Genomic DNA, 57,671 nt, shown 5'->3' with positions numbered 1-57,671 from the left:
AATCCGAAATTTAATCCGACATGGGAAAAGGAAGGGGTGAGTTGCGGGACCTGTCATTTAAAATCCGATCCGAACGGAAACACGTTCCTCATCGGACCTACGGGCGCTTCTACCGCTCCGCACCCGGTGGTAAAAAATCGCGAAGCCTTGCACGCCCGTTGCAACGATTGTCACAATCAGGATTATAGACTCGATTCTTCTCTTGTTTGTTACTTCAAAACGGGGGACGAATTTAAGGAAAGCGTTCACGCTGGTAAAGAGGACTGCGTTAGTTGTCACATGCCTTCGATCAAACGTAAGATCGTTCCGGATTCGTTTCCTCACGCAGAACGGGATTCTCATCGTCATACCTTTATAGGCGGCGGAGTTCCGAAGACGTTCGAACTTTTCGAACCTCAATGGAAAGGCGGATACAAATCCGGTTTGGAAATCGACGGTTTAGAATGGTCGAAAAAAGATTTTACTTCCGGTAAAATAGCCGTTCGACTCGATTTGGAGAACCGTTTTGCGGGCCATTCCGTTCCGACGGGAGATCCGGAAAGACATCTTCTGATCGAAGCGATTTTGTTAAACGAAGTCGGTTTGGAGATAGCGACGGAAACCGTTCGAATCGGCCAAACTTGGGAATGGTATCCGGAAGCGAAACTCGTGGCAGACAACCGGATTCGTTCGGGAGAAAAAAGGAAGATCGAACTTCTCCTCAAGTTTGATCCGAACAGAAATGCTCGTTTCGGAATCGTTCGAATCAAACATGTTCGTTTAACAAAAGAGAATTCGGAACACATGAGAAAGAACGCAAAAAAAGCTTCTCCGGAGATCGCCGCCAAGCTGAACAAAATCGAATCGTTTTATCCGTTCGCGAATCTGTTCTACGAATCGAAAACCGATCTGAATTCGGGAAAGACAGAACTTTCCACCCGGGAAACTCTATTCCGACTTTCTAAACAAGGCAAACTGTGAGTTCCCCGTCGGTCAGCGTCGTCATCCCCGCTCTCAACGAAGAAAAATCGATTCCGTTCGTTTTAAAGGATCTGCGTTCGATTCCGGGTTTGAACCTCCGAGAAATCATCGTGGTGGACAACGGTTCGATCGACGATACGAAAAATGCCGCCGCTTCAAACGGCGCTGTGGTTTTGCAGGAATCACAAAGAGGGTACGGAGCGGCGTGTTGGAAAGGTTTGGAAAGAATTTTCAACTCGCCTTCTCTTCCCGACTTGATCGCGTTCGTCGACGCGGATTACTCGGACTCGCCGAGCGAACTGATTCTTTTAACGCAGGCCCTGCTCGATCACAACGCGGATCTTGTGATCGGTTCGAGGGTTTTAGGAAATTCCCAAAAAGGATCTTTGATGCCGGTTCAACGTTTCGGAAATCGTTTGGCTACGACTCTCATTCGAATTCTATACGGTATGAAATTTACGGACCTCGGTCCTTTTCGAGTCATACGCTCGGATATTTTAAAAAAATTGAATATGCAGGATCGGAATTTCGGTTGGACTGTCGAAATGCAGATAAAGGCGGCTAAGTTGGGTTTGCGCTGCGTCGAAGTCCCCGTCAGTTATAAAAAAAGAATCGGAGTTTCCAAAGTAAGCGGAACGATCTCCGGTTCCATCCGAGCGGGTTGGAAAATTCTCTATACGATCGGAAAGCTGCACTCGAAATGAACTTCGAATTCGTTCGAGTGGGAAGCGTTCGTTTGATTCTGATCCTTTCGTTCGTTCCCATTCTTTGGTTTCAATATTTCGAACAACGCTCTCATTTTTTTCTTCTTTTGGCTGCTGTTCTTCCCGCGTTCATCTCGTATGTTTGGATTTTAGTTCGGGATCGCGATCGGAGATCTCTGGGCTTTTGGATCGGAATCGGTTTGATTTTACGAATCGCATTTTTGTTTTCCGATCCGATTCTTTCCGAAGACGTGTATCGTTTTTTATGGGACGGGCTTTTGATCCAAGAAGGTGTCTCTCCCTTTGCGTTTTTACCCAAAGAATTTCCGATCGACGTTTTCTCTCCGCAAGCCCGGAAACTCTCCGTCGAACTTCTGCAGTCGATGAACTCTCCCCAATTCTATTCGGTTTATCCGCCGATCCTGCAGTTTTTCTTTTTTCTTTCCGCAAAGACCATGCTCGTTTTCGGAAACGTGAAAGCGGGAATTCTTTTTTGGAAAACTACGCTTTTGTTAAGCGAATTCGGAGTGGTTTGGATTCTTTATAAGATTCTAATATACTACAAAATCGCTTCGGAAAAAATCCTGATCTATTGGCTGAATCCTCTCGTCCTTGCGGAAATTACCGGCAACGCGCATCCAGAATCCATCCTTGTTTTCTTTTTTGCGGGAACGCTGTATTCGTTTGCGCGCTGGCAAAACGAAAGTCGACTTCGGGATCTATTTTTTGCGAGCGCCTTTTTTCTTTGCGGAATTCTCGCCAAAATCACACCGTTGATTCTGGTTCCGTTTTTGATTTTTTCCATCGCGAACGGAAAACGATCGGATCCGCGTCGACAGGGGTTTTGGATTTCGGGGACGGCTCTCGCGGTTTGTGTCGCGCTTGCTTGGATCGGATTTTCCGTTTTTCCGGAACTGATCCAAAAACAAAAAACGTCGGGGTTGGGAGTTTTTTTTCAGCTCTTCGAATTCAACGGAAGCGTATATTACGTTTTACGGGAATTTCTGCGTCGGATCGGAGAGAATTTTTATGCGGCCGGAAAAATCTGCGGAGCGACCACGTTAGTCGCAATCTCTCTATTCTCCTTTTGGAAACGAAAGGAAGAAGGTCTTCAAAACGTATTTCGAACCGCGGAATCGATCTATTTGATCTTTCTGATTTTCTCGACCACGGTGCATCCTTGGTACATTCTCCCGTTAGTCGTTTGTTCGATTTTTTCCGGGAACATCTATCCGATCGTCTGGTCCTGTTTGATCTTCGTCTCGTATTCCGCCTATTCGGTGTTTCCTTACGAAGATTCGTTTTCCTGGTTGTGTTTTGAATACGGAATTCTATTCCTTTTTTTGCATATTGATTATAAACGAGGCGTATCGAAGAAGGACGAGTCATTTGCAAGGGATTAAGCGACCTCCGTAAGAATCGAAAGGGTCCGTTTTTTCATTTCTTTTCTCGAAACGCCCTCCCTTCTTCCTTGTTTAAAAAAACCTTTCATCTTTGACCCAAACGAACTTTCCTGTCCATATCGCCTTTTTTAGAGATCCGCAACAAACATGATTGATAAACTGATCCGCGCCTCCATTAAAAATAGAGCCCTGGTTTTGGTGCTGACCTTCATGGTTACCCTCGTGGGGATTTACAACGCATTCTATCTTTCCATCGACGCGATCCCCGACGTGACCAACGTTCAAGTTTCCGCGGTTACGGCTTCTCCCGGTCTTTCTCCTTTGGAAGTCGAGCAGTTCATCACGTATCCGATCGAAATGGAGTTTACCGGTCTTCCGAACGTCACCGAAATTCGTTCCATTTCGAGAACGGGCGTAAGTTCGGTGACTGTCATTTTCAAAGACGGGACAGATATTTATTTCGCGAGACAGCTCGTCAATGAACGGATCAAACAAGCGGAAGCCATCATTCCTCCCGGTTACGGAAGACCCGAACTTTCACCGATCGCAACGGGTCTCGGCGATATCTACGAGTTCGTATTAACGTCGGACAGACATTCTCCGGAAGAATTGCGGACGTACATGGATTGGGAACTCGCTCGTGAAGTGAAATCCGTGGAAGGAATCATCGACGTGAACATCATCGGCGGTCAGGTTCGTCAATATCAGGTCAAGATCGATCCGAGAAGACTCGCGGTTCACAACTTAACTCTATCACAAATTTATGATAAACTCGAATCCGCAAACCAGAACACGGGAGGCGGTTACATTTCCAAGAACGCGGAGCAGATCGTTATCCGCGGAGAAAGCCAATATAAATCCATCGCGGACTTGAAGAACACCGCGGTAACGACGGCCGGAGACGGGATCCCTCTTTTACTCGGTCAGATCGCGGAAGTGGAAATCGGTCCCGCGCTTCGTTTCGGTCTTATTACGAAAGATTCGAAGGGAGAAGTGGTCGGAGCTACTGCCATGATGCTCATGGGCCAAAACTCTCTCGAAGTCGTAAAACGTGTGAAGTTAAAAATTGAAACGATCAAAGAACGTCTTCCCCCCGGAATGAGAATCGAAACGTTCTACGATCGTTCGGAATTTATCGGAAGAACTCTCAGCACCATCTTTACCAATCTCGCGGAAGCCGCGGTCCTCGTCGTAATCGTTCTGATCGTCGCGCTCGGAACGGTGAAAGGCGCTCTTCTCGTCGCATTGGCGATTCCGATTCCGATGCTCGTCGCTACGATCTTTATGAACGCGTTCGGGATCGTGGGAAATTTGATGTCTCTCGGAGCGCTCGACTTCGGGTTGTTAGTCGACGGGACAATCGTGATGCTCGAATCGATCCTGCACGGGTTCATACTGAAAAAATCGTTCTACGATATGCAGACCAAACTCGAGGACAGAGAACTCGCAGCGGAAGAGATCATCACCGATGCCTGCGTTCGAGTGGGCCGCGCGGCGACATTCTCGGTCGCGATCATCATGCTCGTATATCTTCCTTTGATGAGTTTGGAAGGCGTGGAAGGAAGAATGTTCAAGCCGATGGCGATCACGGTCGCGCTCGCACTCGGAGCCGCACTTCTCTTCTCCTTAACGACGTTTCCGGCCGCGGCAAGCATTCTCTTCAAAAATCCGGTTTTTCATCACAGTAAATACTGGGACGTCATCACCGAAAAATACAAACTTCTTCTCGATTTCGGAATGGCTCGCAAGAAGGAATTCTGTTACGCAGGAGTCGGAATCGTCGTCTTCGCGCTGTTACTCGGTTCCACCTTGGGTTCCGAATTCTTACCGAGGATCGACGAAGGGGAAATCGCGATCGATATCAAACGTCTTCCTTCCACTGCGATCAACTATTCCAGAGACACGAATTCCGATATGGAAGCGGTCTTAAAAAAATTTCCGGAAGTCATCAGCGTCGTTTCCAAAATGGGACGAGGCGAATCCGCCGCGGAACCGATCGGAACGGACGAAGGCGAGTCGATGGTAAAACTCAAACCCCGCAAAGAATGGGTCACGGCCGATAATCGCGAAGAACTCATGAGCAAGATGAAGGATGAAATTCTCAAGTTCATTCCTTCGAGCACGATCAGTTTGTCGCAGCCGATCGAAAACAGAGTGAACGCGCTTCTCTCCGGATCGAAAGCCGACGTAGTAATTAAAATCTACGGAGACGATCTCGTCAAACTCAAGGACATCGCGGGTCAATTCGCCTCCAAACTCAAAGGAGTTCCGGGAGTCGCCGACTTGCGCGTTCAAAGAGTATTGGGACTTCCTCTTGTCGAAATCAAGGTCGATCGCGAAAACATGGCGCGTTACGGAGTACAGGCGGAAGAAATTCTTGCAACCGTCGAAGCGCTTCGTCTCGGAAGACAAACCGGAAAGGTGTTCGAAGGATTCAAACGATTCGATCTCGTCGTTCGTCTGAAGATCGACGCTACGGATTTGGAACAGGTGGAAAACATCCCCGTCTTTACTTCCTCCGGTTCCACCGTTCCTCTCGGTCAGGTTGCGGACATCAAACTCGTGGAAGGCCCGGCTGCGATTTACAGAGAATCGCTCAAACGAAGAATCATGGTCGAAACCAACATTCGAGGAAGAGATCTCGTCGGTTTCGTAAACGAAGCGCAGAAAGTCACCGAAGAAATCGAAAAGAATCTTCCACCCGGTTATAGAACGGATTGGGGCGGTCAGTTCGAAAACTTCACGCGAGCCAAAGAAAGATTGGCCCTGGTCGTTCCGATCGCGCTCGCGATCATCTTCTTTATGCTCATGGCCGCGTTCGGAAGCATCTACTACGCGTTAGGCGTCTTTATCGTGGTTCCCCTCGCGGTTTCGGGAGGAATCATCGGTCTCGTGTTCCGCGGACTTCCGTTTAGTATTCCGGCCGGGGTCGGGTTCATCGCGGTGAGCGGGATCGCGGTTTTAAACGGAGTCGTTTACGCTTCTACCCTTCGGGAAGAATTGGAAAAGGGAGCTTCGATCGCGGACGCTGTGTATCTCGCGGGAATTCATTCCTTACGTCCGGTAATGACGACCGAAGTTATCGCTGCGGTCGGATTTATTCCGATGGCGATTTCCACCATGGCAGGTGCGGAAGTGCAACGACCTCTTGCTACGGTCGTCATTTTCGGGGTCATCGTCGCGACGGTATTCTCCCGCGTTCTTCTTCCGATCGTAATGGAATATCTCTTGAACGTTTATGAAAGTCAGGAAAGAAGAAGATCCGCGAAACGAGAACTTCTCGAAAAACGCGCGTTCGGAAATCGGGAACAAACCTTCTCGCACGACAACAGCGAATGGATTTCGACTCACGCGGAAGCGCAGGAAATCCTAACCGAAGAAGAAGTGGAAGCAGAAGAGGATTCGAAAAAGAAAAAATCTTCCAAGCTCAAGAAAGGCAAGAAGAAGTAAACCGATCCCAAAGAAAAGGAGGATAAGATCCAGCCGTTGAATCGGCTTCATCCGTGATCGGATTTTTGCTGGAGTTCCTACATTTTAGAATCAAGAGAAACGTTTTCGTAGATGGACGAAAATAGGTCCGACAAACTTCTTTTTCTTCGATGCTAAAAAAAAGATCTTGATCTCGATTTGTTGCTGAGTCATATTCTGGAAGTATGATTTTTCATCCTCAATACATCATCGACGAAAAGGGAAAAAAAAATTCCGTTGTTCTTTCGATACAGGAATACAAAAAAATTTTAGAAAGTCTGCAAGAACTTGAGGACGTTCGTCTTTACGACGAGGTAAAAGCGAAACGGGAAAAATCGGTTCCGCTTCAAGAATTCTTAAAAGCAAGATCCGGTAAAAAGAACAAAAGACGGCACGTCTGAGTATTCCGTTCTTCTTACCAAATTCGCCGCGAAACAACTCGACAAACTTCCCGAAACAATCACCGATTCCTTGATTGAAATGATCCAGAGTCTCGCCAAAAATCCAAGACCGGTTGGGGCCAAAAAATTAAAAGGAAGAGAAGGATTTCGTGTGAGAAAGGGAGATTATAGAATTCTTTACGATATCGTGGATCGACAACTGATCGTTTATGTAATCGCAATCGGCCACAGAAAAGAGATCTACGAGAGGTAAGAGCGAGGTCCGAGTTAAAAAAGAGTCTTCGAGTACGCTGCGTTATCTTCGACTATCTCGCTTCCTAAGGGGACTACTGTCTTTGCTGCGCAAAGAGTCTTCGAGTACGCTACGCGTTCTTCGACTATCTCGCTTCCTAAGGGGCTTACTGTCTTTGCTACGCAAAGAGTCTTCGATTACGCTGCGCTATCTTCGACTATCTCGCTTCCTAAGGGGCGCTCGATAACCATAAAATCGGGTCAAAAAAGAGTTTTCGGTGAACTTTCCCCCTTCAGGATAGTTCCACAGGGGACATAGTCCCGTTCGGAGACTTCGATGTTAGCCCAAAAACCGATCGTATCACTTCTGGATCATAGCAAGGATCCGTTCAATCTCGCCATCGCAACCGCGAGAACTTGCTATTCATCGAAGGGAATTCTTCTGCCCTCCGATATGATCGCTTCGGAAAAATCGATCGAAATCCGAGACAGGGTCGCAAAGTCGACGAAGAAGGCCGGACATCTCACAACCCGTCAGCATCCTCAGTTTATCTTTACGCTCGACAAAGTCTCCCGACAATTCGTTTGGTCGTTTTTACACTCTCATCCCTTTTATAATTCCGAACAAGTTTCGCAAAGATATGTGGAAGTCAAAAAGGAGAATTACTACGTTCCGTCGGAACTCAGCGGGAAATTGTTGGAACTCTATATCGACGCGGTGGACTACGCAAGCCAAGCCTACTTCTCGTATACGGAAGCACTTCATCCGTTCATTCAAGAGGAATACTTTCAGATTTACAAGGCCCGCGCCAACTATCCCGACAAATGGCAGGCTCCGATCAAAAAGAAATGTCTCGAAGTGGCGCGTTATCTGCTACCGCTCGGAACGTACACCTATCTCTATCATTCCATCAACGGACTTACGCTGCATCGTTACTATCGACTGATGAATTCCTACGACGTACCTGACGAACAAAGGGCGGTCGTCACCGAAATGGTCAACCAAGTTCGGGCCGTCGATCCGTTGTATGCGGACGAGATGGACGATCCCCTTCCGTTGGAAGAAACGACCGAATACCGTTATTTCGAATCCGTTTTCGGCAACGGAAAACGGGAATTTCATCCGGAAACGGCAGCGGCTTTCGTAAAGGAATTCGACGACGAGCTCGGCGGAAAATATTCTAAACTCGTTTCCCATTCTTCGAACGGTCCCGAGATTCTCGCGCAGTCCGTACGATCTATATTAGGAATTCCTAAATCATCTTTGAGCGACGAAAACGCGATCGATCTCGTCCTCAATCCCGCAAAAAATCGCCACCTGACTTCCACCTTGAACGAAAGTTCCATGAGTCCGATCACGAGAGCCCTCTTCAACGTTCAGTATTCTTTCCAAAAAAGAATCTCTCACACCGCGGACAGTCAGGATCAAAGACATAGAATGGTTCCGGGCGGAAGACCGGTTCTCATGTCGCAATACGCGGGCGTTCCCGATTACATCACTCCTCTCGTGGTTCAAAAATATCCCGAACTTCAGGAAAAATACGATTCTTACCATAAGAATATTTTCGAAAAACTGAATCGTTTTCTGGAAGCCGGAGGTTCTCCCGAACACGGAACGTATCTTTTGCCGAACAGCTTTCCGATCCGTTTTTACGAAAGCGGCGACCTTCTCAATCTCCATCACAAATGGAGATCCAGAACCTGTTACAACGCGCAGGAAGAAATCTTCCAAGCCTCGGTCAACGAACTCACGGACGTGATGAAGGTCCATCCGCAAATCGCGAAGTGGATCAAGGCTCCTTGCTGGATCCGCCTTCAGGGAGAAGTGAAGCCGTATTGCCCGGAGGGCGATCACTACTGCGGAACCCAGGTCTGGAAACGGGAGTTATCCGAGTATTCCAGAGTGATCTAAAATTCTTTTCGAAAACCCTTCCTGCGGTTAGAATGGTCTGAAGTAGTATGAAACTCACAGTGACCGCAAACCGCACCGAAGAACTCGTTCGTTACAGAAGACAAATCCACAAACATCCGGAACTCCGCTATGAGGAGAATCAAACCGCGAGTTTCGTGATCGATCACTTAAAACGACTCGGCCTTACGTTTCAGGATAAAATCGCAAAAACCGGAGTCGTCTCGTTGATCGATTCCGGCAAACCGGGAAAGACTCTTCTCGTGCGCGCCGATATGGACGCCCTCCCGATCTTCGAAGAATCCCAAAAAGAATACAAATCCGTTCACGACGGCGTGATGCACGCCTGCGGTCACGACGCGCACACTTCGATCCTCATGGGCCTCGCAACCGAAATCAAAGAGGATATCCGTTCGATTCTCCCGAAAGGAAAAGTTTTACTCGTGTTTCAACCCGCGGAAGAAGGCGGCCAAGGCGCGGACAAAATGATCGAGGAAGGTATATTAGAAAAATATAACGTAGATGCGGCCCTCGCCCTGCACGTATGGAATCACATTCCGGTCGGAAAGGTGGGAGTCGTGGACGGTCCGATGATGGCAGCCGTCGACGAGTTTACGATCCGCATCTCGGGGATCAGCGGCCACGGAGCGATGCCGCAACACACGGTGGACCCAATCGTAGTCGGCGCACAAATCGTAAACGCGCTTCAAACAATCGTTTCCAGAAACACGGACCCGTTGGATTCCTGCGTCGTTACGGTGGGAAGTTTTCACGCGGGAAACGCATTTAACGTGATTCCCGAAACCGCCGAACTCAAAGGAACCGTAAGAACGTATTCCAAAAAGATGTTCGAAGAGGTTCCGGGCAAACTCGAACGAATCGTAAACGGAATCGTATCCGCGCTCGGCGCCAAAGCGGAGATTCATTACGAACGAACCAATCAACCCACGATCAACGAACCTTATATGGCAAACATCGTACGCAAGGCTTCGCAGAATATTCTCGGACCGGGAAGCGTAACGGAAGAAAACACGAAGTCCATGGGTGGAGAGGATTTCTCCGCGTTTTTGATGAAAGTGCCCGGTTGTTATTTTTTTGTGGGTTCGATGAACGAAGCCAAGGGTCTCGTGCATCCGCATCACAGCTCCAAGTTCGATATCGACGAGGACTCCCTTTCGATCGGACTCAGCGTCTTAAAGGAAGCGATCCGAATCTATTTGGAAGAAAACTGAGATTCTAAGTCGGAGCGGCTCCGGTCGCGCTCGACTTCGCGTTTTCAATCGCCTTTTTTACGGCGAGCGCGTTCGCGTGATCGGGAACGATCGTAATCGCCCGGTTTACGAGTTCTTCGGCGAGTTTAAAATTGCGCAGCGTTTTATACAGATCGGCCAGGTTGATGAGATTCCGGATATGATCCGGTTCCAGCGAGAACAATCGTTCTCCGACCGCGATCGCTTCCGCAAAGTGTTTGTTGATCTTGGAACAATACGAAAGATAATACAGATATTCGGAATGTTCCGGTTGAATGAACATCAATCGCTTGAAACAATTCTCCGCGCGCACGAACTGTTTTTCCTTGATATAACTTTTTCCGAGAAGCCAAAGCAGCTCCTCGTCCGCGATTCTTAATTTTTGCGCGCTTTCCAAAACCGCGATCGCCTTACCGGCTTCGTTCGCCTTTAAGAATTCCTTCGCGGTCTTGAGTTCATTTCGAAAATACGGGTCTTGGTCCTGGGAACCGTTTTCCAAAACGGGAATATACGAAATCTTTAATAGAGTAAAATCGTCAGTAAGTTCCCCTTGGTTTTCGATCAGCCTGCCGATCTCTCCCAGATCGGCTTCCGCCTCTTCGACTCTTTTGAGAAACGCCGTTTCATCCTCGTTCAGAATCCTCGAATCTCCGTCCATTCCCAAAAGAATATCATCTCTTCCGTCCGAACCGAGAATCAACACGTCGTTCTTTTCGAGTCGAAATTCCTGGATGGAAAACCAGGTTTCGTTTCCGGGAATACCGAGCTTTCTCAGATCGAGTTCGTCCGAGATGAAGCTCGCTTTCTTATCCCTGTATAAAACCGCGTTCGGATGTTCCGCGTTGATGAACAAAAGTCTTCCGGTCGATTCTTCCACAAGTCCTAAGATCGCGGAAATATACATCGAACCGTCGAAGGATTCGAAGATACTTTGTAATTCCTGAAAGGATCGTTTCAACCAAAGTTCGGGCGTCAAGGATCCGAGTTCGGTGTTTGCCGTTCTCGCAAGAATCGAATTGAACACGGTTCCCATCACGAGCGCCCCGCCCGCTCCTTGAATCGATTTTCCCATCGCGTCTCCGTTGACGAACGCGGTAAAACGGTTTTCACCGAGTTTGATATTCCCGGAGATATTGATGTCCCCGCCGATCTCATAGGTTCGGTTTTTGAATTCGAAAGACTTCTTTTGTTTCGTGAAAAATTCGGTCTTAACGGAAGCACTTCTGTTGTGGTTGGTCGAAAGCGGATTGATCAGCAAAGAAGTCAGAAAGTAATCCGCATCCTGTTGAACCTTCAGATGTTTGACCTCGGTCAAAGTGTCGTTCAGCTCCTGCGTTCTTTGGATCACCTTCTTTTCCAAATCCTCGTTCAACTCTTCGATGACTTGATTGAGTTTCACGTAGCGGTTCGCGAGAATCGTCGCAACGCTTACGATAAAAACGAAGAACGCGTAGCCTAAAAGCCTCGGGAACACGATGAGATTTCTAGTGGTCATCGCGTCGATCGTGGAAGCAACGACCACTACGGATACGGCGACGAGAATGAGAAGCGCGTCTTTTTTCCGTTCGATCAATCTTTTTACGAGATAATACAACATCAATCCGACGTACGGAAGATACAGGATCTGAACGACATTCTTATTCACGTTGCTATGGAGAATCATATCGTTCGTAAAAATATAGAAGAATGCGATTCCGATAAAAACCGCGTCGAGAACGTTGGTCAGCATCAATTTCGGAAACTTGAAATAAAAACGATTGAATCGATACGCGACCGGCATCATAAACGCGACCGCAATATATTCTATTTTCTTTAAGTAGATGAGATCGATTCCCGTATCGTATTTGGTCTGATTTCTGAGAAACTGGTAGATCACCAAAAGAATCGTAAAAAGTCCGTAATAAAAATTCTCTTTGCTGGACCGCTTCCGCAGATACAAAAACAGAAAGAAAAATCCTACCGTGGAATATACGATCAAAAATCCGAGTTTGATATATTCCGTATCGTAAAAGTCCTTATAGATGCTATGCGCGTTTCCGATCGCGGTCTTATCCTGTTCGATTCCGAGCTTTCCCGGAAAAAAACCGCGCACTTGGATGATAAGGATGTTCTCCGCACCTTTTCGGATCAATTTCGTAGGAATGGAATAGACTCGAATCTTATCATACGCTTGCGGAAGCGGTTCGTAAAATTTTCCGGTTTGTCCGATCAGCGTTCCGTTCAGATAGGTTTTATCTCGATCCGAAATCGTTCCCAATCGAACTGCGATCCCCGCGGTCGTCCAGCTCTTCGGTGCGATGAATTTTTTAATGAGAAATGCGGTATCGGTTCCCGGCTCCCGGAAGGTATACATTCCAGGAACCTTATAAGAAAAGGTTTCGAATGAAAAACTATGGTCCCCGGACAGATACGCCTTTGAAACGGAAATCGGATCGATCTCGCTCGCTGTGATCTCCCATTCGGATTCAAGGGAGGAATTCAAACTCGTAACGGTGTCAAAGGATTCAATTTTTTGAATAGACTTGGGCAGGATTTCTTTTTTCGCAAATAAACAGAACAGAACGACAAAGAGGAATAAAGCTCTGCGCGAAACGGAAAGAAAACGAAGGATTTTACGGAACGTTCTCGATTGGGACGAACGGTTCCCGATTGAAAAGTTATAAGTCGACATTCAAAGAACACTCTCCCGCATAAACGACTCCGAAAAACCGAACCAACGAACGATTGTCCGCGGCGATCGTAAATTTCATAAAAAACCTTCGCCCAAAAGCGACTAAGCAAAAGGTAGTATTTGCGAGAAAATATTTATATATTAGCAAGTTGTAAAGAATCCATGCGAAATCCCGCTTGCTCTTGCCATAAATTTCGAGAAGCCGCTAAGAGCAAGTAGAATTTAAAGCGACACAGTCGTGATGTCGTTTCAAAAATCAGATTTCAGTTTCGAGTGAATTTTTGACCTGAATGGCCTTGGCGTTGTGGGGATCCAATACGAGAGCTTTTTTCACGTACGTAATTGCACGATCCTGAATATTCATTATTTTATATATATCGGCAAGATTGATTAGATTCCTGATATACAGTGGATCGGCGGAATAAGCCTTTTCCCCGGTCTCTGCGGCCTTTTGATAGAATTTCAGCATTTTGTAACACAGGGAGATATGATAGAGACATTCGGCGGATTCCGGATTTTCGGATAAAAGGGTTTCCCAATAACCGACCGACTTTGCGTAATCTTTTTCTTTGAGATAATATCTTCCGAGGATTTTTAAAACCGTTTCTCCTTTCGGATTGAGCTCGAGCGCTTGCTCCAAAAGATCCAATCCTTCCCGAACCCTGTTGTTCTGTAAAAAGGAAGTTCCTCGTTTCAATACGTCCTCGTAAGAACGGGATCGAAACGAATCCGCGGGCGCGGAAGTCCCGTTTTTCCCCGGATGATACGTGATCTTTAAAAGCGTCAGGTCGTCGACAAGACCTCCGAACTTTAAGATTCGATCATATACTTCCCGAAGATCTCCGTATCCTTCCTCAACTCTTTTTAAGAATTGATTCTGATCCTCGTTGATGATCCGATCCTCTTCGTTTCCGATCAAAAGATCGTCCCTTCCGTCCGAGCCGATCACGATCGTATCCCCCGGAAGCATTTGAAAATTCTTAATAACGAGATGCTGTTCGTTTTCGGGAATACCGATTTTCCGAAGGGTCAACTCCTCTTCGATATAGGATGCGACTCCGTCGCGATACAAAACCGTCCAAGGATGTTCCGCGTTGATATAATACAAAAGCCCGGTATCTTCTTCCACCAAACCTAGAACGATCGAAATATACATGGAACCGTCGAAGGACTCGAAAATTTTCTGAAGTTCCAGAAAGGCTTCTTCCAACCACTTCTCCGGTTTTTTATCCTTTTGCGTCGGAATCCCGGAACGGGTTAGAATCGTATTGAATACGGTTCCCATTACGAGCGCTCCTCCCGCTCCTTGAATGGATTTTCCCATCGCGTCTCCGTTGACAAAGACGACGTATTTTTTTCCGCGAAGTTCCACGTTACCCGAAATCAAGATGTCCCCGCCGATCTCGTATGTCTTATTCTTAAACTCGAAGGATTTCTTTTGTTTCGTATAAAATTCGGTTTTTATAATATCGCTCGTATTCCGGTTCGAAGAAAGCGGATTGATGAGTAAAGAAGTCAGAAAGTAATCCGCGTCCTGTTGAACCTTCAAACGGTTGACCTGTTCCAAGGAGAGTTTTAATTCTTCCGTTCTTTGTTCGACCTTCTTTTCCAGGCTTTCGTTGAGTTCCTCGACCTCTTCGTTCAAACGAACGAATTTGTTCGCGAGAATCGTCGCGATGCTCAAGATAAAGAATAGAAACGCGTAACCGAGAATTCTCGGAAATACGATGATGTTTCTCGCACCGAGCGTGTCTAAAACGACGGCGAATACGGTGATCAACACTCCTCCCAGAATAAATAGAGCGTCCCGATCCTTTTGAATCATACGTTGAATCAGATAATATAAAACCATCCCCACATACAGGATCCATCCGTATTGAACCACGTGTTTGTTCAGAAGATTGTAATGAATCACGTTGTTCGAAACGAAATAAAAGAGCGTAAAAAAGACATACGACACGTCGAGGACGTTCAGCAGAATATTCCGGGAAAACTTAAAATAAGCCCGTATAAAGTTCGCAAAGATCGGAACCAAGATCGTCAGAATGATATATTCCGCCTTTTTCATATAGATGAACTCGATTCCGAGGTCGTATTTGACCTGATTTCTGCAGAATTGATAAACGACAAGGAGAAGCGTAAACAAACCGTAGTATAGATTCTCCTTGTCGGTTCGGCGTCTCACGTAGAGGAAAAGGAAATAACCGCCCACGGTGAGATAAATCATCAATAAGAAAATCTTAATATATTCCGCGCGCAGAAGTTCCTTTTGAACGAGGGAAGCGTCGCCGATCGCGGTCCGATCCTGTTCGATTCCCACCTCGTATCGAAAGAATTTTTTGACTCGGATCACGAGAATGTTCGGTTTTCCTTTGCGGATCAGTTCGTTCGGAATCGAATAGATTCGAATCTTATCGTATGCCTGGGGCAAAACCGAATTCATATCTCCCGTTTCGCCGATCAACACTCCGTTGAGATACGCTTTGTCCTTATCGGTGATCATCCCCAAACGAACCGCAATCGCGGCCGCTTTCCATTCTTTCGGAGCGATGAATTTCTTAACGATGGTTACGTTTTGGAGGGACTCGTTCGGAAGTTTATACACGCCGGGAGGCGAATACGGCAAAAAAGGAATCTTGTCAAAATCCTTCTTTCCTTCCAAATACGAATGCGAAAAAGATACGGGGTCGATCGACTCAAGCGTGATCTCCCATTTGTGTTCCTTGGAAGAATCTAAACTGACGATTCCGTCTAACGAGGGGATGGTTTGGATCGATTCCGAAGAGAGGGAAATTGTAACAAAAAAAGAAAGTAGAATGGAAAGAAGATAAAAATACAAGTTTCCTGGAACCTCAAGAAACGATACAACTAACGTTTCTCGCGGTTTCGACAAGGAAAAAAAGAGTTTTTTAAGAAAGATCGTTGTCGTTTAATAAAAAAGGAATTCCTCTTTCGTCGTATTTAGAACGATCGAAACGTAAAACTTGCGTTCAACGGGATTATCCTCTCTTTCTTGACTCGATCTCTTCGATTTCTTTCGGAATCATGGACGTTAAGTTCACAGGAGTCGCGCCTTGCACGAGAACGTCGTCTTCGATTCGGATTCCGATCCCGCGAAACCTTTCCGGAATCGTTTCGTCCGAAGGATCGAAATACAACCCGGGTTCGATCGTAATCACCTGACCGTTCTCCAGTTTTTTCGAAGTTCCGTCCTGATAATACGTTCCCACGTCGTGAACATCCATCCCGAGATAGTGACTCGTTCTATGCATATAATATTTTTTGAATGTTCCTTGTTCCAATACGGATTCGACGTTTCCTTCGAGCAACTTCAAATCCAATAAACCTTCCACGAGCGTTTTGACGGCCTGATTGTGGATCGCGACGAACTCGGTTCCTTCCTTCGTGTTTGCGACCGCTTCTTTTTGTGCCTTCAATACGACTTCGTAAACGGCTTTCTGCTCCGCGGAGAATTTTTTACCCACCGGAAAATTTCTGGTTACGTCCGCAGTGTAATACCCTTTTTCCGCGCCGCTGTCCACGAGCACGAGTTCTCCTTCGTTCAACTGACAGTTGTTAGACGTATAGTGAAGGATCGTGGCATTCTTCCCTCCGGCTACGATATGTCCGTAACCTCCGCCCCAGGCTCCGTGTTTTAAGTATTCCGATTCGAGGATCGCTTCGAGTTCGTATTCGAACATTCCCGGTTTGGATTCGCGCATCAATCGATCGTGACCGAGAGCCGTGATTCTCGCCGATTCCTGGAGCGCCTCGACTTCGAGAGGAGATTTGAACATTCGCATCCAGTGGAGAAAATCGGGAGATTCGATTCTTCTCGGACCGAATTTTCCCTCTCTCGATCTTTGATTGAGGGAATAGATCCATTCGATGAGTTTGGAATCCCGAACGAGATTCTTTCCGAAAAAATGATACAGAGTGTGCTGATTGAGGAGGATCTCGTCGAGTTTGGATTCCCATTCGGTCGTATCGAAGGATTCGTCCAAACCTAAAAGATTCTTTGCCTGTTCCTTTCCGATCCGAATCCCGGTCCAGATCTCCTTTTCCTTGTCCTTAGGAAGAACGAAGATGGATTTATAAGAATTTTTTAATATTAGAATTCCGTCGGATTCGTCCAGACCCGTGAGATAATAATAATCCGAATCCTGACGAAACTTATAGTCCACGTCCCGATTTCGGATTAAATGAGAGGCCGCAAAAACGATCAGAACCTCCCCTTCTTTGAGTCTTTTCTGTACGTCTGCGATTCTTTGTTTGTACGGATTCTGATTCATTTGGAAAACCCTTTTACTAATTGGACGGACGTTTCGAACAGTTTGTCCGTATCCTGTTCCTTCATACAGCGAAAATGTCCTTCGGGACAAACCCTTCCTCCGTGAATTCCGCAGGGACGACAATACAAACCTTGGATCTCGGAGATATAGAAAGAATCCGAAAGCGGAGTATAACCGAAATCGGGTACGGTCGCACCGAAGACGGCTAACGTGGGAATGTTGAACGCGGAGGCGAAATGGATCGGGGATGAATCGTTGCTGACCATCAAGGCCGCTTTGGACACGAGAAAGGACAACTCGGGAAGATTGGTTTTCCCCGCAAGATTGATCGCGTAACCGGCTCCCACTTGTTCGCAGAGTTCCACGTCGGCTTTGGAACCGATGAGTACTACCTTCTTGCCGGATTCTTTTGCAAGACGTTCCCCTAAGACGCGGAACTTGGAAGCGGGCATACGTTTGGTTTCCCAGACGGAACTAGGAGCGAGCAACACGAAGTTTCCCGGTTCGAGTCCGTTCTCTTTCATCAAAACCCGCACGCGGAACACGGATTCTTCTCTCCAAAAAAGTTCGGGGCGTTTCGGAATTTTGGAAACTTCTTCCTTGTCGTATAACAACGAGAAAAGTTTTTCCACCTCGTGCATTCCGTGGATCGGTCTCGGAATTTTTCGAGTGAGTAAAAAGGAGAATCCGGCGGATTCGTAACCGATTCGCACCTTGGCTCCGCTCGCAAATCCGATCAGAGTCGATCGAAAGGAAAAATGCGGGAGAAGACAAAGCGTATAACGTTCCTTTCGGAGTCCGAACAGAAAGGAGAAAAATTTCCAAAGGGATTTCTTAAATTCCTTTTTATCGAGAGGAATCAATCGATCGATATGAGGATTCGCCTCGAGTACCGCCTCGGTTCCCTTGTTGACGAGAACCGTCAGATGGGAATTCGGATATTTCTTTTTCACTTCCCGAAAGAAGGAAGTCGTTAAGATCAGATCGCCTAAGAACGCGGTCTGAATCAGCAATATTTTTTCATTCACCGTTAAGTTCCATTCTAAACTTTGGAAAGAATCGTCGCAAAATTATTCACGCCCAAACCGCCGATGGAAAGCGCCAAGCCGTTTTGAAAACGATCCTCGCGATACATCCAAGTCTGCAGTTCCGCGATTTGAGCCAAGCCGGAAACTCCCACCGGATGTCCTCTCGTTTTCAAACCTCCCGATGCGTTGATCGGAAGTTGTCCGTCCGGATGAGTTTTTCCCTCTTTCACATAACGTAACGCCTTTCCTTTCGGAAACAATCCCGCGTCTTCGGCTCCGATCAACTCGAACGGAGTAAACGCGTCGTGCAACTCGGCGATCTGAATCTGTTCCGGTTTCAGACCCGATTCTTTGTAAGCTCCCGCAAACGCGGAAACGCTGGAAGGAAAACTTAAACTCCCCGGCGCGGAGGAAAGATTTCCGATCCCGTGTCCGATACCGGAAATTTTCAGAGGCCGGGAAGAATTCTTTTTTTCGGAACTGAGCAAGATCGCGCAGCTTCCGTCGGAAAGAGGAGAAATATCGTAAAGACACAGAGGGCTCGTGAACATGGGAGATTTAAAATATTCTTCTTCCGTAATATTCTTTCGGATATGGGCCTTCTCGTTTTTGAGTCCGTTGTCGTGCAGCTTTTTGGAAAGAGCGTATAGATCCTTTCGATCGTATCCGTATTCGTGCAGATAACGGGTCGCGATCATTCCTCCGCCCTGTGCCATCGACATCGCGAATCCTTTTTGACGTTCCGATAAAACGCTCCCGAGCAGAAGATTGTTTTCTTCCCGTTCGAGACGACTCATCACCTCGGTTGCGATCACGATCCCTCTTTGAAACGCTCCCGATCGTAAAAGATACGTCGCCGTATGCAGAGCGCTCGCGCCGGAAGAGGATGCGGTCTCGGTTCTGATCGTAAAACAATTTTTTAAACCGAGGCTTTCCTTGATTCTTGCGGGAAGAAAGATTTCTCCCGTATAACGTTCGGGAGCCATCGCCGCAAAAATAAGAAATTGAGGTTCAAACTCAAAATTTCTTTCCAAAAGTTTCGCCGCCGTTTGCACCGAAAGAGAATGATAATCAAGTTCAGTTTTTCCGAAGCGACTCAATTCGGAATCGATAATGAATACGGATGAAGACATGGAAGTCTATGTTTTCAAAAATTGTGAGATTGAAAATCAAAAAAAATTAAATAACGCATGCAAGACGACTTTTCATCCTTGTTTACAAACTATCCTTGCAAAATTAAGAATGATTTTTATACTGAATGGATACAAGGGGAATACGATGAAAGGTAACAAAGAAGTACTTGAGATCCTCGGCGAAGTCCTTGCGGCTGAACTTACGGCAATCAATCAATATTTTATTCATGCGAAGATGAACAAGAACTGGGGTTTCAAAAAACTCGCCGATTTTATGAAACACGAATCCATCGACGAGATGAAACACGCGGACGAAATCATCGATCGCATTCTGTATCTCGACGGAGTTCCCGATCTTCAGAGATACATGAAGATCGCGGTGGGAAAGAACATCGAAGAAATCTTAAAAGTGGATCTCGAACTCGAGTATGCGGCGGTGGAACGATTCAACCGAGGTATCGCGATCGCTGTAAAAAACAACGATAACGGAACCAGAGAATTGTTCGAAAAAATTCTCGTCTCCGAAGAAGAGCATATCGATTGGATCGAATCCCAACAGGAAATCATCCGTCAGATCGGCGTTGAAAACTATCTAGCGCAACAAATCGAGTGACGAATTTTAAAAAACCCGCACCGAAAAAATCCCTTCGGCTCAAAGTAAGAAAGCCGGAGGGAAATCCCAAGGATCGCCCTCGACAAAATGCCTCTCCTTCCAAATCAGAATGGGATTTTTCAAAACCGGATTCTTTCGAATACCACGCTTCTTGTCCGGACGGATTGTCCGGACTTTTGCGAGAAGAAGTATTGGAAGCCGGTTTAAAGATCGTCGCCGAAAACCGAGGAGGAGTTTTCTTTCAAGGTTCGTCCAAAGCGTTGAAGGATTTTATTCTTTCCACCGGAATCGCATCCGGGATCAGCGTTTCCCTTAAATTCTGGAGAGTGGAAGATCCGGACGATCTCTACAATCAAGCGCTCGAGTTTCCTTTCGAAAGAATTTTCGGCTCGGAACATTCGATTCGAATCGATTCGACCACCAAGGACGCGTTAAAAGATTCACGTTATGCGACATACCGATTGAAGGACGCGATCTTCGACCGATTCCGTTCCAAAGGGAAAGAACCTCCGAAAATTTCACGCGAAGAACCGGACTTTCTGCTCTATCTTCGTTCTCATTCCGAACACGCAAAACTTTCCCTCGGTTTAAACACGAGACCGCTTCAACAAAGAGGACACGGAAGAATCGGAGGAGAAGCTCCCGTTCGGGAAATTCTCGCATCCGCGCTGGTTCGTTACTCCGGATGGGACGCCAAATCACCGTTATACGATCCGTTCTGCGGCTCGGGAACCGTGGTCATCGAGGCGGCTCTGAAACTTTTATACGGCGGATATACGAATTACAGAAGTTTGGATTCTTCGCTTCCGTTTCAAAAGTTGTTCGGCGAACCGAACCGCAAAGAGAATGAGAAGAATTCCTCCGTAGCGAAAATCTTCGCATCCGACTTGGATGAAAAGGCCTTGAATTTAGCGAAGCTGAACGCGAAGAACGCGGGAGTCGATCATCTCATTACTTTTTTTGAATCCGATGCGACTACCTCCGAAAACGAACATAAGATATCCGGCGGATATATCGTGACCAATCCTCCGTATGGAGTTCGTCTCGGAACCAAGGAAGAAGCCAAGGAAATTTATACGGCTTGGGGAAAACGGCTCAAGGACCATTTTGCGGGGAACGTTCTCGCGATCGTCTGCGGCGATACTTCTCTCTTGGGTTTTTTAAAACTCAAAAAAGACAAGGAACAATCCCTGACAATCGGCAAGCTCAAAGGAAAATTGGTTGCCTACACTCTAGGCAAATAATCGAATCAAAAAAGAATGAAACATCAGGAAATTCTCCTTAAACTTTTAGAAGTCACAGAGAACACCAAGGATTCGTTTCAATTTTTAAAACTCTTCCGTTCGATCGAACCCGAAAAGTTCGCCGTCATCTACGCGGATTCCGGAACCTTGATGGAATCCGCGGAAGCGCTTCTTTACAACCTCAAGTTGCTTCACAAACTGGATCTGTATCCGGTCGTCGTCTTGGACAAGGACGGAATCTCCTATACCAATCTCTTTTACAGAAATCATAACAAGGAAGAAACGTCTTCGATTCTTCCCGGAAAATTATTCCGACATTCTCAGGACTTGGCCGGATCGGTCGCGTCCGCTCTCGCGGAAAAAAAACTTCCGGTCTTTGTGGCGGAGGAAAAAGGCGCCGCTCTGTTTTCCTTCTTAACCAAACTTTGCTCCACTCTGAAAACGAAAAAGCTAGTCCATCTGTATACGAGAGGCGGAATCTACTCCGAAGGAAATAAGATCTCCATCTACGATGTCGATTCTTCCGTAGTCGCCGACCGGGAGGATTCCGCCCTTTTGAACTCCTGTTTGGAACTTTATAAAAACGTAAAGGACAAGGAATTCGGAATCGCCGTCACGTCCGCCTCATCGTTGTTAAAGGAATTATTCACGATCAAAGGAAGCGGGACGCTTCTCCGTAGAAAAAACAGAATCGATTTTATCGCGGACGTAAACTCGGTCTCGAAAGAGAAGATGAATCTTCTGATCGAAAAAGCGTTTCAGCGTTCCCTCAAAGAGGATTTCTGGAAACAGGAATTCGCGGGAATCGTTCTCGAATCCGAATACAAGGGCTGCGCGTTAGTCAAGAACACTCCGTTCGGAACCTTTCTTTCCAAGTTCGCCGTGGACGAAATCGCCAGAGGAGAAGGAGTCGGAAGGGATATCTGGGACGACATGATCGCTCGGTTTCCGATCTTATTCTGGAGAGCGAGAAAGGAAAACACGATCTCCAAATGGTATATGAAGGTTTGCGACGGAATGCAGAAGGAAGGAATCTGGATCTACTTTTGGATCGGAGTCAAAGAGGAACACATTCCAGGAGTCTGCTCCTTTTTAAAAAACCTTCCTCAGGACCTCGAATCGCCGAAGAGCGAGCCTTTGTAGGAGCTCCCACAAGGCCGATTTGTTCTTGCCGAAAGTTTTTTTCTATGATAAGGATTTTATCGTGAAATTTGCCCGCCACCTCTCCCCTCCACCCAAGTCCGGGTGGGGCCGATTTTTACGGTACAACGTCGTAATTCCGACAAACGGCGCCGAAGGCCGATCCTCTGAATTTCTCCCAAAAATACATTCAAAAAGGTGAATCTACTTGCAGTCTCTCGTTTTTTTATACGACGGCGATTGTTCTTTCTGTGCGGACCTCGCAACAAAACTGCAATCGATCAACCTCGACCCTAAGATTCGTTTCCGTTCGTTTCGCGATTTTTCGGAAAAGGAGTTACGGGAAATCCATCCTTCATTGAACATTTCGGTGGCGGAAGGGAACGTGCAGATGATCGCGGACGGAAGAAGATACCCCGGATTTTTTGCGGTCCGCAAACTCAGCCATTCCCTCAAAGGATATCGGTGGATCGCACCGCTTTTGTATCTTCCGTTGATTCCGATTTTCGGAATGATCGGTATGAATCTATTAAAGTCCCTGAAAAGCCGTTAATCCTTCGTAAAACACGAGCCTTGCGTCGAGCGCAAGTCTGTTTCCTTCCAGCACGCGGTTCCGTTTTTCCTCGGTGTCGGCGACGTCTTCGATCAAACGAAAGAGTTTTTCCGCGTGGGATTCGTCCGCATCCAGGTTCACCTGAAAGAATTTTCCCTCGGGCAAGGACATTCTGGATTTCAGATCCCGATACGACTCAAACATTCTTGAATATTCCAATTTCAGCAAGTATTCGTTCGCGGGTCCGAGCGCCCCGAGTGCGGAATAGAAGTCGGAAGTCGTGATCTTCTGCATCAAATCCAAATACGCTTTCGTTTCGGGAAGTCTGTGCCGGTCTTCCACCGCCTCTCCCATATCGGAAAGAAATTTTTTCAGGATACGAACATGGGAATCTTCCGCCTTCCCTTCTCCCAATTCTTCCCAGATATTCTGAACGAGGACGATCTTCGCTTCCACGGATTCCGAGATCGCCGCCGTGTTTAAAAACCAGTTTACGAAATCGACGCTTACGAAGTATTCCTGACGAAGCCAAAGAAGAAGATCTTCTTTTTCCATTCTTCTTTCTTTTTGTTCCAGCCAACGGTTGGAAGTCAATACGGGATGATTGCGAACCGAATCTTCCAATGCGCTGCGAAAGGAGATCGTTGTTTGTTTCAGGCTTGCGGTCTGCATAAATTCAAGTCTATGTCCGTGAGAGAATCCGACGGATCTTTTTTTGAGAATATAAAAATCGATCGGTCTCGAATTCGTTGCGAGCGATGTTTAAAATCTCTTGAAACAAGGTTTTTTCGTCCCCCAGGCTCTGACGATAACAAATCGGAAAGGTGGAATAAAACGGGGACAAACCCGGGGTTAAATTGATTTCCAGAAAGAAAGGATTCCCTAAGGAATCCAATTTCCAGTCGAGCCTTGCCGCGCCGGAAGTTCCCAAAGATTTGCAAAGATGAAGACTTTGTTCCTGAAGGAACGTTTCCAAACGGGACGGGCAATCGAACGCAAGCGTCTCCGGCATCACGTCTTTGGATTTCGTTTTTTCCCCGTAGACGTTCTCGACTTTGAGCGCGTCCTGCAAGATCAATCTCCCGGCTTTGGTTACGCGGTAACCGAGAGTTCCCGAACCCATTACGGAAATCGTATATTCAGTTCCTGTTAAATAGGTTTCCACCAGATAGGGGAAGAATTCTTCCGGGCACTCGGATAAAAACGCGCGCAGTTCGCGCAGGTCGGGAACGATGTTTTGTTCACCGATTCCGAGACTGGAACCTTCTCCTGCGGGTTTCACGAAAGCGGGAAAGGAAAAATTCTTTGGAAGTTCGAAACGTTCCTCCGAAAGCGAGCGCTCGTTTTTCAAGAAAGAATTCCGATTTGCAACGGAAGCGCTTTTCGAATCCTCTCCGATCGGATTCCTAGAACGAACCAAAAATCCGGGAGCCACGGGCAATCCGATCGAATCCGCAAAGATCCGAGTCAGATTCTTATCCAAAGAAACGTTCTGTGCGTAGCCGTCCGAGCCGGTATGAGGAAATCCGAACAACTCCGCTGCGGCCGGAATCAAGGATTCGCGATTGCGGGACCGAAATCCTTCCATCAAATGAAACAAAACGGGACGTTCCTTGCGATCCAAACGCACATAAACCTGCAGAGTTTCCAAAAGCTCCTCGGGGGTCGTTAGGAGTTCCACTCTCTCACCCATGTCGCTTAACAATTTCGAGATCGAATCGACGGAAGCTTCGGATTCCCACTCTTGTTTATAGCGGTTCGGAATCTCTCCTTCGAACTCATGAAGATCCGCGTACAACAACACGGTGGGCGCCTGAAAATTTCGGCTTTGATCCGATAGATCCGCCCCGGACGTTTCGTGGAGTCCCGACCGACTTTCATTCGAAAGGTTCACTCCTTTTCCGTTGCCTTCTTTCATAAAAACTTTTTCTCTTGGGCGCTCAACGCGTTCGGAGCGATCCGCTCCCAGGTTTCCGCGGAAAGAGAAGGATAGAATTCCTCCCGATCGCTATCCGGAGGTTCCGGGCTGAGATGATAGGTTCCGCGTAACGCGGAGCGGAATACGTGCATTCGTTCCGGCTTATAATAGCCGAGATACCAATCGGGGGTCAAAGTGATCTTTCCCCCGCCTCCGGGAAGATCGTTGACGAACTGTGGAATTCCCATTCCTCCGATCTTTCCCCGCAGATAAGAAATGATTTCGATTCCTTTGGCGAGTGGCGTTCGAAATCCTCTCGAACCCGGAATCAATTCCGGGTCGTACATATAATACGCCCGAATCCGCAACTCCAACAGTTTTTTATGAAGTTCTAACATAGCTTCTCCGGAATCGTTGATTCCTTTTAGGAGAACACACTGATTGCCCACGCTGACTCCGGCTTTCAGAAGTTTCAACACGGCTTCCTTCGCTTCTTTTGTGCATTCGTTCGCGTGGTTGAACTGAGTGTTGCAGAAGATCGAAAGTCGATCGGTATTGTGCGATTCGATGATGGAACAAAGTTCGGACGTGATCCGAAACGGAAGTGTGACCGGGTTTCTGGTTCCGAGCCTGCAGATCCTTACGTGATCGATCCTTTCCAGACGTTCCAAAATCCAATCGATCTTGGAATCGGAAAGATTGAGAGGGTCCCCTCCCGATAATACGACATCGCGTATTTCCTTACGCGATTCTATGTATTCGAACGCGGCTTCCAGATCGCCGGTCAGCATTCTTTCCTTGGAATCGGAAACCTTGCGTCCGCGCATACAATGTCTGCAATACACGGAACATTCGTGATTGGTAAACAAAAGAACGCGGTCCGGATACATGTGCGTCAGCCCTTTTACGGGAGAAAGTCGTTCTTCGTGCAGCGGATCGGGAGATTCTTCCGGTGAAAAAACGGATTCGGCCTCGCGCGGAACGATCATCTTTCGGATCGGATCTTCCGGATCGTCGGGGTTCGTAAGAGAAACGTAATAGGGTGTCGCGGAAACGTTGAGACGGATCGTATCGGCGATTCCGATTTTTTCGCTTTCCGTTAATGCGAAATAACGTTCCAGCTCGAATCCCCGCACCCGATTCTGCAGCTGCGCCTTGTAATCGTTCCATACGAAAGAAGAAAACAACGCGGCGCGGTTCGCGGAACATTCTTCTCCCGAAAGCGAAACAAAGGAATGCGGCTGCGAAGTCTTCATAAGAGGGTTCTTCCTATTTTCTCCGCGTAGGAGGAAAATCAAGCAAAGGGAAAAAGAAAATGCCAAAAGGACCCGTTTTCAGAAACTGTCCGTGATGACTGCATTTTCCGGCGATTCTCTCCAGGCCCTTGCCTTCGACGTGGACGGAACCCTGTTCTCCTCCGAAGAAATCATTCTCGAAGTCTATCGCGACTCGATCCGCAATTTTTCCGAAACCACGGGAATTCCGATCGAGCTTCCGTCCCGGGACAGAATCATGATGGAAATCGGAAAACCGGTCAAGACGATCTTTCAAAATCTTCTCCCCCAACTCAACGAAGAACAAAGAGACGGTATTTCCGACAGCGTCCTGAAATTCTTATGCCAACGCATCCGAAACGGAGAGGGAGAATTCTACCCCGGCGTCAAAGAAACGATCGAATCCCTGTCCAAAAAAGGATTCCGCATTCTGGCCGCCTCGAACGGTAGAAGACCGTATGTCGAAACCATTTTGGAAGTTGCGGGTGTTCTTTCCTTTTTCGATCCGATTCTCGTCCTGGACAACGATCGGATCAAAACCAAGGGAGGAATTCTCAAAGAATACGTGAAACTCTACGGCCTCGAACCGGACAAAATTCTCATGATCGGAGACAGGCTTTCGGACCACGAAGCGGCCCGTCAAAACGGATGTCCCTTCGCGTTCTGCGCCTACGGTCACGCTCCCGCCGGGGAAATCCCCGACTTTGAAGTGGAACTCAAAAACCTTACGGATCTGACCGCAATCCTGTAGTTTTTGCCTGCATAGAATTCCCGTTTTTTCCGAAAATGAAAACGTGCCGGATTCCGAAAAAAGAAAAAATCTCATCTTCATATTGACCGGAATTATTTTTACGTTAGTGCTTTTGGATAAAAGCACTGGGTCCGGCTTTTCCATTTCCGGCGCGGGATTTCAGGGATTTCGAAACATCGGTAAGTTCGGACCGGAATCCTCCTCTTCTCCGAAAGGAAATCTCAATCACAAAGAAATCATGGATCAAGCCGAGGACGAAATCTTAGGCGAACTTCTCCAAAACGGGGACGTGCAGACTTCTTCCGAAAACGCGAACTCCATCGAAGAGGATTTGAACGAGGACAATCTCGTTCCGGTTTTGGAACCTCCGATCACGAACGTTTCTTCCGAAAAAGAAGCCGAACGAGGTTCCGCGCACGCAACTCCGATCCCTGCCGAAAAGGGAGAATTGTCTTTGTATTTTCTGAAGTTCTACGGCAAGGGAAATAAAAGTCATTCTCGCCTGGTGAAGGTTCTGCGTCTTTCCAAAGGAGGAGATCGGGTCAAACTCATCCTGAATTCCCTAATCGCGGGACCGGTTTCTGCGGAAAAAGAAAAAGGAATATTGAATTCGATCCCGCAGGCGCTGCGTTATGACACCGATTACGAAATCGAAAACGGGGTTTTGAAACTTTCTCTGAGCGGGGATTTGGAACGAGGCGCCGGACCTGAAATTCTAAAGGATCGAATCGATCAGCTAACCTACAGTTTGATGGAGAATCTTCCGATCCGAGGCGTGCAACTCCGAATCAACGGTAAATTCGTGCGTTCGCTCGGCGGAGAAGGAATGCCGTTGCCTTCCCTTCTGACCAAAAACCCGAGAAAGATCGTCGTTTTTTAATCGTCAAACAACGAGTACAGGCAAAGTCGCTTGAACCGGACGATAAATCCTGATTGTTTAAAGAATACCGTTTTTAAAATGAGGAAGCCGGGTTCCGTTTCGGAGTTTGCAATACCGCATGAGATTCATTTTGGGAAACAATCAAAAAATAAAACTCTTAGCTCGGAGAGTTTTTTTCAATCCGTTCCCGGACGATTATCTGAGAATCTATCAACCCGACATCCGAAGAGCGACCGTCATCTACTTTTTCTTCTGCATCGGAATCAGTTTTCTTTCCGCCTTGGTCCCGGACGGCGCCTCCCCGTTCGGAGAAGAGAATCGAGTTCTCGTATACTCCCGTTTGACGGTCGTATTGTTGTCCGCTTTTTTTGCTTTTCTACTTATAAAATGGAAATCCTCATTTCGCAGAACCATCGAACGATTCAGTATTTTTTCCTCCGGCACAATCGTGTTCTCGATTCTTCCGTACGTGTTTTTGGATTCGGAAAGAATGGGACTTTACTTTCATTTTTATACGACCCTCGTCGTGAGCGGAAACATTCTGCTTTGGTTTACGGGAACGACCGTGATCTTTTTCAACGCGCTCTTTTACTTCTCCCTGGTTTTATGCACGACGTTAACCGGAAACGCGACCGCTTTGCAGCACGACTTTGCAAACGTTCTGATTTATCTTTTTACGGGAGTGTTCGGAAACCTTCTCATCAATTTCTGGAGGGTGATGGATCACCGTGCCAAGAAAAAACTGCAGAAGGCGGTGAACAAACTTCGGGAAAAGAACATTCAAATCGAAAAGATTTCCAAAGTGGACGAGCTGACTCGGCTTTACAACCGGAGATATCTGATCGAACAGTTCGAACTGTTTCTCAAGCGCGCACAACGTTATCGATTCTCCCTTGCGATGATCATCCTGGATATGGATTATCTGAAGGAGATCAACGATTCATACGGACATCTCGCGGGGGATTCCGCCTTGAAGACGATTTCCGAGGTGATGAAACAAAGGGTGCGGGCGACGGACATCTGTTCGCGGATCGGCGGGGACGAGTTTTGTATTCTTCTCGACGCGATCAAAAAAGACGATCTTTCCCAGCTTTGCGAAAAGTTACGAAAGGAAGTTTCCGAAAAGGAATTGTCGTATCGAACCAAAAGCGGAGCGCCCGTAAAGATTTCCGTTTCGATCGGGGCTTGCATCTTCGGCCCCGAGGAAGAATTCAGTTTCGACGATATCTATCACTCCATCGATTCGGCCTTATACGAATCGAAAAAGAAAGGACGCAACCGGGTTTCGTTTATCGAACCGATCCGCTACTTTCCGAAAGAAACTCCCGGAACGACTACGGCTGCTTCTTAGGAGCGGGAAGCTCGTAGTGAAAGGTGATTTCGCAATACGCACCGTCGTCGATGTAACGCGTGCTCGTCGCTTCCATAAAAAACTGTCTGTTCTTTTGTTCGGGTTCCAACTCTTCGAGTTTTCGGGCCGCGATGGACTTGGCCGCGGTGCAGGAAGTATTCTTCATTTTGAACGTGTCGTTTTCTTCGACCGAACTGGAAGAAGCTCCCCCGATCGCGACGAGTTTGTATTTATGAGGTCCTAAGGTTTCCACGGTCACGCCTGTATCGACGTGAATCCTTTCGTGGATTTGTTTCGTGCAGGCCGCGAGTGCGATCAGAAACACAAGCGTAAAGTTTACGATTTTTATCATCCTATCCTCTAAAACTTTCTTTTTGGATCAAAGCGTCTGCGCGAGTTCGTTCTTATAACGGTCGTAGTTGTAAAGAAGGTCTCTGCGTTTCGGAGCAAAGCCGCCCTCTTTCAAAAATTTCACCGCTTCTTTTTCGGTTTTGAGTCCGTAAGAACGAAGCACGTTTTCTTCGATGACCACGGAAGATATATCGTCCGCGCCGCTCGTGAGCGCCAGCTGACCGACGCCTTTTCCGAGAACCATCACCGAAGTTTCGATATGAGGAATGTTATCGAGAAAGATTCTGCAAATCCCGAGGACCTTCAGATATTCCTGTGTGGAAACCGCGCGCACCTTGAATCGTTTCGTCTGAGGTTGAAAGGTCCAAGGGATAAAGGATAAGAATCCTCCGGTCCGGTCTTGGAGGTTTCGCACAACGCTTAGGTGTTCGATCACTTCTTCCTGAGTTTCTTCCGAACCGAACACGATGTTCGCACTTCCGGGAAGTCCCACTTCGTGACAGGTTTCCATCGCGCGAACCCATTCTTCCGTGGTCGCCTTTTTCGGAGAGATGATGTTTCTCATTCGGTCCGTGAGAATTTCGGCGCCCGCTCCGGGAACGGAATCGAGTCCCGCTTGTTTTAGGATTTGTAGAACTTCTTTGAGAGGAAGACCGGTGATCGTTTCGAGATTGATGATCTCCACAGGAGAAAACGCGCGGATATGCATGTCCGGATATTTCTTCTTCACGGAAGAAATCACATTGAGATAATAATCGAACGGAAGATCCGGATACACGCCGCCTTGCAAAAACATTTGGTCCGCGCCTTCGCCGACCGCGTAGTCCATCTTCTCTAAAATTTCTTCGGCGGAAAGAACGTAACCCTTTCCGTTTCCGATCTCATCCATAAAAGAACAAAAGCTGCATTCCACGTTGCAGTAGTTCGTGTAGTTAACGACGCGGAACATCGTATAACTCGCGTAGTCGTGCGGAAGAATTCTTTCCCGAAGGCTACGGGCGGCCGCCATGATCTTGAGATGATCCCCTTCCCGATACAGAGTCAGAGCTTCCTCCGGAGAAATTCGAACTCCGTCCAAGGCTTTTTCGAGAATCCGATCGCTGGGTTGAGATGAGAAGATAGAGGCCACTGTTACTCCTTATGAGTTGCGAACTTCGCAAAGAACACCTTCAAGCTTGGAGGGTGTTCTTAATTTTGCACCCTCTTTTTTTAATAAAAAAAGCAAGTTTGTCAAATTTCTTATCTCAAGGAGACGCTATCTTAATAATCTACTATTTTAATTTGAAAGAAAATTCGGTATCGTTTTCTTTTACGCATTCAAAAACTTATGCCCAGGAAGCCCCTCGAATAAATATAAATCTTTCAAATAAAAGATACAGATTTGCGAAATAGCAATAAGGGACCTCCTTTTATAGATGAAATAGCCACATTGAATTTCAGGTTCTATTTCACCGAAAATCACGGTCCCTAATTAATTCCCAATGGAATCTTATTAGAGGTCATTTAATTCAGTTAAATCTTAAAAATTAAAATCGAGATCATCACTGTTCCAATTAATAGCCTAAGGGTAATTCTGAAATTGGAATATTATTATATCCTATTAACTAAAGACAAATACATAACTAGACATACGAATAAATGCTCGCATTTATTTCGATGCAAACTTCAGAAACAAAGCTCCACAATTTTCAATCACTAAAGTTCATGTTAATATTCGAATATTTCGTTTTTCTGTATCGATCGATACAATAAGGAACTAAATCTTCCACCGCAATTAGCAAAAAAAATATTTAAAAGTTTGAAATGAGAAACAGATGTCCGAAAAAAGCTTTGCAAAGTATATAAAAGCTAGAAAGAAAATCACTGAAATTGAAATAGCAGGCAACAGGTTAATAATGAAAAAGACAGATTCAACGCAAAAGTTTTTAGAATTTCTATATTCAAAATTAGAAACAGCTCAAAAGAAAATATTTAAACCAACAGACGCAAATTCCACGTTCGAAAGAAAAAAACTTCCTCAAAGGGTCCTCGAGAACACAGATGGATCATTTTCAAACCAGAATATACCATTATTCTTTTCTAAAGTAGCCTCATCCTTTCACATCCTTTGTCATAAATGGACTGATGATGATCAAATCGCAATTCTTTCACCCCCACTTATAAAATCCAGCGGCTTGGCGCTACCAACAATTAGTGAATTTCAAAAAGGAGATACAATTCTTTCGCTAACATCCTCATTATTAGAGCAAACCGATCAAGTCATATCAAATAAAGACGAATTAACAATCGAATATACCGACAAACTTAAAAGCCAATGGCAAATTGAAGATTTCGAATTTGATCTACAAATTGGTATAGAAGGCCTGCATCAAAAAGAAAATTTTAGAAACTCAACTCCAATTCAAATTCAGTTTGCAATGGATGAAAATTCAATTTCATATGATATTACGTTTTTATCGAATTACATTCAAGAGGAAACTCTTGTTTTATTTTTAGAACGATTTGAAAAAATCTGGGGACTTGTTTGCAAAGAGCCAGACTTAAACATATCCGAAATCGATTTATTAATTCGGAATGAAAGAAATCTTATAGAAAAGCACTGGAATCAAACCGAAAAATTGATTCACTTAGAAAGTTCGATTACTGAAAGGGTTAGAAAATTTTCCGATAGCATTCCAAAAAACACGGCAATCCGAGATTCGCAAAAATCAATAAGTTACATAGAACTGGAAAAAATATCAAATCAAATCGCAAACTATTTAATTAAGACAGGAATTGAAAAGGAACAAATAGTTTCAGTTTGCATGCATAAATGTGCGGATATCTTACCAATTATCTTAGGTATTTGGAAAGCAGGTGGTGCCTTCCTTCCAATTGATCCGGCCTTACCAACCCAAAGAATCGCTCGAATTCTTGAAGATTCAAACGCCTCTATTATAATTTATGATTCAAAGCATTCGGACAATCTGCCTTCCAATCAGATATATTCGATTCCATACGACTTAAAAAAAATTGAAATATCCCAAGAATCTGAAGAACCTCCAAAAATCAAAAATCTTTCAAGTGATTTATGCTACGCAATTTTCACTTCTGGTACTACCGGCAATCCCAAGTGCGTTTTATTGGAACACAAAGGACTTATAAACCTATCTGAATTTTTCGAAGCTGAATTTCAAGTTTCGAATTATGACACGATAATTCAATTTTCTTCATTTAGTTTCGATGCCTACTTATGGGAAATTATAATGGCCATCACAAGAGGCGCAACCCTTGCTGTTCCAGATTCCAATTCAATTTTGGTCGGAGAAAGCCTTTCGCACTTTCTTCTTGAAAACAAAATTACGATTGCAACGCTACCACCATCCGTCCTTACGACTTTACAAGAAGAAAAACTTCCAGATTTGAGGCTTCTTTTTAGCGCAGGAGAAAGCTGCCTCGCCTCCATTGCACAAAAATGGTCGCAGCAGCTCCGCTTTATCAATGCATATGGACCGACAGAAACAACAATCTGCGCAACGTATTCTGAATATAACTTTAAAACAGATAAAAAGCCGCTAATTGGAAAGCCATTGCCAAATACTCAAATTTTAATTTTGGATAAATATCTTAAATTGAAACCGCCCGGATGCCCGGGAGAGATATGTGTTATCGGTATCGGGCTTGCGAGAGGATATCTGAATGAAAATAAACTTTCAAATGAAAAGTTTTGCGCAATTCAACTTAACGACATAGATCATACCGCATATCGAACAGGTGACTTTGGAGAGTGGAAAAAAGACGGAAGTATTGACTTCTTCGATCGAATTGACAATCAAATAAAGATTCGAGGATATCGAGTTGATCTTGAAGAAATCAAAAATCAAATAATATCAAATAAGGATGTATCCGACGCATATATAACAACAATCGGAAGCGAAGGAAACAAAGAAATCGCTGCATTCGTCGTACCGAATTCTTATTCAAGCCCCATTATCAATGACAAAGAGCGTTACCCGCTCGAAAATGGAATGTGGATATTACATCAAAATAGAAATGAAACAGATTTTATGTATTCCGAAATTTTTAGCGATCAATCATATCTAAAATATGGAATTGAAATTCAGGACGGTGATACAATTTTAGATATCGGCTCCAACATCGGACTTTTCTCTTTATTTGCTGCAAGCCATGGGCACAATATTAAAATTCATGCATTCGAACCTGTAATCGATATTTTTAATATATTAAAGATTAATTTAAGTTTATATGCTCCAAATAGCGTTGCTCACAACATGGCAATTTCAGAAAAAACAGGTGAAACACTAATAACCTTCTATCCCGAAATGTCTGGAATGTCCAGTCTATTAGCCGATAAAAATGAAGATACGACCCTGACGAGGACAGTCTTTCTCAATCAGACGAAAGAAAGAAAGGATTTATCAGACATAAACCCAGAGGAAACGAATCAATATATAAGTAATAAATTTAATTCTAAAACTCAGAAATGTTCTGCCATGAATCTTTCAGACTTTATAGAAATGAATAGTATAAAAACAATCGATCTCATAAAACTCGATGCCGAAAAGAGCGAATTGAATATTGTAAAAGGTATCGAAAAACACCACTGGTCAATTATACGACAAATCGTGATGGAGGTCCATGATCACAATGGATCTTTAGAAATAATTAAGAAAATTCTTATGGAAAACAATTTTGATTTTTTCATTGAGCAGCCACGATTATTCGTCGGCACCGAACTATATATTGTATTCGGGACCAATCGAAATTTAAAAAGAAAATCCATCGATACAAAAATTCAAACCTACAACCACAAATCGGTTCTTCGAAAGGAATTTTTACAACAACAACTTTCCTCACTCCTACCGTCCTATATGCTTCCTTCTTCGATTCATTTTATACAGACTTTCCCAATTAACCGCAATGGAAAAATCGACAAGAAAAAATTAATTACAGAAATCAACTCCAAACAATTGGATTTCGTTGAACCAAAAACAGAAATTGAATATGAAATCCGCGATATTTGCTCTGAAATATTGAATAAGAAAAATATTAATCTCAAGAGCAGCTTCTTCGAATTAGGTGGAAATTCGTTATTGGCCACGATACTTATCTCTCGAATAAAAAAAAATCTCAACGTGAACCTTCAGCTAAGGGAAATTTTTATTTGTAAAAATCTATTGGAATTAGCTGACTTTGTATCGAAAGAGCAATTAAAATCCGCTCCGATTGACACAATAGAAATGATACTAAGAAACATTGAGACTTCATAGGTGCTTTTTAATAATTCCCTTACCTTAAAGATGAAACAACGAAACTTAAACTAATTACGAAGAGATAGATATATTATGAATCAAGAAATCGAAAAAAGAATTCAAGACCTCAACCCGGCCCAACGAAAACTTTTCTTCGAACGATTAAATCAAACATCCAAAGGTAAAGGCATTACTATAACGAAAATGGAAATAAATTTGGAAAAAGAAAATCGAATTCCGCTTTCTTTTCCGCAGCAGAGACTATGGTTTTTAACTCAGTTAGATAAGAATTCAGCCGCTTATCATTGTCCCGTTGACATCGAATTTAATTCTCCAGTTCAAAAGGTAATTTTAGAAAAATCGATTCAAATAATTATGGATCGACATTCCATCCTAAAAACCTACTTCTCCGAAGAGAATGGAGTTCCATTTCAAAAAATCTTGTCTAATCTTTCTTTCCAATTAGAAGAAATTGATTTAAAAGCTTATCAGGAAGGAGAAAAAAAAGAGTTAGCAAAAAAAATTGCGCAAGAATACTCACAAAGACCATTCGATCTAACTAAAGCCCCGCTATTTAGAACGTTACTCATTTCCTTTGATCAAAATCTGAATATTCTTCATGTCAACTTTCACCACATTATCACCGATGGTTGGTCGATGGGAATATTCAGAAACGAACTGTTAGAGGTTTATCATTCGCTTTTAAAACAAAAAGAAGTTAACCTCCCAAAACTTGAAATACAATATTTCGATTTCTGTGATTGGCAAAAAAGGCAATGTACGAATGAAGCGATCGAAAATGCCTTAGATTATTGGAAAAAAAAGTTAACAGGTGCTCAGGAATTACTAGAATTCCCCAGTGCAAAGAAGAGACCACGTAATCTTAGCAACTCTGGGGATTATATTTATAAAGCAATTCCAAGCACGATAAGCGAAAGAATAAGAATCTTTTGTTTAGAGATGCAGATCACTCCTTATGTTTTCTTTTTAACCTTGTTTAAAACTATCCTCTATAAATACTCCGGAATCAATGATATAGTAGTCGGAGTACCGACAGCCGGACGAAAACATTCGGAGCTTGAAAATTTAATAGGCTTCTTTATCAATTTTTCAATCTCTCGTACTTATATAAGTAACGAACGCAGATTTTTAGAATTAGCAAAGGAAATTCAGGAGGAACAATTCGAGTCGTTCAAATTCGATGAAATTCCATTCGAACTAATCTTAAATAGGCTTGAAATATCAAGGAACACAAATAGTTCCCCCTTATTTCAAGTATGTTTCCTGTACCACAATATGAACTTAGCAGGGCTTAAATTGAACGGAATGTATTTGAGTAAATTAGCCGAAAATAATGGGACAGCCAAATACGAAATTTCCCTCTCTGTAAATGAGCATCTAGGTCAGTTCGAAATTTGTTTAGAATTTATGAACGATATTTATGATAAAAAAATTATGAACTCATTTTTATCCACTCTAATCTATGCGTCAGAGAGCATAGTTAAGAGTAAAACCTTGACTATCGGGAATATCGACTTGTTCAAGGAAAAACGAATCGATATTCAACCTTCCTATATCGAAGGACAAATGACAACGTTTTCGAATACATTACTTCATGAATTATTTGAAGGAAACGTTTCAGCTTACCCCGATAAAACAGCTATCTATTTTAACAAAGAAGTTTCCTATAAGCAATTGAACAATATCGCAGAAGAAATTGCAATGACCCTGACCAGCATGGGAATCACTCAAAAATCGATCGTCGGAATTTACTTAAATCGTTCGATCGAGCTTATTGCATCGATGATAGCAGTGCTAAAAATAGGATGTACCTATTTACCTTTAGATCCAGATTATCCACAAGAAAGAATCTCGTATATTATCGAAGATTCAAACGCCATTATTATAATAACGTCAAAATTACTATCTCAAAAGATTCACAATCGGCAAATATCTAAATTGTTAGTCGACTCAGATTCGATTCCAAAAGCAAACCATTATAGTATTTCAAAGGTTAAGAATTCTCCCATTGACCCGGCTTATATGCTATACACTTCCGGATCCACTGGAAAACCAAAAGGAGTAAAGGTTAAACATAGTTCTATCGTAAACTTCATACATTCGATGCATACTAAACCTGGAAGTTCCAGGGAGGACGTTTTCCTTGCTTTAACATCCGTTTCTTTCGATATTTCCGTTTTAGAGATTTTCCTACCATTGAGCACTGGAGCTTCCATTATTTTAGGAACAGAAAAATTATCGAAAGATGGATTGGCATTATTAAAACTTCTAAATGAACACAAGCCCTCGCCAAATATCGTACAGGCCACCCCAAGTACATGGCAAATTCTGATAGAGTCTGGATGGGTAAATAAATTAAACATCAAAGCACTGGTGGGGGGAGAGATTTTAACCGCAGAATTAGGGAATTCATTATTTTATCTTTGCAACGAAGTTTGGAATATGTACGGTCCAACTGAAACAACTATTTGGTCATGTATTTATCGTCTTTCAGAGGATGATATAAAAAAGGAAAAATCTATATCGATAGGCACTCCGATCAATAACACAACCGTTGTCATTTTAGATGAAAATCTAAATCTTGTTCCAAAGAACTGTCCCGGAGAACTATTAATCGCAGGAAAAGGAGTATGCGACGGATATCATAATCGCGACGAGTTAAACAAAGAGAAATTTATTACAAAGATAATTCATGGTGTGGCCCAACGCTTTTACAAAACAGGGGATATCGCTTTTATAGACGAAAACAATGAAATTCATTTCTTAGGCAGAAAAGATTCCCAAGTAAAATTTCTCGGGTATAGAATTGAAATTGAAGAAATAGAATCAATTTTAAAATCATTGGATTACATTCATAACTGTGCAGTTACAATCAAAACTGATAAACTAAATTCACCTCGATTGATAGCATATCTTATTTTCAAGAACAACGCGCCGCCTATTGATTTAAATAAAATTAGGTCATTTCTGCAAGAACAACTCCCTCATTTTATGATACCGAGTTTATTTATTCCAATCGAAAATTTACCGTATACCCCGAATATGAAGTTAGATAGGACACAACTTCCAGAGCCAGATTTTAATAGTTTATCCATCACATCAGATAGATCCCCGAAGAGCAAGCTTGAACGGGAAGTTCAAAAGATCATGCAAGAACTTCTAAATCTTAAAAAAATTGGCGTAACAGAAAATTTTTTCAGAATAGGAGGAACCTCGCTTACTTCAATTATACTTTTGAAGAGAATAAAAAAAGAGCTAAATATCGAAATCGAAATTCCTACTTTATTTCAATTTCCGACCATTGAGGGAATTGCAAAATCTATTGAAAAAAGGAGAAAAAAGACTAAGTTACATGTTTTCGATTCTCTAATATCACTTCAACCATTGGGCGAGGGAGATCCGATCTTTTGTGTTCATCCTTTGGATGGTCAGTCGCTGTGTTTTATGGATTTTGCAGCACATTTTGAAGGAAAACGACAAATCTTCGGTTTTCAATCTCCCGAGTTAAGCCTTAAAAAGAATGCTATCTCTAAAAATACCGTTAAAAGTATAGCGGCACTGTATGTGAGGGAGCTAAAGGCTATAAAACCGACCGGGCCCTATACTTTATTAGGCTGGTCGTTTGGAGCTTTAATTGCTTTTGAAATAGCGGTTCAATTGGAAATGACTGGAAATAAAATTGATACGATTATGATTATTGATACCCCTTCTCCGCTCATTGATTCCACAATTCAACGACAAAGAGGCGAATATATAATTATAAAAAATAAACTTTCGATAAAATTTTATAAGTTTCTACGCTTTATTGATAGGCTTAATAGCTTTTTATCGTTTCATCTTATGGTTTTTTATTCGTTTGGAACAACTGAACTCTTAAAACATCTCCTAAAGATGATTTCAAAAGGAGGTTATCTATTTGTATTTCAAAAGTATTTACCGAATCTCTTTAAGAATCTAACAGCTTACAAAAACTACACAACAAAAGAAAAGAGGATTTATCCGAATAGATTTCTATTATTTAAGGCTGATAATTCAAATTTAAAAAGTAAAAGTATAAAAAAATTCTTTAACTTAGAAATATTTCAAAACGATCCATCCTATGGCTGGCAAAAACATTCGACAACTCATGTTGAAACATATGATATAAACGGAAACCACGTAAATATTTTTATTGAAAAGGAAAACGCAAAAGCAGCCGCCATTAAAATCTACGATACTCTATCTCAAAAGCAATTTTAAAAGTATAAGTATTAAGTATTTATTAACCACAACATTTCTCGAATCGAAATTTCTTTGATAACGAATGATTGGCTATTCTCGGCCGCGGCGTACGCCGAATAGGAGGGATCTAATTCAATTTTTGATAAATTGATATTTTTACCTCTCCAAACAACTAACTTATCGCTAAGATTAACATTTCTTAAATCAGCCAGGTCATTAACACCTGACCCTACAAGTTTGAGAATAGCTTCTTTCTTAGTCCAAAACTGCATAAAAGTAAGATTTGGACTTGCGCTACTTTGAATCTTTTTAATTTCTGAATTACTAAAAAAATCAAGAAAATCTTCGCTATTAATTTTAACGATTTTTTCAACATCAAAACCTACTCTCCCTGCGTCTGAGAAAGCACACCCAACGATCCCCTGCGAATGAGATATATTAAAATCAACGCGTCCATCGACAAAAGGTCTTCCGAACTCACTAAATTGAACCTGATATTCTCTGTTTCTTGTTAGTTCATACTTTTGAAACCCGATATTTAGCAGAATCCTTCCTATCAGACTATAATTATGTTGGTCGACCGTCCATCTCAGTTTATTCTGAAATTCTCTTAAATACCATTTGCAATTAGAACCCACATCCAAATATGCTTTTTCTAAATCAATCGGAACGAAAGTATATAATAACAAGTTTGCCAATGAATTTAAAGATCACAATAAGTGCATTTTTATATCAATCTCACTTTTTGCTTAGACTACAAGTTTCTTACTTATCCGCCTTCCTTTATCAATCATATTCCAGAAAATAAAATTATAGGCCAACCAGACGAATGATCCAATGTAAATAGCCGTAAAAAAAAACTTAAACATAGTGGCATCCTTTGAAAGCAAGATCGAACTTTGTCCTCCATGAAAGCTCGGCCAAAGTAGCGCAGGTATTAATAAGAGAATCGGATGCAGCATCGACATTAAGCCATGAATAAATTCTTCACTAGCTTCACATTCTCGATTGTGCACCCAAACATCTTTCACAACTGTCATACAGGATATTAAGGCAAAGATCACATAAACTAATAGATTCGTTTGATCATATTCGAAAAATATTAAAATTGAATATGGAATGATGGTAAAAACGATATCAATAGAATGCCCAATTCTCTCCCAAGTAGGTAGACCTCGTTTCCAATGAAAATAAAACTCATCAATAGCCGCTAGAACTAAACCGAAAAAGAAAGGGAAAGCAAAAGTATAAAAATTGAACATTATGAAACTACCTCGCGAACGATGAATAAAAAAATTTACGTTCAAAAAATTCGAACAAACTGTACGGCAGAAATCTGCGCATCACAGAGACAATTTTCGCATCTAAACCAATAATCGTCCTAAACGATGGATTCTTTCGAATTATCAATTTGTGGATAATTCTCGGAACTTTTCTAGAATCATTGTTTATTAATGGAATTACATTTAGGAATTTATCTCTAACAGATTCAGAAACGCCTTTATATTTACTTTCATCCGTTCCAAATTTATCGGCGTATTTCGCATTTTCGTAAAAGATTGCTGTTGGAAATATTCCAGGTTGCAGAAGCAATACTTTTATTCCGAAATAAGCAAGTTCATGACGTAACGATTCTGAAAACCCTTCTAATGCCCATTTGCTACTGAGGTATGCCCCTAAAAATGGAACTCCGCAATAAGCGGCTATACTGGAAATATTAATAATACGAGGATCTGACGATTTCTTAATCAGCGGCAAAAACGCACGGGTAACGCTTTGCACGCCAAAAAAATTAGTCTGGAATTGTGCAAAAATTTCCTCCGAAGAAAGATCCTCGAAAGTTCCTCCGACTCCGTAACCAGCATTATTGATTAGTATGTCGATTCGCTCCGTTTCTTTCGCGATTTCTTGTAATGCTTTCGCTATAGAATTTTCGTTGCTCACATCGAAATAAACAATTCTAAGATTATTTTTCAAGTAGCGTTCATCTTCAATTAGACGAGCGGCTTTTTTCTCGTTTCGTACACCCGCAAAAACCTTGAATCCTTTTGAGGCAAGAAAAATGGCTGTCAAATAACCGAAACCACTTGAGCAACCTGTGATTAAAACAACTTTCCTATCCATCGATTCGATTTTATTTTTCATAAAAAAAATTCCTTTCCTCCGAAAAGCATCTCCGCATGAATTCCCGAATTTTTGCAATTTTCGATAAAAGCTTTCGATTCTTTTATCGGTTCAGATAATTCACTATAGTTTGTAGCCATCACGTGACTAAACCAAGGCTCAAGCCCCATTGCATATACATATGCCCTCTGAATGCCAAGAGTTTTTACGATTTCAAGTGCTTTTTTATGATTCGAACCGGACAATCTTCTTGACTGTTCCATCTTTCTATCCGGAAGAAAAGCAAGCAAAGGACCATATTGCCAAGTGAACGGTGCTCCGCTGCATTCCATTCCTATAAATAAATCATCAATATTTCCTAATTCACTTTGAATATTATAATATAATGTTTCATCTATATTATTTGAATCAGCTGCGAACATAATCTTCCTCTCACCAATCGAAATGAGAGGGGCTATTTTACATCTTACGTTCAAATCTCCATGCTCACCCAAAAACGGAACTCCAGTTACCATAATATCTCCAACCTGAACGGATTCCATATCATCAATTTCATACACATTTTCAAAGCCCAGCGCATGAAGTATATATTTCAGTGAAGGATCAATCAAAGTACCATTCGCTCTCGGAACGATAACTAATCCTGTTTTATAACGAATCTGAAGTAGGGTTTCTATTACAACATGATCTTGATGATTATGGGTGAGAACCACCGCGTCTATTTTTTCAGGTAAATCTCGAAAGGAAAACTGCAGTAAATCAGGGTCTTGAGAATTTGGATTCACTATAAATGGATCGATGAGGATAGAGGATTCAGGAGTTTCTATACAAACACATGCATGTCCGAAATAACGTAGAATCGTTTTCTCAGTTTTTTTATTAGTCTTTTCGAAAGTGACGAACATTTCCATAAAGGACTTTCTATATTCCTTTCCAAGTTCCAACTCTTCAAATACCGACTCGGGGTTTGCAGGCTCACTATGCATCATAAATAACTTATCGTATGCCTTATTCGCAAACGGCTTAAGCACGTGTATTTCATTTTCATCGGGAAATCTTGGTGTGCTTAGAACAAATGATCGGCGAGCAGATGACTTTAACGATAAAACTGACGATTGATTTTGAACCTTATTGAATTTACTTGTATAAAAGAATCTTTCGAAAAAACGATAGGAAGGAGAATTTGAAAGATCATAGTGCAACTCAATTTTCCCCCTAAGCGATTCTCCAAGCCTCTGATATAGATTTTCCAAAGAATATCCATTCGCCTCTTCAGATAACATTTCATTTAAAGATTTAAGATCATTTCGAACGATACTATATTCTACATTGCGAGCGAAAGTCTCATCATGAAGTGCTTTAATTTTATCCACCATCGTTTCGTCGTAATTTATAAAAGGCCCCCCAATCATTTCTGGATTTTTAGAAGCCTGAATATGGATCTTTGGGTTAGAAATAAAAGAGTGCATAACCTTAGAATAATATTCTACAAAAAAAACTGCACACGATATCGGGGAAATCAAATAAGGCCAAGCATACCATTGATTTATTAACGGTTCAAACTGAAACTGCAAGCTAAGCTGCTTATAATTAGTTAACATTTATATAATATACCGAATTTCAGAAATAATTTCACTACTTCAAATCTCTTTCTGAGAAAGTACACCCTTAAGCCCGCAATTCGAATCTAAATCCTCAATTTGCAGATGATTCCTATATTGAATGGCAATTGGATCCATTATTCTAGCCCATAGAAAAGGAAAAAAAGATAAAAGAATCATCCCCGAAGGACCAGAGATAGCCTTTGGACTTTTTTCAAAATAAGAAAGTAGCTGAAATGGTTTTGAAGGATTGCAATGATGATCGGCATGTCTGGGAAGATTCAACAAAACCAGACTCGAAAACCAAAAGCTGGTGTCCCAAGCATGCTCTACACTACCCTTTTCGAATACACCAGGCGAAATTTCTCTTCTTTCTAATCCATAGTGTGCAACGTAATTTGCACATTCAATAACTAATAAGGCGGCAATTCCTTGCGCGATATAAAAAAGAGCCGCATAAGAACCAAAAATAGAATAAATTCCAAACAAAGTTAATAATGAAATCGTCATCAGTAGAATAAATCTATTTTTAAAAGTCCACGCAGCTCTTCCGCTTATAGTAGCTTTTTTTTTCTCCAAACGCCAGGCGTTCCGCAAACTCCCCGAAATACTACGCGGAATAAAGTGATATAAGGATTCCCCAAGAAAGGATGTAGAAACATCTTTTGGGGTGCAATAATTTACATGATGTCCGGAAAGATGTTCAATAAAGTAATGAGGATAAAAAATAGAAGAATAGCCAATCAAGCTAATTAATCGCTCCCACTTATTCGTACTATGCGAGAGTTCATGAGAAACTAAACCAAAAGCACCCAAGGCCAATCCTGTTGAAACGAGGTGACCAATAAGAAAATAATTCTCACCATCATATAAAACTCCGAGATAAATCCCAAACATTACGAGCAAGAGTTGAAGCAAAAAGCAAAAGTAAAGTATTATTCGAAACTTCATCGACCCTGCTTTAGAATTCGGCTCCGCATATTGTGTTGTGTCTCGCCCAAATAAAAAATCTAAAGCAGGAACAATTAGAAAAAAGAACAATGGGGTAATAAAAAAATAGGAGTCCCCTGCAAGATATCCAAGAATTGGGGATAACGGAACCAAAGAGGCAAGTAAATATTTCATCGTTTTTTCCTATGATAATTTTAGCATAAGGGAAATTTATTCGCATAAAACTCCCTTATATTTTAGTTGTAAGTGAACGTTGCAAAAGCCGTCGTAACGCCTGCAGAACCAACACACATCATTACACGAGACCCTTTTCTTAATCGTCCCTCTTTTTCAGCTAGCGAAATCGCAAGCGGCAACGAAGCTGAGACTGTATTGCCGTATGTAGAATGTGTTTGGTAAAATAAATCAGTACTCATTCCAACTTGACGCATAAGATTTTCAGCAAAAGCATCGGAAGCTGAATGTGTAAAAATAATATCCGGTTGATAGGTTTTAAGTTTCGTATCAGATCTAAAGTGCTTTATCAATTGAACACTAGTAAATGTAAACAATTCCCTTGCGAATGAAAAAAATTCACCAGAAGGAGCGCTATCCATGTAATCTTCTCCTTTCGGAGAATACTTTAAATAATTTTTCAGAGGAATTTTGCAGGCCTTATGCATTTTGCCAAAATTCTTAAAGGTAAAATAAAAATCTTCTTTCCCATCCTTATCTTGATCGACACCGATAATCGTTGCAGTTGCCGCCTCTCCAAGGGTTAAGCCAGGGAATTTGAATTTGAGTTCGGATTTATCACGTATTTGATAAGATACAACAGAACTAGCGTTGAACTCACTGTTCACTATCATAATTTTTTTATAAATCCCCATTTGAGTGTACAAATAAGCAACCTGCAATGCCCGTATCCAAGAGGCACACGCATCCAAAATGTCATAACAAGTCGCATTAACAAGACCTAACGAATGTTGAAAAACATTAGCTGTAGCGGGCTCCAAAAATCCGCGAGAAACGCCAACGTAAATTAAACAATCGATTTCAGACGGAGCAATCCCAGCCGAACTCAATGCTTCCCTACCTGCCTTCATTAACAATTCATAAGGCGTTTCTCCATTTTCATCGTTCAAATGGAAACATTCATTTGTTCCCGATTTTAGATAGAGCTTTTCTATCTCATCACAAAGATCATCTAAGCCTTCGTTTGAGAAAAACTGTGCGCTTGCCGATCGAACTTTCTTCACGATATCTGCACTACTCATTTTTCTTGTTGGAACTGCACTTTTTACTGAAAGAAATTTCATTTATATTCTTCCTTTTATCCTATTTCAAATTTACAAACAATATTGATAAGATTATGCCCTATTTCAATATAAAGTTTCTTATCCTTTTTCATGAAAGCTCAAGAATTTAAAACATTATACAACAGTTATTTAGAATAATATTCATTCCAAATATATGGCTTATCTCATACAGTTACTATCGATTAACATCTAAATACGGACATTTATTTTTTAGTTTTTTCAAATATTTAGTATTTTTATATCTTTGAATATTCTAAAAGCAGCAAATTGTCTGTAGCGATCGCTAAATATACTTCAAAAGAGAACGATCGAAAACCCAAATCTTCTATCATCGAAACATGAGCTCTTAATCACATTATAAAATTAAGCTATCCTAAAATAAGAAATACAAGAGAACTCTTTATTGAATTTTAGTAAATCGAAGGTATTTAAAATATCTTTAACAGAAAGCATAAAAATGCTGCAACGGAGATTCATGAATCAAATTTACTCTAAATTTATAAACGATGCTATCGGATTGAAGAATTTATAGAAAAAATCTAAGACCAATTCTAAGAAGCTACTTAAACCTTCACTTAACTAAGATCAGCGGTAGGGTTGGAGCATCTAATTCGAAAGCCAAATATGAGAACCATTCTCAATAAGGCATCTCCAAAATCCTAACTCGCAGAGTTGAATACCAGTTTCTTACCCTTCAGAGATTTTCCTTTTTTCGAATCTTTTCAAAGCATAACGAATCGAGCGTCCGCCCTTATATTTCTATTAAACTCATTCGCGCTTAATTTACTCTTTTCTCCCAAAATAAGCGGGTTGAAAAATGAATCGACAGTGACAGGAAGCCTCATACCCTTGTATTCAACATTGTTTGGAACGCTTTTTTTTATCTTTCTAACAAGATAAAAAAAGATCAAATTTCGATGCTGAAACTCGGGTGGATTACAAGAATTTCTCTAAGCTTTCATCAGAAAGAAATAATCAGAAAGTGTTTCCGAAGAATGAATTTATAATTTAAATGACAATATAAGAAGAAGGAAGGAAACGCTCCTAACATGAATTTACTTAGAGTATTGTTTCACGTGGTCTTCACCATTATTTTTTTTACAGCAGGTTTTGTTTTTGTACGAGCTATCCTGTATAGACTTAAACTTATTTTTAGCGCCCGCCCTGCGACCGGAACCGAAAATTTCTTCCTTTTCAAAAATCTCGGTTTTAGACTTAGATCCTTCGTTGAAAATGTTGTGTTACAAAAAAAGAATTTCAAAGAGCCTATACGAGGCATTATGCATGCCTTTGTCTTTTACGGGTTTTTAACTTATGCATTTCATAACGTTAGTCAAATGCTTGCAGGTGTTTTAGGTTGGGGCTTAGAAGATCCTTATAAATTTTCTATTATTGGTCTTTTTTCAGAAACCTTAGACCACTCTTATCATTCCATCTTACAAGTCGTTTCGATTCTTGTTTTAGTCGGTCTCGGATTCTTTGCTTGGAGAAGATGGATTCAAAAAGCGAAAGGCCTCGACGTTCATTCTCCGGCGTCTGCAATCGTAATCAGTATGATTTCGATTCTGATGATCACCACTCTTTTGGGAGAAGGCGCAAAAGCAGTAGGAGCGGTTTACGACAGTCCGACTGAAAACGCTTCCTTTATCGCAGCCGGAATCGGCGCGGTTTGGAAATCCATCGGCGTGGAATATTCTACAGCGGACTTGGTCGTTCAGATCATGTGGTGGGTTCACATTCTTTCCGTATTCGCGTTCATGCTCTACGTGCCTACTTCCAAGCACGCACACTTGATCTTTGCACCGTTCAACTACTTCCTTCAATCCGATACTCCAAAGGGCGCTCTTTCCAAACTCAACTTGGAAGACGAGAACGTTGTTTGGGGTGTGAACCGTGTGGAAGATTTCCCTTGGCCGAACCTTCTCGACGGTATGTCTTGTATCGAGTGCGGTCGCTGCCAAGTTCAGTGCCCTGCAAACAGAACCGGAAAGGTTCTCAATCCGAAGATGATCATCGCGGATTTAAAACACGCCCTTTTGGATAAAATGCCCGAAGTCGCAAAAATCAGAGCGGAAGAATCCGATGCTGCAGCCGCGGCGGAAAAAGTTGCTGCTCTGGACACGGGAGTCATCAACAGCTACGAAGGTTTAAGCGAAGAAGCCCTTTGGGGTTGCACGACTTGTTACGCTTGCGTGGAAGCTTGTCCCGTTGGAAACAACCAAGTCAACGCGATCATGGAAATGAGAAGACACTTGGTTCTTGCGGAATCCAAGTTCCCTGTGGAATTACAAAACGCATTCGTAAACATGGAAAACAACTCCAACCCTTGGGGAGTCGGAGCACACACGAGAGCGGACTGGGCAGACGGTCTTGGCGTTAAAACGATGGCGGAAGATTCCAACGTAGACGTTCTTTACTGGGTCGGATGTGCGGGAGCTTTTGATGAAAGAAACAAGAGCATCGCGAAGTCTTTCGTAAAAATTCTCCAGAAGGCGGACGTAAAATTCGGAATCCTCGGAACCGAAGAAAACTGTTCCGGTGATTCTGCAAGACGAGGCGGGAACGAATACCTCTATCAAACCCTCGCACAAGCGAACGTGGACACGATGAACGGATACAACGTGAAAAAAGTAGTAACCGCTTGTCCACACTGCTACAACACGATCAAAAACGAATATCCTCAGTTCGGCGGAAACTTCGAAGTGGTTCACCACTCCGAATTCATCAATGAACTCGTGAAGGACAAAAAACTCGACGTGAAAACAGCGGAAGACGCTTCCTCCGGAAAATACACGTATCATGATTCCTGCTACATCGGCCGTTACAACGACAACTACGAGAATCCGAGAGACGTGGTTAAAAAGATCTCCGGCGGTAAACTCGCGGAACCTTCCGATCACCATACAAAAGGACTTTGTTGCGGTGCGGGCGGCGCTCAGATGTGGATGGAAGAGCAAAACAACGACCGCGTCAACGTCAAGAGAACCAAACAGCTTCTCGATACGGGAGCGACTACGATCGCAACCGCTTGTCCTTTCTGCGTGACCATGATCACCGACGGTGTGAAACACGAAGGAAAGATCGAAGAAGTAAAAGTAAAAGACATTGCGGAGTTGGTTGCGGATAACCTCCAGTAACGAATTCTACTTTAGAATTTACTAAAATAGATTTCCTTCGAGAACGCGGAATTCGTTCCAAGCGGTTTGAAAGAAATCTACGAAAAAGCCGGTTTTCAACCGGCTTTTTTTATACGTAAAATTCCCCTTATGCAAAGGTAAATCCAGTCGTATTCGATTTTTTAAATCCACCGAAGTAGGCATTCCCACTCCGTTACCCTTTATGACTGATTTGTAATATTCACCGCGTTGCGAAAAACGGGATCTCTATCTTAGCATCCGAAGATTCTTTAAAAGCGTGCGATCGTGAATTGTTTAAAAATTCGTTCAAGATCCTGGCGCGAAGAATCAAAGACCTTTCGATTTAAAAGAACCTGTCTTCCTTACAACGGATTGAAGCGAATTTCATACGAACAGGCGAACGCTGGCCTTTCAAAAAAAATAGGCGAAGTGACCCAAAAAGCCGCTCCGCCTCAAAGACATCTGGTGCAAATACAGAATGTATGACTCCGAAATGAATCGGAATCTTACCGGAGCATTGCTTTTTTCTTACAAACTGATCCGCGGAAAAATGCGGACCGGTGGCTTTTAAAACGGCTGAATCGGGTTTTAAGCGGTCGGAGGATAATCCAAAAGGGTTATTTCCGGATTCTTCTTTTGAAAATATCCCTTATCCCATTCCGTATCAAAGAGGAGCGCAGCCCTTCCGCCTCGATCCGTTACGAGATTCGCGGAAGACGGAACCTTCGGCAAATCCTCTTGTCCGATCCAACAGGAAATTACATACGGAAGAATCGTGATCGTAGACGGAGCATTGTACTCGTCCATCAGTCTTCGACGGAAAACTTCGAACTGAAGTTGGCCCATCGCGCCGATGATCGGCAATCCTCCTCCGATCGTCTGCGAAGAGAACAAATGAAGAATTCCTTCTTCCGCGAGTTGATCGATTCCTTTGCGAAAACTTTTCATGCTCGCCGTATCGGCCGAGGAAATCGTCGCAAAGAGTTCGGGTGCAAACACGGGAAGTCCTTTTAAATCGGGAACCTTGGAAGAAGCAACGATATCTCCGATCGCATACGTGCCAGGGTTCACGAGTCCGATGATGTCGCCGGGATACGCTTCATCCACCGTGTTTCGATCTTGTCCGAAGAACGCGAACGAAGAGGAAAGTTTCACCGACTTTCCCAATCTTCCGTGAAGCACGTTGAGTCCTCGTTCGAACTTACCGGACGTCACGCGCAAGAATGCGATTCGGTCTCTGTGTTGACGGTTCATGTTCGCCTGAACCTTAAAGATAAATCCGCTGAACGGAGTTTTGATCGGATCCAAACGCGAACCGTCCTTCAAAGGAAAGAACAAAGGAGGCGGCGCGATCTTGATAAACTCGTCTAGAAACAATTGAATTCCGAAGTTGTTCACGGCGGAACCGAAGAACACAGGAGTGATCTTGGATTCCAAAAACTCCTCCTGATTGAATTCGGAAATTCCACCTTCCACGAGTTCCAATTCTTCGCGAAAGGATTTCAAAACCCAATCTTCGAATTGTGAATCGAGTTCGGGATCGTTGACTCCCGAGGTTTGAAAGGAAGACTTCTGACTTCCTCCCGGAGTTTTATCGTATGTTAGAATTTTCTTATCTTTGCGGGAATACACTCCGCTGAAGTCGACTCCGGTTCCGATCGGCCATACCATAGGAACGGCGGCGATGCCTAGAACCTTTTCAATCTCATCGAGAAGTACGAAAAGATTTTTTGTCGGCCGGTCCATCTTGTTGATGAACGTTACGATGGGAATTCCGCGGTCGCGACAAACCTTAAAGAGCTTGATCGTCTGAGGCTCGACCCCTTTCCCCGCGTCCAACACCATCACGGCGGTATCGGCGGCGATGAGAGTGCGGTAGGTGTCTTCGGAAAAATCTTCGTGACCGGGAGTGTCCAATAAATTGAGAACGTATCCGTTGTATTCGAACTGAAGCGCTGCGGAAGTGATGGAGATTCCTTTTTCTTTTTCCATCTCCATCCAATCGGAGGTCGCTGCCTTTCTGTTTTTACGCGCTTTTACGGCGCCCGCGAGTTGGATCGCGCCTCCATACAAAAGAAGCTTTTCGGTTAAGGTCGTTTTCCCGGCATCCGGGTGGGCGATGATGGCGAAGGTTCTTCTTCGTTTGGTTTCTTCCTCGATAGATTGATTCGGTTTTTGTGCTACTGTCTCGCTCACGACTTTTACTCCGCCCTCTCTCCAGATTTTTCGCGCAAAGCCGACTGTCAGCAATTCTTTTTACCCGTTCGTATTGTTCGGGTAAATCTAATGTAACGGGAATCCTCTACACTCTTCCCATCATAATAAAGCAGGTAAACCATGGAAGGGATTCCACTTACCCCATCGAGAGATCTTCGAGGATTAAAATTACAAATCGACGGTTTCGAGAATTCGTTCGAAATCCTCAAACTCAAGGAAGAAGGCATTACGATTTCTTCTTCGTTTGAATTGAATCTTCTCCCGGGTTCCCCTCTCAGCGGAAGAATCGATTCCAACGCGCTCGAAATCCAATTTCGTTTTCAAGGAAGTCTGCAAAGACAAGTTCCCCGTCCTGATGGGAAAGGATTTATTTTAGGAATTCAATTCCACCAAAGAACGGGCTTACCGGACATTCTCATCGCATTGGAACTCGCGACTTGATTTGCGACTCGATTCTTAGAAGCGCCGCTCGCTTTCCCTTCTTCGCATTTGTGCCCGAAAAACCATGAACCTTTAGGGGCTTCCCCGGCCCCGTTTTTTTTGGTCTTTTCATTTACGAAACTCCTTCTATTTTGTTTTCTGTACATAAAGTCCTATGTCCGAAATCAACGTGAAACATCTTATTTCTTGGGAAGACTGGTCCGATTCCGAAATCCTCGATCTGCTGAACTTTGCGATCCACGTAAAGAAGAATCGAGTCAACTACGCGGGTCATCTGAGCGGCCGTTCTTTGGCGATGCTCTTTCAGAAAACTTCCACAAGAACCAGAGTTTCTTTTGAAGTGGCGATGACGGAAATGGGCGGTCACGGAATTTATTTGGACTGGATGGCGTCTAACTTTCAGCTTTCCGACATCGATCTGGAAGCGAGGTATCTCTCCAGAAACGTTTCCGTCATCATGGCTCGTCTGAAAAAACACGAAGACCTTCTTTCGATGAAGAACGGTTCGCAGGTCCCCGTCATCAACGGCTGCGACAACATGTTTCATCCTTGTCAATCTCTTGCGGACGTGATGACTATCGCGCTCGACAAACCGGAACGCCCTTTGAATCGGGTTCGACTCGCGTATGTCGGAGTTCACAACAACGTAGTCAACTCTCTCATCGGAATCACCGCTGCCTTGGGAATTCATCTGACCCTCGTGACACCGATCGCCGAAAAGGAAAACATACACGAACCCACGGTGGAACGGGCAAAGTCCAAAGGCACGCTCGCATGGGAATCGAATCTGGAAAAGGCCGTAAAGGACGCGGACTACGTTTACACGGACACTTGGCTGGACATGGAATTCTTCAACGACCCTTCTTACGCCGATAAGAAAAAACAAAGAATGGAACTGATGATGCCGTATCAGATCAATTCCGCTCTGATGGAAAAGACGAACGCGAGAGTCATGCACGACATGCCGATCCACGCGGGATACGAGATCACGAGAGAAGTGGTCTTAAGTCCCCGATCCATCATCTTTCAACAAGCGGAGAATCGACTGGACGCACAAAAAGCGGTCATTCTCAAACTTCTTGAGGCTTAATCTCAAGGAAAATCGGTTTACCAGAGGCCCACAGTTCCGAAACCTGTATTTAGAGCCTTTTCACCCTCACTTGCAGGCTCGAAATAAGAATTAAAGGTATCTCTATGTCTAAATTGACTCATCCAAGAGAGGCGCTCTTCGAAGGAGAAAAGCCTTTCCCTATCATTCCTGCCTGTGAGCACTTTGCAGGATCGGAAAAGCTGATTACAAAAGCCCTCGAACTTCAGAACAAACTCGGCGGACTCTTCGACATCACCATGGACTGCGAAGACGGCGCGCAAACCGGAAAAGAAAAAGAACACGCGGAACTCATCGTTCGTCTTCAGAACAGCGAACTGAACAAACACAAAATGAGCGGCGTGAGAATTCACGACTATACGAACGCATACTGGAAACAAGACGTAGACATCATCGTTCCCGGAGCCGGAGAAAAAATCGCATACATCACTATTCCAAAACCGACCCGCGCGGCTCAGGTTGAGGAAATGATCACTTACATCCAAAAAGCGGTTCAAAAAGCGGGAATCAAAAGAGAAATTCCGATTCACGTATTGATCGAAACCAACGGAGCGCTTCAAGAAATCGAAAAGATCGCGGCTCTTCCTTGGCTCCAAGTTCTCGACTTCGGTTTAATGGACTTCATCTCCGGACACCACGGAGCGATTCCCGCTTCTTGTATGAAAAGCCCGGGCCAGTTCGACCACGAACTTTTAAGAAGAGGAAAAGCGAATCTCGTAGCGGCGGCTCTTGCAAACGGAGTGATCCCTGCGCACAACGTAACTCTCGATCTTAAGAACCAGTATCAAACATACAAGGACGCAAAACGCGCCCATGATGATTTCGGCTTCTTGAGAATGTGGTCCATCTATCCGACTCAGATCCAAGCGATTCTAGACGCGATGGCTCCGGATTACAGCGAAGTGCAGACTGCGGCTGAAATTCTCATCCAAGCGCAAAACGCGGAATGGGGACCGATCCAGTACGCGGGCGATCTTCACGACCGTGCGACTTACAGATATTTCTGGGAAATCATCCAAAAGGCGAAACTCACCGGAATCTCCATTCCTGAAGAAGCCAACAAAAGATTCTTTAACTGATTTTAGTTTAGAATTTTCGAAATTAAAAAGCCGCAAGAGATTGCGGCTTTTTTTGTGCGTTGATCGATTCAAACATCGGAATCTTTCATTTCGGAAAAGAAATGAAACCGGTTCGTTTCCGTCGAATCGGTCATCCATCATCGAATCGAATTTTTATTTCACGAATTTTTCGAGAAGTTTGGCGATGAGTTCGTTTAAGCTCTTTTCGACGTGATCCCAAGACTTTTTGTTCATGGGTTCAAGAGGCATCTTCTTATCGAGTTGTTTGTAACGATCGAAACTTTCGCGGGCGTAATCCAAATATTTTTTGGCTTCGATTCCGAGGCGATCCAGATGAGCCTCGTTTTTGATATAAATCCCCGCGATCTTATCCCTGTATTCGTCCTCTAAAAAATAATAACGAACGTCGAGTTTCACCTCTTCCATGGCCTTGTAGATCTTGGAAACCTGATCTTTTTTATCGGCGGGCGCTGACTTCTCCCCGGAAGTTTCCATCGCGGGTGTTTGCGACTTCTCTTTCGGCGCGGAGTTTTTCGGAGGGGCGTTCTTTTTCTGAAGCTTCTCCAATTTCTCGCGTTTTAAAATGTCAAATAAAGCGCTCTTCTTATTCTGAGTCACAATTACACCCTATCTTTGAAATGGTTCTATTTTATTGTATCGGAGAATGAGGCTTCTTCCGCTATTATAAACAATTTATACGACGAATTTTCTTGGAAAAAAAGTCTCTTTTGATAGAGGCGCCTAAAAAAGAATCCGGAAACAATTAGTTTCCCGATTCCCTCTCTAATTTCAGCTTTCGTAAAGCGCAGTTCGGAAGCCATTCACAACGTAGGCAGAACGGGTCTTCGGATTGATACGTGGGCGGCGGACATAAATTCACGTTCGTTTGTTGCAAAGGAGTCAGAAATGTTTCCTGATCGGTAAAGGAATTCTTCTTACCAAGACTGCTGAGCAGTTCGCGATTCTTGCGCGTTTGAGAATCGAGGTCTTCCGCCAAAGAACGGTTTTGTGGCTTGGACTCGGAATTCTCCTGGGGAGGTTGGCGCTTGGGAAAGATCTTTCCGGAATCGAAAGAATTTCCCTTTAAAATCCAGGGGGCAACGAGCGTCGCACCGAGCGCCCCTCCCAAATGACAGGAGTTGCTCACGACAAAGGGAGAATGGAAATAATAAACCGAAACGATATCCGCGATAAATCCCCCGCCGACAAAGATCCATGCCGCATAACGGGCCTTCATCCGAAAGAAGATCAGAAAGACTTCCGTTTCGGGAAAAAGAATTCCGAACAAAACCAAAATCCCCGTAACGCCGCCGCTCGCGCCGAGCGTGGTGGTTTGGTATAAATCCATCGGATATTGGATTCCTAATACTTGGACGAAGATCGGAGCGAGGATTACGGTCAATCCTCCGGTCAAGACAGCCGCGACGTAGACGACCGTAAACTTCCAAGCGGGAATGTATTTACAGATCAAACCGCCGAACATGACGAAGACATACATGTTGAAGAAAAGATGAATGAAAGGAGTTCCATACGCTTCGTGCAGAAATCCGTATGAAAAAATCTGCCAGTAAAATCCTTGAAACACGCGCGCGGGAGTGAGCGCAAAGTAGTATTCTATGATTCCCGTTCCGCCGGCAAAAAGCTGAAGAATATAAATCAGGACGTTCGCGATTAAAAACAGATTGATCGGATGAAAAATGGAATAACCGAACAGCGACAATCCGTTTCGGTATTTTCTTTTTGCCATATTGGATAGAATACGAACTGTGGTCAGAGAGTCAAGCAGGCAAAGCCGGGGCAAAAATTCACCCCGGGTTTCCTCATTCTCCGGGAGAAGGAGAATGATTTTTCAATCACATTCTTTAAATCGAAAAATCGGGCCTCATCCTTTATAGTCGGGAAGAAAAAAAATGCAGGAATCAGGATTAAAACCCATTCTTTGGAGAAACAAACAGCTTACTCTTTTGGATCAAAGAGTTCTTCCCGGTACGACTTCTTATCTCGACGCAAAAACGATGGAAGACTGCATCTTTGCGATCCGGGAAATGGTGGTAAGGGGCGCGCCCGCGATCGCGATCACCGGAGCCTTCGGGATCACGTTGTATTTAAACGGACTTTCCTCGAAACCGACTTTAGCGGAACTCAAAAAAAAGCTGCACGAACTTTTAGAATCCAGACCGACCGCGGTCAACCTGCGACTTGCGATCGAAGAATTCTCCGCACGCTTTCCCGAAACGAACTATGATTCGTTTACTCTGAACGATCTTCAAGATGGAGCGGAGGAATTCGCCTTATTCATGTTAGAGGAAGATCTCGGAAACAACCTGACTCTTTCCAAAAACGCCCTTTCTTTATTTCCGAAAAATCCTTCCGCGTTGAACATCATCACTCATTGCAATACGGGAGCGCTCGCGACCGCCGGGCACGGAACCGCGTTAGGTGTTATACGATCCTTGCGCGACGCAGGTCATTCTCTGACCGTATTCGCGGACGAGACAAGACCGTATCTACAGGGTGCAAGACTTACGGCTTGGGAATTGAAAGAGGAAGGAATTCCAGCGTATCTCATCACGGACAACATGGCCGGTTGGGTGATGTCCTCGCGTAAGATCGACGCGGTTGTCGTAGGCGCGGATCGTATCGCTTCCAACGGAGATACGGCCAACAAGATCGGAACGTATCCCCTTGCCATCGTCGCCAAACACCACGGAGTTCCTTTTTACGTCGCGGCCACGGCCAAGAGCATGGATTTTAGAATCCCGGATGGAAGCCATATTCCGATCGAAATGCGAAAGGAAGAAGAAGTCACTTCGTTCGGATTTTTAAAGAACGCGGATGGAAAACCGTTCTTGAGCGAAGGAGTGATCGCCCCCGAAGGAATGAAGGCGCTGAACCCTTCCTTCGACGTGACCCCTGCTTCGTTGATCACCGGAATCATTACCGAACGGGGAATCGTTTCTCCCGTTACGGAAGAGAATCTAAGAAAGATTTTTGCGTGATCGACGATCGATGTGAACAAAACTCAGCAACTCAGCAACTCAGCAACTCAGCAACTCAGCAACTCAGCAAACGCCTTCCTATGGGTCGGCGTTTAGGATAAAATTGTCGGAGTTCCCACGGAATGGTTCCTGAAAATTTGACTTGAAGGGAAGGAGATTTTCTGGTACGAGGAAATCTCCCGATTCTATCCCACCGCCTCACCCCCCACCCAAAACAGGGAGGGGCCGATTTTGTATCACGGCAATCCGTCGGAACTACGACAAAAAGATTCCGTTTTTCGAAATGACTACTTCGTTTGCAGAGCGACCATCATCGCTTTGTCCTGACCCGGTTCAAAAACCATCATAAACGAAGACTGAAACTTAGTGATCTTTTCGATCTGTCTTCTATAATGAATCACTGCGCCCGGATAAGCGCCCTTTTGAACCGCAAGCCGAACCGCTCCCGGATTAAAACGGGAACTCTTCAAAGCGTCCTGTTTGAACTTAAGCATATTCAAAATCTTTAATTTCTTATTATAGTCTTCGAATACGGTTTTAAACGCGACCTTCTTGTCCTCGGGAAGATTTCCCCGGGAACGTTGAACCATATGCTTGATCTGCTGGATTTTCGGAAGAATCTTTTCCATTTCCTTCTCGCCCATCTGAATCTTACGGGTGATTTCCTGAAAGGATCGATCGTTCTTAAAGTGAAACCCGAGTTCCACGGTGACGTCCAACTCCGCGCTCGAACCCAAGGAGATGACCGAAACACCTTCATTCGTTCTCACCTTGCTCGAAACGAGGTTGCCGTTGGAGCCGCTCAAAAGAACGGATCCTAAAGTGTCGACCGTCGAATTTAAAATCGCACCTTCGATGATGATATCGCCTTCGGTTTCAAGGTGCGCGTTCTCGATAAACTTCGCCTGCACTCTTCCCGTTACTTGAATGATTTCCGTTCCCGAACCTTTGATTCCTCCGTGAACGATCAGATCCTGACCGACCTTGATTTGATTGCTTTCCAAGTTTCCATAGACGACGAGCGATCCGGTGCATTCTACGATGGAACCGGGTTCGATATCTCCTCGAACGATCACGTTTCCTTCGAATTGAATGTTTCCCGTGGAAAGGCCGACGTTGCCCGCGATTTGCAGTTCGGGAGAAACGGTAATCGAAGTTTCGGTTACGAAGATCACTCCGTTGCTCGCAGCGAAGTATTCCTGAAGCTCCTTTCCTTCTTCAACGACGTTCCGTTCTTCGATATTCTTCCCGAGTACGAGCTTAGGACGTTTGATCGCCGGTGCGGGAATGATATTTCCAAAAACGTCGAAGCCGGGGTTGCCGGGAATTCCCTCAAACTTTGTGGCGAGCTTCTCGCCGATTTTTACGTTGATGTATCGATCGATATTTCTGAAATCCGCGCGTCCGTCTTCGAGCAGTTTGACGCGCTTTGCCATAGGATGATAAAAACGAACCCAACCGTTTTCGCCCGGAGTCGGTGCGACACCCTTTGCGATTTCGACTTTGATCGGAGTAAAATCCCCTCGTTTTCCGGCTTCGTCCAAGAGAGTCAAAACTCTTCGGATCTCGTCGACTAACATTCGTTCTCTGTGAATTCCCCAGTCGAGAATGATGCTCCAAAGTTTATCCTTGGATACGCTTTCTCCTTTGAGATTGTAAGGTCTTACGGTCATCACTGCGGAAAGCTGATCGGTGGA

Annotated in this window: 41 protein-coding genes and 3 pseudogenes (2 of these 44 cut by a window edge); 22 read left to right on the top strand and 22 right to left on the bottom strand. The window is 43.8% G+C overall.

The window, feature by feature from the left end:
* The 8 genes and pseudogenes from DLM76_RS12555 to DLM76_RS12520 all read left to right on the top strand — a co-directional run.
* A protein-coding gene (locus tag DLM76_RS12555; protein ID WP_158586387.1) for a multiheme c-type cytochrome crosses the window boundary here: on the top strand, positions 1-960 show its 3' portion. It extends 429 nt beyond the left edge of the window; 960 of the gene's 1,389 nt are visible here — the last part of the coding sequence; the start codon falls outside the window, past its left edge; it ends in the stop codon at positions 958-960.
* Positions 957-1,664: a glycosyltransferase family 2 protein gene (locus DLM76_RS12550; protein WP_118955957.1), complete on the top strand. Its 708-nt coding sequence runs from the start codon at positions 957-959 to the stop codon at positions 1,662-1,664. Before DLM76_RS12555 ends, DLM76_RS12550 begins: the two co-directional genes overlap by 4 nt.
* On the top strand, positions 1,661-3,067 hold the full coding sequence (locus DLM76_RS12545; protein ID WP_118965407.1) for an MptA/MptB family glycosyltransferase: 1,407 nt from the start codon (positions 1,661-1,663) through the stop codon (positions 3,065-3,067). The genes DLM76_RS12550 and DLM76_RS12545 overlap by 4 nt, the downstream gene beginning before the upstream one ends.
* A 147-nt stretch (positions 3,068-3,214) precedes the next feature.
* Positions 3,215-6,517 (top strand): efflux RND transporter permease subunit, encoded by a 3,303-nt coding sequence (locus tag DLM76_RS12540; RefSeq protein WP_118965406.1) that lies wholly within the window; start codon positions 3,215-3,217, stop codon positions 6,515-6,517.
* Positions 6,518-6,720: 203 nt separating this feature from the next.
* A complete protein-coding gene (locus DLM76_RS12535) occupies positions 6,721-6,936 on the top strand; it encodes a RelB antitoxin-like protein (protein WP_118955960.1) in 216 nt (71 codons plus the stop codon).
* A gap of 19 nt (positions 6,937-6,955) precedes the next feature.
* Positions 6,956-7,189: pseudogene (locus DLM76_RS12530) on the top strand (type II toxin-antitoxin system RelE family toxin); the annotation flags it as partial.
* A gap of 315 nt (positions 7,190-7,504) precedes the next feature.
* The gene (locus DLM76_RS12525; RefSeq protein ID WP_118965405.1) at positions 7,505-9,079 is read left to right on the top strand and encodes an FAD-dependent thymidylate synthase; all 1,575 of its coding nucleotides are present in this window, start codon (positions 7,505-7,507) and stop codon (positions 9,077-9,079) included.
* 47 nt (positions 9,080-9,126) lie between these two features.
* On the top strand, positions 9,127-10,308 hold the full coding sequence (locus DLM76_RS12520; protein ID WP_118965404.1) for a M20 metallopeptidase family protein: 1,182 nt from the start codon (positions 9,127-9,129) through the stop codon (positions 10,306-10,308).
* A gap of 4 nt (positions 10,309-10,312) precedes the next feature.
* Here the strand turns inward: DLM76_RS12520 and DLM76_RS12515 are convergent, their stop codons facing one another.
* The 6 genes and pseudogenes from DLM76_RS12515 to DLM76_RS12495 all read right to left on the bottom strand — a co-directional run bounded on the left by DLM76_RS12515 (position 10,313) and on the right by DLM76_RS12495 (position 19,450).
* Positions 10,313-12,808 (bottom strand): SpoIIE family protein phosphatase, encoded by a 2,496-nt coding sequence (locus tag DLM76_RS12515; protein ID WP_241548241.1) that lies wholly within the window; start codon positions 12,806-12,808, stop codon positions 10,313-10,315.
* A 445-nt stretch (positions 12,809-13,253) separates the two neighbouring features.
* The gene (locus tag DLM76_RS21900) at positions 13,254-13,694 is read right to left on the bottom strand and encodes a tetratricopeptide repeat protein (RefSeq protein ID WP_346725443.1); all 441 of its coding nucleotides are present in this window, start codon (positions 13,692-13,694) and stop codon (positions 13,254-13,256) included.
* Between the two features lie 42 nt (positions 13,695-13,736).
* A pseudogene (locus DLM76_RS12510) lies at positions 13,737-15,890 on the bottom strand (SpoIIE family protein phosphatase); the annotation flags it as partial.
* Between the two features lie 106 nt (positions 15,891-15,996).
* Positions 15,997-17,289, bottom strand: coding sequence for an aminopeptidase P N-terminal domain-containing protein (locus DLM76_RS12505; protein WP_118965401.1), 1,293 nt, complete (start codon positions 17,287-17,289; stop codon positions 15,997-15,999).
* A complete protein-coding gene (locus DLM76_RS12500) occupies positions 17,286-18,317 on the bottom strand; it encodes a glycosyltransferase family 9 protein (protein ID WP_118965400.1) in 1,032 nt (343 codons plus the stop codon). The genes DLM76_RS12505 and DLM76_RS12500 overlap by 4 nt, the downstream gene beginning before the upstream one ends.
* A 14-nt stretch (positions 18,318-18,331) precedes the next feature.
* The gene (locus DLM76_RS12495) at positions 18,332-19,450 is read right to left on the bottom strand and encodes a thiolase family protein (RefSeq protein WP_118965399.1); all 1,119 of its coding nucleotides are present in this window, start codon (positions 19,448-19,450) and stop codon (positions 18,332-18,334) included.
* Positions 19,451-19,595: 145 nt separating this feature from the next.
* On the opposite strand from DLM76_RS12495, the gene bfr reads away from it, so the two are divergent.
* From bfr to DLM76_RS12475, 4 genes are all read left to right on the top strand, one after another.
* Positions 19,596-20,063 (top strand): bacterioferritin, encoded by a 468-nt coding sequence (gene bfr / locus DLM76_RS12490; protein ID WP_118956086.1) that lies wholly within the window; start codon positions 19,596-19,598, stop codon positions 20,061-20,063.
* Positions 20,060-21,307 carry a THUMP domain-containing class I SAM-dependent RNA methyltransferase gene (locus DLM76_RS12485; RefSeq protein WP_118965398.1) on the top strand — a complete coding sequence of 416 codons (1,248 nt, stop codon included), beginning with the start codon at positions 20,060-20,062 and terminating at the stop codon, positions 21,305-21,307. Before bfr ends, DLM76_RS12485 begins: the two co-directional genes overlap by 4 nt.
* Positions 21,308-21,322: 15 nt before the next feature.
* Entirely contained in the window at positions 21,323-22,450 is a 1,128-nt protein-coding gene (locus DLM76_RS12480; protein ID WP_118955970.1) for an acetylglutamate kinase, read from the top strand.
* A 205-nt stretch (positions 22,451-22,655) separates the two neighbouring features.
* The gene (locus DLM76_RS12475; RefSeq protein WP_118965397.1) at positions 22,656-23,000 is read left to right on the top strand and encodes a DCC1-like thiol-disulfide oxidoreductase family protein; all 345 of its coding nucleotides are present in this window, start codon (positions 22,656-22,658) and stop codon (positions 22,998-23,000) included.
* Here DLM76_RS12475 and DLM76_RS12470 read toward each other — a convergent pair.
* The 3 genes from DLM76_RS12470 to DLM76_RS12460 are packed head-to-tail and all read right to left on the bottom strand — an operon-like array spanning position 22,977 to position 26,174.
* Positions 22,977-23,672 carry an iron-containing redox enzyme family protein gene (locus DLM76_RS12470; protein ID WP_118965396.1) on the bottom strand — a complete coding sequence of 232 codons (696 nt, stop codon included), beginning with the start codon at positions 23,670-23,672 and terminating at the stop codon, positions 22,977-22,979. The two genes, DLM76_RS12475 and DLM76_RS12470, sit on opposite strands and share 24 nt — an antisense overlap.
* Positions 23,673-23,682: 10 nt before the next feature.
* A complete protein-coding gene (locus DLM76_RS12465; RefSeq protein ID WP_118965395.1) occupies positions 23,683-24,918 on the bottom strand; it encodes a D-alanine--D-alanine ligase family protein in 1,236 nt (411 codons plus the stop codon).
* Positions 24,915-26,174 (bottom strand): KamA family radical SAM protein, encoded by a 1,260-nt coding sequence (locus DLM76_RS12460; RefSeq protein WP_118965394.1) that lies wholly within the window; start codon positions 26,172-26,174, stop codon positions 24,915-24,917. Before DLM76_RS12460 ends, DLM76_RS12465 begins: the two co-directional genes overlap by 4 nt.
* 94 nt (positions 26,175-26,268) lie before the next feature.
* Between DLM76_RS12460 and DLM76_RS12455 the strand changes: the two genes are divergently transcribed.
* The 3 genes from DLM76_RS12455 to DLM76_RS12445 all read left to right on the top strand — a co-directional run bounded on the left by DLM76_RS12455 (position 26,269) and on the right by DLM76_RS12445 (position 29,174).
* Entirely contained in the window at positions 26,269-26,943 is a 675-nt protein-coding gene (locus DLM76_RS12455) for an HAD family hydrolase (RefSeq protein ID WP_118955975.1), read from the top strand.
* Positions 26,944-26,986: 43 nt separating this feature from the next.
* Entirely contained in the window at positions 26,987-27,823 is an 837-nt protein-coding gene (locus DLM76_RS12450; protein WP_118965393.1) for a GerMN domain-containing protein, read from the top strand.
* A gap of 118 nt (positions 27,824-27,941) precedes the next feature.
* Positions 27,942-29,174: a GGDEF domain-containing protein gene (locus tag DLM76_RS12445; protein ID WP_118965392.1), complete on the top strand. Its 1,233-nt coding sequence runs from the start codon at positions 27,942-27,944 to the stop codon at positions 29,172-29,174.
* Here the strand turns inward: DLM76_RS12445 and DLM76_RS12440 are convergent.
* Positions 29,158-29,526, bottom strand: coding sequence for an LIC11299 family lipoprotein (locus DLM76_RS12440; RefSeq protein ID WP_118955978.1), 369 nt, complete (start codon positions 29,524-29,526; stop codon positions 29,158-29,160). The two genes, DLM76_RS12445 and DLM76_RS12440, sit on opposite strands and share 17 nt — an antisense overlap.
* 27 nt (positions 29,527-29,553) lie before the next feature.
* Positions 29,554-30,654, bottom strand: coding sequence for a cyclic dehypoxanthinyl futalosine synthase (mqnC, locus tag DLM76_RS12435; RefSeq protein WP_118965391.1), 1,101 nt, complete (start codon positions 30,652-30,654; stop codon positions 29,554-29,556).
* A gap of 685 nt (positions 30,655-31,339) precedes the next feature.
* Here mqnC and DLM76_RS12430 point away from each other — a divergent pair.
* Both DLM76_RS12430 and DLM76_RS12425 read left to right on the top strand, forming a co-directional pair.
* Positions 31,340-34,795 (top strand): amino acid adenylation domain-containing protein, encoded by a 3,456-nt coding sequence (locus DLM76_RS12430; RefSeq protein WP_118965390.1) that lies wholly within the window; start codon positions 31,340-31,342, stop codon positions 34,793-34,795.
* A 75-nt stretch (positions 34,796-34,870) separates the two neighbouring features.
* Positions 34,871-39,037, top strand: coding sequence for a non-ribosomal peptide synthetase (locus DLM76_RS12425; RefSeq protein WP_118965389.1), 4,167 nt, complete (start codon positions 34,871-34,873; stop codon positions 39,035-39,037).
* Between the two features lie 11 nt (positions 39,038-39,048).
* Here the strand turns inward: DLM76_RS12425 and DLM76_RS12420 are convergent, their stop codons facing one another.
* The 6 genes from DLM76_RS12420 to DLM76_RS12395 all read right to left on the bottom strand — a co-directional run bounded on the left by DLM76_RS12420 (position 39,049) and on the right by DLM76_RS12395 (position 44,993).
* Positions 39,049-39,717: a 4'-phosphopantetheinyl transferase family protein gene (locus DLM76_RS12420; RefSeq protein WP_118965388.1), complete on the bottom strand. Its 669-nt coding sequence runs from the start codon at positions 39,715-39,717 to the stop codon at positions 39,049-39,051.
* 51 nt (positions 39,718-39,768) lie between these two features.
* A complete protein-coding gene (locus DLM76_RS12415; RefSeq protein WP_118965387.1) occupies positions 39,769-40,281 on the bottom strand; it encodes a hypothetical protein in 513 nt (170 codons plus the stop codon).
* Positions 40,282-40,288: 7 nt separating this feature from the next.
* Positions 40,289-41,164, bottom strand: a complete 876-nt coding sequence (locus DLM76_RS12410; RefSeq protein WP_118965386.1) for an SDR family oxidoreductase — start codon at positions 41,162-41,164, stop codon at positions 40,289-40,291.
* The gene (locus DLM76_RS12405; RefSeq protein ID WP_118965385.1) at positions 41,161-42,744 is read right to left on the bottom strand and encodes an MBL fold metallo-hydrolase; all 1,584 of its coding nucleotides are present in this window, start codon (positions 42,742-42,744) and stop codon (positions 41,161-41,163) included. Before DLM76_RS12405 ends, DLM76_RS12410 begins: the two co-directional genes overlap by 4 nt.
* A gap of 39 nt (positions 42,745-42,783) precedes the next feature.
* Complete coding sequence (locus tag DLM76_RS12400) at positions 42,784-43,869, bottom strand: alkane 1-monooxygenase (RefSeq protein WP_118965384.1); 1,086 nt, start codon at positions 43,867-43,869, stop codon at positions 42,784-42,786.
* Positions 43,870-43,931: 62 nt separating this feature from the next.
* Positions 43,932-44,993, bottom strand: coding sequence for a 3-oxoacyl-ACP synthase III family protein (locus DLM76_RS12395; RefSeq protein ID WP_118965383.1), 1,062 nt, complete (start codon positions 44,991-44,993; stop codon positions 43,932-43,934).
* A gap of 1,049 nt (positions 44,994-46,042) precedes the next feature.
* Here DLM76_RS12395 and DLM76_RS12385 point away from each other — a divergent pair.
* Positions 46,043-48,130, top strand: coding sequence for a (Fe-S)-binding protein (locus tag DLM76_RS12385; protein ID WP_118965381.1), 2,088 nt, complete (start codon positions 46,043-46,045; stop codon positions 48,128-48,130).
* 136 nt (positions 48,131-48,266) lie between these two features.
* On the opposite strand, the pseudogene DLM76_RS21895 reads toward DLM76_RS12385, so the two are convergent.
* Positions 48,267-48,449: pseudogene (locus tag DLM76_RS21895) on the bottom strand (sensor histidine kinase); the annotation flags it as partial.
* Between the two features lie 269 nt (positions 48,450-48,718).
* Positions 48,719-50,326, bottom strand: coding sequence for a peptide chain release factor 3 (locus DLM76_RS12375; RefSeq protein ID WP_118965593.1), 1,608 nt, complete (start codon positions 50,324-50,326; stop codon positions 48,719-48,721).
* Positions 50,327-50,467: 141 nt separating this feature from the next.
* Between DLM76_RS12375 and DLM76_RS12370 the strand changes: the two genes are divergently transcribed.
* From DLM76_RS12370 to DLM76_RS12360, 3 genes are all read left to right on the top strand, one after another.
* On the top strand, positions 50,468-50,788 hold the full coding sequence (locus DLM76_RS12370; RefSeq protein ID WP_118965380.1) for a hypothetical protein: 321 nt from the start codon (positions 50,468-50,470) through the stop codon (positions 50,786-50,788).
* Between the two features lie 154 nt (positions 50,789-50,942).
* Positions 50,943-51,878 (top strand): ornithine carbamoyltransferase, encoded by a 936-nt coding sequence (locus DLM76_RS12365; protein WP_118965379.1) that lies wholly within the window; start codon positions 50,943-50,945, stop codon positions 51,876-51,878.
* Positions 51,879-51,982: 104 nt separating this feature from the next.
* Positions 51,983-52,975 (top strand): HpcH/HpaI aldolase/citrate lyase family protein, encoded by a 993-nt coding sequence (locus DLM76_RS12360; RefSeq protein WP_118955985.1) that lies wholly within the window; start codon positions 51,983-51,985, stop codon positions 52,973-52,975.
* A gap of 153 nt (positions 52,976-53,128) precedes the next feature.
* On the opposite strand, the gene DLM76_RS12355 is transcribed toward DLM76_RS12360, so the two are convergent.
* Entirely contained in the window at positions 53,129-53,593 is a 465-nt protein-coding gene (locus DLM76_RS12355; protein WP_118955986.1) for an LIC11177 family protein, read from the bottom strand.
* Positions 53,594-53,738: 145 nt separating this feature from the next.
* Complete coding sequence (locus tag DLM76_RS12350) at positions 53,739-54,722, bottom strand: rhomboid family intramembrane serine protease (RefSeq protein WP_241548240.1); 984 nt, start codon at positions 54,720-54,722, stop codon at positions 53,739-53,741.
* A 163-nt stretch (positions 54,723-54,885) separates the two neighbouring features.
* Here DLM76_RS12350 and mtnA point away from each other — a divergent pair, with 163 nt between their 5' ends.
* Positions 54,886-55,974, top strand: a complete 1,089-nt coding sequence (gene mtnA, locus DLM76_RS12345) for an S-methyl-5-thioribose-1-phosphate isomerase (RefSeq protein WP_118965378.1) — start codon at positions 54,886-54,888, stop codon at positions 55,972-55,974.
* Between the two features lie 287 nt (positions 55,975-56,261).
* On the opposite strand, the gene DLM76_RS12340 is transcribed toward mtnA, so the two are convergent.
* On the bottom strand, positions 56,262-57,671 hold the 3' portion of the coding sequence (locus tag DLM76_RS12340; RefSeq protein ID WP_118965377.1) for a flagellar assembly protein A. 96 nt of this gene lie beyond the right edge of the window; the window shows 1,410 of its 1,506 coding nt (coding positions 97-1,506); the start codon falls outside the window, past its right edge; its stop codon occupies positions 56,262-56,264.

Origin of the sequence: Leptospira yasudae (assembly GCF_003545925.1) — a bacterium.
GTDB classification, from domain to species: domain Bacteria; phylum Spirochaetota; class Leptospiria; order Leptospirales; family Leptospiraceae; genus Leptospira; species Leptospira yasudae.
The sequence above is the reverse complement of the archived record's forward strand: the minus strand, read 5'-3'. Positions and strand labels throughout refer to the sequence as shown.

Bases quoted from the DNA above. Each gene is read 5' to 3' on its own strand.
- DLM76_RS12430 (WP_118965390.1), top strand. From the start codon at position 31,340: ATGTCCGAAAAAAGCTTTGCAAAGTATATAAAAGCTAGAAAGAAAATC.
- mtnA (WP_118965378.1), top strand. From the start codon at position 54,886: ATGCAGGAATCAGGATTAAAACCCATTCTTTGGAGAAACAAACAGCTT.
- DLM76_RS12520 (WP_118965404.1), top strand. From the start codon at position 9,127: ATGAAACTCACAGTGACCGCAAACCGCACCGAAGAACTCGTTCGTTAC.
- DLM76_RS12495 (WP_118965399.1), bottom strand. From the start codon at position 19,450: ATGTCTTCATCCGTATTCATTATCGATTCCGAATTGAGTCGCTTCGGA.
- DLM76_RS12455 (WP_118955975.1), top strand. From the start codon at position 26,269: ATGACTGCATTTTCCGGCGATTCTCTCCAGGCCCTTGCCTTCGACGTG.
- DLM76_RS12440 (WP_118955978.1), bottom strand. From the start codon at position 29,526: ATGATAAAAATCGTAAACTTTACGCTTGTGTTTCTGATCGCACTCGCG.
- DLM76_RS12535 (WP_118955960.1), top strand. From the start codon at position 6,721: ATGATTTTTCATCCTCAATACATCATCGACGAAAAGGGAAAAAAAAAT.
- DLM76_RS12505 (WP_118965401.1), bottom strand. From the start codon at position 17,289: ATGAATCAGAATCCGTACAAACAAAGAATCGCAGACGTACAGAAAAGA.
- DLM76_RS12395 (WP_118965383.1), bottom strand. From the start codon at position 44,993: ATGAAATTTCTTTCAGTAAAAAGTGCAGTTCCAACAAGAAAAATGAGT.
- DLM76_RS12545 (WP_118965407.1), top strand. From the start codon at position 1,661: ATGAACTTCGAATTCGTTCGAGTGGGAAGCGTTCGTTTGATTCTGATC.
- DLM76_RS12540 (WP_118965406.1), top strand. From the start codon at position 3,215: ATGATTGATAAACTGATCCGCGCCTCCATTAAAAATAGAGCCCTGGTT.
- DLM76_RS12425 (WP_118965389.1), top strand. From the start codon at position 34,871: ATGAATCAAGAAATCGAAAAAAGAATTCAAGACCTCAACCCGGCCCAA.
- DLM76_RS12410 (WP_118965386.1), bottom strand. From the start codon at position 41,164: ATGAAAAATAAAATCGAATCGATGGATAGGAAAGTTGTTTTAATCACA.
- bfr (WP_118956086.1), top strand. From the start codon at position 19,596: ATGAAAGGTAACAAAGAAGTACTTGAGATCCTCGGCGAAGTCCTTGCG.
- DLM76_RS12525 (WP_118965405.1), top strand. From the start codon at position 7,505: ATGTTAGCCCAAAAACCGATCGTATCACTTCTGGATCATAGCAAGGAT.
- DLM76_RS12405 (WP_118965385.1), bottom strand. From the start codon at position 42,744: ATGTTAACTAATTATAAGCAGCTTAGCTTGCAGTTTCAGTTTGAACCG.
- DLM76_RS12445 (WP_118965392.1), top strand. From the start codon at position 27,942: ATGAGATTCATTTTGGGAAACAATCAAAAAATAAAACTCTTAGCTCGG.
- DLM76_RS12470 (WP_118965396.1), bottom strand. From the start codon at position 23,672: ATGCAGACCGCAAGCCTGAAACAAACAACGATCTCCTTTCGCAGCGCA.
- DLM76_RS12400 (WP_118965384.1), bottom strand. From the start codon at position 43,869: ATGAAATATTTACTTGCCTCTTTGGTTCCGTTATCCCCAATTCTTGGA.
- DLM76_RS12385 (WP_118965381.1), top strand. From the start codon at position 46,043: ATGAATTTACTTAGAGTATTGTTTCACGTGGTCTTCACCATTATTTTT.
- DLM76_RS12370 (WP_118965380.1), top strand. From the start codon at position 50,468: ATGGAAGGGATTCCACTTACCCCATCGAGAGATCTTCGAGGATTAAAA.
- DLM76_RS12460 (WP_118965394.1), bottom strand. From the start codon at position 26,174: ATGAAGACTTCGCAGCCGCATTCCTTTGTTTCGCTTTCGGGAGAAGAA.
- DLM76_RS12365 (WP_118965379.1), top strand. From the start codon at position 50,943: ATGTCCGAAATCAACGTGAAACATCTTATTTCTTGGGAAGACTGGTCC.
- DLM76_RS12360 (WP_118955985.1), top strand. From the start codon at position 51,983: ATGTCTAAATTGACTCATCCAAGAGAGGCGCTCTTCGAAGGAGAAAAG.
- DLM76_RS12350 (WP_241548240.1), bottom strand. From the start codon at position 54,722: ATGGCAAAAAGAAAATACCGAAACGGATTGTCGCTGTTCGGTTATTCC.
- DLM76_RS12415 (WP_118965387.1), bottom strand. From the start codon at position 40,281: ATGTTCAATTTTTATACTTTTGCTTTCCCTTTCTTTTTCGGTTTAGTT.
- DLM76_RS12480 (WP_118955970.1), top strand. From the start codon at position 21,323: ATGAAACATCAGGAAATTCTCCTTAAACTTTTAGAAGTCACAGAGAAC.
- DLM76_RS12465 (WP_118965395.1), bottom strand. From the start codon at position 24,918: ATGAAAGAAGGCAACGGAAAAGGAGTGAACCTTTCGAATGAAAGTCGG.